A 54,698-nucleotide genomic window follows, 5' to 3' on the forward strand; every position below is an offset into this window, starting at 1 on the left:
AAGGCGGTGTATGTGCAGGTGCTGGGCAACGGTGGCTATGCCGGAGAGCGCATGGGCTCCGCCGAGGCCCGTCTCGAGAACGGCGACATCTCCCTGAGGGATTTCGTGCGAGCGGTGGCCCGCTCCGATGCCTTCCGTCGTCGCTACTGGAGTGGCCTCTACATCGTGAAGGCGATCGAAGTGATGCACCGCCGTCTGCTGGGACGCCCCACCTTCGGCCGCTGGGAAATCGATGCCCTGTTCGACACCGCTGCCCGCCAAGGCTTCTATGGAGTGGTGGACGCCCTGATCGACAGCGGGGAATACAGCGAAGCCTTCGGATCCGACACGGTCCCCTTTGAGCGATTCATCACCCCAGGCGATGTGAACGCCCGTCGCGCCCCAGGCTGGGCCCGTCCGATCAACGCGGAAGCTATTGCCGATCTTGCGCCACAGCAGCGGCCTGATGCCCGCACCGCTGAGACGCTGAGAACAGCAGGCGACATCACCCCCCGCAACCTGAGCGGCAGCCGCACCACGGTGAAAGGTAACTGGACGGCGGAGATCAGCGACAACGCTCCGGATCCCCGTTGGGCCAACCTCGTGCGTCAGCAGGGCTTCGGCGCTGGAGTCGGCAGCACGCCGGTTCAGCGGCCCGCCAAAGCGATCCCCGCTCCCAGCAAATTCGATGGTCCGAACTGGACCAGCACTGAAGGGAGCACGGGCAGCAGACCCGCCTTCCGCACCCTTACGACCCCAACGACGCAGCAGAAGTCTTTGTCCAACATGGGCAAAGCGCTGATCACTGCTGATGCCTCTGGGTTCAGCAGACGCGCCGGTCTCCCTCAGCCCCTTGAGCTGAAGCAACCCTGCAGCGAAGAAGAACTCCGCACCGTGCTTGATGCGGTCTATCGCCAGCTGATCAACAGAGTGCCCACGGAAGAGGAGCGTCTGGTCTCTGCCGAGTCCCGACTGCGCAACCAGGACATCGACCTGACGGAATTCGTTGGAGAAGTGGCCATGAGCGAAGCGTTCCAGAACCGCATCGCCTCGATGGCTCCGCTCCGTGCCGCTTCCGCGGCAGGTTTGGCCCTGCTGGGACGTGCCACCACCCCAGCAGAGACCAGCCGCTTCCTGATCACCCGCGCTGAAGCGGGTCAGGGTGCAGCGGTCACCGAACTCCTGGCCGAACGAATCAGCACGACGGTGCCTCGCATCGACGGCATGTCGACAGCGCCAGGGGTCAGCCAAGCCACCATCCAGCGCACGGCTTCGCTCTATCGCGGCAACGCTGGCCTGAATCCCCCCACGGGCGACGCGATCTGAGCCAAACGGCCATTTTTCTGATAAACAACCGCCCCAATTCCCAGCGGTTTTCTCATTCGATCCCGGTGAAGTGCCGCTTCATCGGGTTCATTTTTGTGTCTTGGCAGCCTCTAAAACCATGACGTACATCGCAGTCATGGCAACGGTTTTGCGGGCACGGCTCCTGCCGTGAAGAACTGTTACCCGGCCAAAATTCCCTGGCCATCGCCAGCGCAGAATGCATGTGCCGAATCCAAGGGAGCGGGCTCACACAGGTCAGTGTTGACCGATGTGAACAAGTCTCACTCCCAACGCTTCGACCCCCTGTCTCAGCCTTTAGTCTGAGACGCGATCCTTCGGGATCACCCCTTATTCACCGGATACCGGTCTCCTACGGGCGGCCGCTTGTTTCGAGGCAGAACTGCATGAGCATCGTCTCCAACTCGATCATCAACGCGGACGCCGAAGCCCGCTACCTCAGCCCTGGCGAACTCGACCAGATCAAAGCCTTCGTCACCGGCGGTCAACGCCGTCTGCGTGTGGCCCAGGTCCTGTGCGAAAGCCGCGAGCGCATCGTCAAGCAGGCTGGTGGTCAGCTGTTCCAGAAGCGTCCCGACGTCATCTCACCCGGCGGCAATGCCTACGGCGAAGAGATGACCGCCACATGTCTCCGCGACATGGACTACTACCTCCGCCTCGTCACCTACGGCATCGTTGCCGGTGACGTCACCCCGATCGAAGAGATCGGTGTGATCGGCGCGAAAGAGCTCTACCGCTCCCTGGGCACTCCCCTGGAAGCCATGGCAGAAGCCGTGCGCGAGATGAAGATCGTCGCCATGGGTCTTCTCACCGGAGCCGACGCAGAGGAAGCCGGCACCTACTTCGATTACGTGGTTGGCGCCCTCGCCTGAACCGCTCGCTGAATTTCCCTCTCGTCTCCTCACGGATCCATGCAAGACGCCATCACCAACGTCATCAACAAGTCAGACGTCCAGGGCCTCTACCTGGACACGGCTTCGATGAGCAGCCTCGAGTCGTATTTCGCCAGTGGTGAACTGCGCGTGCGCGCTGCCGCCACCATCAGCGCCAATGCTTCGGCCATCATCCGCGATGCCGTGGCCAAGGCCCTGCTGTACTCGGACATCACCCGTCCCGGCGGCAACATGTACACCACCCGCCGCTACGCCGCCTGCATCCGCGATCTGGATTACTACTTGCGGTATTCCACCTACGCCATGCTTGCTGGCGACACCTCAATCCTCGACGAGCGTGTTCTGAACGGCCTCAAGGAGACCTACAACTCCCTGGGCGTTCCCATCGGAGCCACCGTTCAGGCCATCCAAGCCATGAAGGAAGTCACCGCAGGCCTGGTCGGCCCTGATGCCGGCAAGGAAATGGGTGTCTACTTCGACTACATCTGCTCCGGCCTCGGCAACTGAGCCCCATGCGGTTGTTCAAAGTCACCGCTTGCATCCCCAGTCCTGAAAAGGTGCGGACGCAGCGCGAATTGCAGAACACCTTCTTCACCAAGTGGGTGCCTTACGACAGCTGGTTCGCTGAACAACAGCGCATCCAGAAGCAGGGAGGCCGCATCATCAAGGTGGAACTCTGCACCGGGGGTCAGCAAGTCAACGTCGGCAACTGAACTCCGCTCCCAGTCGCATTTCAAGCCCGGTCCAAGACCGGGCTTTTTTATTGGCCCTCAACTGTTGAGGGTCCGGGCCACCAAAGCATCGAGATCCGGCAGGTCAGCGGAATCCCCCTCCCCCAACCAGAGCACGTACTCGTGGTTGCCAGCAGGCCCGGTGATCGGCGAGGCCACCAAGCCTTGGGGCTGCCAAGCCGACTCTGCTGCTGCGGCAATCACGGATTCAATGGCATCACGATGGGCCGCCGGATCACGCACCACGCCTCCCTTGCCGACCCGGCTCTTGCCCACTTCAAACTGCGGCTTCACCAGCACAAGCGCTTCGGTGTCGGGCCCTTGCAACAGCCGGCGCAAGGCAGGAAGAATCAGGCGCAGGGAAATGAACGACACATCGGTCACCGCCAGGCTCGGCCAGGCGTCGCTGGCGCCATAGAGCTGATCGGGCTGCAGATGGCGGAGGTTCGTACGCTCCCGCAGCACCACTCGGTCATCGGTGCGCAAACTCCAGGCCGTCTGGCCGTAGCCCACATCCACCCCATAAACACGGCTTGCACCGTGCTGAAGCAGGCAGTCGGTGAAACCACCGGTGGAGATGCCGCCATCCAGGCAGACGCGACCCTCCACCGGCACAGGGAAAGCCTTCAAACCCGCCAGCAGTTTTTCGCCCCCACGAGAGACAAAGCGGGGGGGCTGCTCCACCCGCAGCTCCCGCTCGGGCGTCACCTCCGTTCCGGGCTTGTCCAACAGGGTGCCGGCGCCATCCCGCACCTTGCCAGCACGAATCAATTGCTGCGCCTGTTGGCGTGAACTGACCAGGCCACGGGTCAGGAGTTCCAGATCAAGACGCTGTTTGGACGCCATTGCGACATAAAAGCAGACCGATCCCGAAGAAAACCGGCGATCCAACGGCTTGAGCCTGTTCTGCCTGGAGGATTTTGCCTAATCGCGACGAGGGACGTGTCCAGCCACCGACCCCAACCCGCAAAAGTGGTGCCGCTGTTGCAACCGGGCAGCTTCGTGCGACTCGATAACCAGCCCTCCGATCTGCCACCGTTCCAGGTGCTGCACTGCCGCGGGGGACGCTGCTGGGTGCGCCAGCAAGCATGGGGATCCCACGTGCAATGGGAAGTGGAGCATGAGCGCTTGAACGTTGCATAACGAAAACGCAGCTCAGGTAGTCCTGCAAAGACTCCTAGCCAACACTTCTGTTCAATCAGTGCCTTGGCAAGGCAACCATTTCACGGCTCAATGGTGCATTGACGCTGTTTGAGCAAACGTTTGGGTCAAGCGCTAGCCCAAAAACGAGCGTCGAAACGACGTGGACGACAAGAGACTCAGACGTTGGCTCTGGTCCAGCGGCTGTTGCCCTTGCCATGGAAGCTCTGGCCAGCGGAAGCTCGCCTGCTGATGGGGCTGGCGGGCTTTTGGAGTGTGGCAGGGCTGGTGGTGCTGGCCTCCGCCAGTTGGTGGGTGGCCTTAAGGGAAATGGGTGATGGCGGCTTTTATCTGAAACGACAGGCGATCTGGCTGGTGGCCAGCTGGGGGCTGCTGAGCATCACGATCTCCACCAACCTGCGGCGCTGGCTGCGCTGGTCAGGCCCAGGGCTGTGGATGGGCTGTTTGCTGATCGCCGCCACCCTGGTAATGGGCACCACGGTGAACGGTGCCAGCCGCTGGCTGGTGCTGGGCCCGCTGCAGATGCAGCCCTCGGAGCTGGTGAAACCCTTTGTGGTGCTGCAGGCCGCCAATCTGTTCGCCCCCTGGAGCCGGATGAGCCTGGACCAAAAACTGCTGTGGCTCGGCAGCTTCGGCGGACTGCTGCTGCTGATCCTCAAGCAGCCCAACCTCTCCACAGCAGCCCTGATGGGCCTGACCCTCTGGATGGTGGCCCTCGCGGCCGGTCTGCGCTGGCGAAGTCTGCTGGGGACTGCCCTGGCCGGATCGCTGCTGGGCACCGCCAGCATCCTGATCAATGAATACCAGCGGATCCGGGTGGTGTCGTTTCTGGATCCCTGGAACGACCCGATGGGGGACGGTTACCAGCTGGTGCAGAGCCTGCTGGCGATCGGATCGGGCGGTTGGATGGGGCAGGGCTATGGCCTCTCCACCCAGAAGCTCCAATACCTGCCGATCCAGAGCACTGACTTCATCTACGCGGTGTTCGCCGAGGAATTTGGATTCGTGGGTTCAGTGCTGCTGCTGCTGTTCCTGATGCTGGTGGCCTGGGTGGGGCTGCGGGTGGCCCTGCGCTGCCGAAGCAACCAGGCCCGGCTCGTGGCCATCGGCTGCACGACGATCTTGGTGGGCCAGTCGATCCTGAACATCGCGGTGGCCTCTGGGGCGATGCCCACCACCGGTCTGCCACTGCCCTTGATCAGCTATGGCGGCAACTCGCTGATGTCGAGCCTGGTGATCCTGGGTCTGCTGATCCGCTGTTCACTGGAATCCACCGGCTTGATCGGGGGACGATCCAACAGGCAGCCGCGCCCCGTGCGCCAACGCTGATGGAGGTGCAGATTCCCGTTTCGGTTGGGGAGTTGGTCGACAAGATCACCATCCTGCAGATCAAGGCCAACCGATTCAGCGGAGAAGCCCTGGTCAATGTGCAACGGGAGCTCACGCTGCTGGAGAGTGTCTTGGAAAGCTGTGGGATGGAACTGCCAACGAAGCTCGTCGAAGCTCTCTCTGAGATCAACCAGCGGCTCTGGACCATCGAAGATGCCATTCGTGAACAGGAAGCGAGCAGCTGCTTTGACGCCCGCTTTATTGAGCTGGCCCGCTCGGTGTACCGCTGCAATGACCAGCGGGCTGCGCTGAAACGGCAGATCAACACCGCCACCGGCTCCCACCTGATGGAAGAAAAGGGCTACACCGCCTATTGAGCCGGGCCAGGCCAACGGCTTGGCTGGATAGGCTTTGGGCACTTAAGGGCACCTGTGGACCTGCTGCTGCTCTCCGATCTGGCCCAGAGCAGCGAACAGCTGCTGCAGCGCGCCCTGGCGGATCCGGGTCCACTGACCCTGGCGCTGGTGTTTGGTGGCGGCGCCCTCACCAGCCTGGGGCCCTGTTCGCTGTCGTTGCTGCCGGTGACGCTGGCCTACCTGGCGGGCTTTGACGATGGTCAACCGGCCTGGCAGCGCAGCCTGGCCTTCTGCGGCGGCATCGTCAGCGCCCTGGTGGTGCTGGGCAGCGTCAGCGGGCTGCTGGGTCGGATCTATGGGCAGGTGCCGGCGCTGATCCCCACCTTGGTGGCGATCCTGGCGGTGGCGATGGGGTTGAACCTGCTGGGGGTGCTGCGGATCCCCCTGCCCAGCGGTCCGGATCCGGAGCAATGGCGCACAAGGGTGCCGGCACCGCTGGCCCCCGTGGCGGCGGGCCTGGCCTTCGGGCTGGCCGCCTCCCCCTGCACCACGCCCGTGCTGGCGGTTCTGCTGGGCTGGATTGCCCAGAGCGGACGCCCCCTGGCGGGCGTGGCCCTGCTGGGAAGTTTCGGCTTCGGCCAGGTGCTGCCCCTGCTGCTGGCGGGCACCTTTGCAGCAGCCATCCCCAAACTGCTCGCCCTGCGGGGCATCAGCCGCTGGGTGCCGCCCATCAGTGGCGTGGTTTTGCTCACCACAGGTCTGCTGACCCTGCTGGCCCGCTGGAGCTGATGGGGATGGCGAGCGGAATGGGCCCACTGAAGCGCCTGGCGGCCTGGCTCAGCGATCTGCGGCTGGCGATCATGCTGCTGCTGCTGATTGCCCTGGCCAGTGCCGTGGGCACCGGCATCCCCCAGGGGGATCCGCCCAGCAGCTACATCGATGCCTACGCCGATACCCCCTGGCTGGGGCTGCTCCACGGCGAACAGGTGCTGCAGTTGCAGCTCGATCATGTGTATTCCAGCGGCTGGTTTCTGGCCCTGTTGGCCTGGCTGGGCCTCGCCCTGATCCTCTGCAGTTGGCGCCGTCAGTGGCCAGCGCTGATGGCGGCCCGGCGCTGGATCGACTACCGCACCACACGCCAGCTGAGCAAATTGGCCATCGCCGAAACCCAGCCCTGCGCTGACCCCAGCCGGGCTCTGACGCAGCTGGAGACGGTGCTGCGGGCCGGCGGATGGGACGTGCAACGCAAGCCACAACGGCTGGCGGCCCGACGCGGCGCCATCGGCCGGGTGGGGCCCTTGCTCGTGCACACCGGCCTGGTGCTGCTGATGCTTGGCGCAGCCTGGGGGGCACTGGCGGGGAACCGCCTGGAGCGCTTCCTGGCCCCCGGCCGCAGCCTCGACCTACTGGATCGCGATGGCACCAGCCAACTGACGATCACCCTGGACCGCTTCGCGATCGATCGGGACCCGGCGGGCCGCACGGAACAGTTCCGCTCCGCTCTGCAGTTGCAGGGACCCAACCAACGCTTGGATGCCGAAATCAGCGTCAATCACCCGCTGCGGCACCGCGGCATCACGATTTATCAGGCGGATTGGTCACTGGCGACGATCAGCCTGCAGATCGGGCGTAGCCCCGTGCTGGAGCTGCCGCTACAGACCTATCCGGAGCTGGGTGATCAGATCTGGGGCCTGGTGCTACCGACACGCCCCGATGGAACCGAACCGGTGTTTCTGAGCCTGGAGAGCGAACAGGGACCTGCCACAGTGTTTGATGCCGACGGCCAGCAACTGGCCCGACTGCGACCGGGTGGTCCCGCCGCGGAGGTAAAGGGCTTGCCGATGCGGGTGGATGCGGTGCTGCCGGCCAGCGGACTTTTGCTCAAACGGGATCCAGGAGTACCGCTGGTGTATCTGGGCTTCGCAGTGCTGCTGGTGGGCGGTGGGTTGAGCCTGGTGGCCACCCGGCAGCTGTGGGCCATCGCAGCCGATGGAACCCTCAGCGTGGGTGGCCTCTGCAACCGCAACCTCGCCGCTTTCGCCACCGAATTGCCGGAACTACTGGAGCGGGTGGTGGTCACTCGCAATTCAACGCAGAATGGCTCTGCATCGACCGTGGGATGACGAGCTTCCGCCAGCTGCGCCAACACCGCCACGGGGCCTGGCTGGCCGAGCTAAAACGGCAGCTCCAAGAATTACTGAGCCAAGAAAGCAGGCCCCACCCGGAGCAGATCTACCTGTTTGGTTCACGGGCCCGGGGCGACTGGGATGGGCTGTCGGATACCGATCTACTGGTGGTGGGAGCTTGCAAATCCGATGCGGAGCTTTGGGTGAACCTGCTGTTGGACCGCGGCCTGGCCCAGGACGTGATCGGCATGGATCACGAGGCCTGGATGGAACTGCCAGCCCATCCTTCGGCCATCTGGCGGGGCGTGGCCCGTGATGCACAACCACTACTGGAGGAGCCGCAATGAATTCCCGTCCGGATGCCTGGTTGCGTCAAGCCCACAACGATCTCGCGCTGGCTCATTTGGCCAAAGACAACGGTTTCCTGGCCCAGAGTTGCTACTTCGCCTTACAAGCCGCTGAAAAGGGGCTGAAAGGAGCCTTGCTGGAGCTCGGGATCGAACCACCCCACACCCACGTGCTCAACGATCTGGTGCAACGCTTGGGTGATAACGGGCTCAACACCGCTCAACTCAAAACGCTTCCTTTAAGGGGGCTCAGTCGGATGGCGATCCAGTCGCGCTACCCCCTGGACGCAACGCCACCATCCGACCTGTTTGACCCGGCGGATGCCGAACAGGCGCTGGCAACAGCGGCTGACGTGCTCGACATCCTTGAGGCCCTCGATCAGCAGGGCTGACGGGTGCCGTGACTCAACCGCACCACGGTGTGCACATTGCCGCGGGGGTTGAAATCGGCTTCCAGCTGCATCCACACGGGATCCGTGGCCGCCACCAGGTCATCGAGGATGCGGTTGGTCACCTCCTCATGGGAGATCGACTGCTCGCGGTAGCTGTTCACATACAGCTTGATCGCCTTGAGCTCCACCACCCGCGGCCCGGGTTGGTAAATCAGGCGCAGCACCGCGAAATCGGGATAGCCGGAGAAGGGGCATTTGCAGGTGAATTCCGGCAGCTCGATCGACACCTCATAGGGGCGGCCAGGCCGGGGGTTGTCAAAGCAGATCAGCTCGGCTTCAGCGATGGCGCGCTCGCCGTAAAGAGGAGTCTGGGTCAAGGGCTGGAGGGGCCAGTTCTGAGGGGTGACCTTAAGAAGTCAAGCTTCGGCAGCGTTCTGTAACAGCGGCCACGCACGGCTCAGAGAACCGCGGCATCCTTAAGTGCAGATCAGGTCACCCCCATGAAAAAGGTCGAAGCGATCATTCGTCCTTTCAAGCTGGAAGACGTGAAAGTGGCGCTGGTGGAAGCCGGCATCATCGGCATGACCGTAAGCGAAGTGCGGGGCTTCGGCCGCCAGAAAGGTCAGGTGGAGCGCTACCGCGGCTCTGAATTCACGGTGGAATTCCTGCAGAAGCTCAAGATCGAAGTGGTGGTCGAGGACGACCGCGTTGAAGAGGTGGTCAAGTCGATCGCTGATGCTGCCCGCACCGGTGAAATCGGTGACGGCAAGATCTTCATCAGCCCCGTGGAATCTGTGGTGCGCATCCGCACCGGCGACCGTGATAGCACTGCCCTCTGAGGTCCTAGCTCACCAGGCCCGATCGACCAGTCGCCCCAACAGTTCCCGCAGGGCGCGGGAACTGTGGTCGAGGGCCCTGGCACTGGGCAGCCACTGGGTGGGGTCGCGCCAAAGCGGACCGGCCCAGCGGCCACGGGCCTGAAAGTCCACGGGGAACGGCAGCACCTGCAATCCCTGGCGCTCAAACAGTCGCTGGGAGCGGCGCATGTGAAAGGCGCTGGTGACCAGCAGCACACGGGATTGGCTGGCCGGCAGCAGCCGACGAATAGCCCTGGCTTCCTCTGCCGTATTCACCACCGGCGGCGTGCTGGCCATGGCAGCTTCAGGCACGCCGAGCAATGCGGCTTCCTGGAGGTAGTGCTGCCCCTCTGGGTGCTGGCCGGGACTGAACGGGCTGGCACCGCCGGTGAACAGCAAGCGTGGTGCCTTGCCGGCGCGGAACAAGTCGACGCCAGCGAGGAAGCGATCAGGATCGTGCCACTCGCTGAAGCGCGCAGGACCGGGAGCGGGATGGCGGCCGCCGCTGAGCACGACGATGGCATCGGCCTGAGGAGCATCCATCGCCATGCGGCGTTGCCAGGGAACCTCCAGCCACCGCCAGAGGCTCTGGCTCACCAGACCCAGTGAAAAAAACCAGAGCATCAGGCCCGCAGTGATCACGGGCCAGCGCCAACGGCCGATCAAGCCCACCAACAGCAGGATCAAGCTGAGACCGAGCGGCAACAGAGCCAGGGGGAGGAGTTTGCTGAGCCAGTAGGCCATGGAAGCTTCAGAGCAGCCAGCGCAAGTCGCTCTTGAGCTCCATCGCCATGCGAGAACCGTCGTTCAAGCGTTGCTCCAGCTCAGCAGGCGTGAGCACCAGGGCATCACAACTGAGAGGGAGCTCAGCCAACGGCCATGGCTGCAGGCGCTCGACTTAGCCTCCACTTGCCTCAGCATCCACCAAGATCAAATCGAGGTCGCTGCCGAAGGCAGCGGTGCCGCGCCCATAACTGCCGAACACACCCAGCCGCTGCAAGCTTGGAACGCGCTGTTGCTGCTGCTGCGCCCAAGCCTGAACGTCCGTGAGCACCTGCTCAGGGGCTGGCCAGCGCCAGACGGATTGCTTCAACGAGCGCACGGGCATGGCTGATGGCGTCTGAACTTTGCAGGCGTCCGAAGTGGTCGGTGGGGGCACCTTCCGGCAGGCTATCTGGATAGCGCGTGGGGATGTACAGGGCATCGAGCACCCGCAAGCGGTCTTCCAGGTCCGTCACTGCTGCGGCCAACTGCTCAATCACTGCTGGCGGCAGCTCTCGATAGGAGCTCCCCAAGCCGTGCCCCCAGCTTTGCTGCCCCTGCTGAAGATGCAGGGCCTTCAACGCCTTGTCATCAGCTTGATGGGAGGCCAAGCAGGCCCATTCATGGTGGCCGGCCTCAGCGCTGAGGCTGGCCTGGGCCAAGTCTGCCTGGGCTTGATGCAACCAATCCAACGAACGATTCATCGAATCATTCTGAACTGGCTGCGCGACGCCACACCAATCACCAAGCCGGAGCAACACAAGAGATCGGCCTCAACCGCCCCGGCGCTCAGCCAGCACCAACGGATCAAAGGCCACCGAAATCCCAAACTCCTCGGCGAATTCCAGCACCCGGCACCAGGCCCGATCCCCGTCGCCCCCCGGGCGGAGAATGCCGCTGAGTATCACCGGCGCACTGCCCGTCTGCAGGGAGAGTTCCACCAAGGGCCAGCCGACTGAAGCCTGCACGGCGTCATCGCGATAGGTGGGCGTCACATCCAGGGCACCGATCAGGATGCGACGGCGGCTGGCATCCCATACGTGGGGAATCTCGTAGCGCTCGAGCAGTTCAGCCACCAGAGCCCAGGAGCGGCCCTGCCCATCGATCTGGACGCGCAGATCAGCGCCGCGGGCCTGAATCGTGGTCTCCCCCTTGAAGACCAACCGCTGTTCAAGAGGCTGTGCAAGAGAAGGTGGCGGATCCCCGCGCAGCAGCGCACGAATGCGCTCGCGCAACTGGTCTCCCCCATCGTTGGGGCCACCCTTCTCCAGCTGAAGAAGATCCCAGCGTTCCCCCGTGCCGCCCCAGATCACGGGGCCGTAGTTGTCGTGCATCCAGCGGCCATCGCGGTTGGAGGCAGCCTCGGCATGGGTCATCACCGATTGGATGGTGATGTCGGCCTCACGCCACCCCCAATCTCGAGCGATGGATGCGGTTTCTGCGCAGAGGCTGTTGAGCTGAGCCGTGGTGGGCGGCTGGGTCCAGGGATCGGGGATGCCACCCATGCAGGCGCAGGAGAGGGCGACGCTGCTGCGGTTGCGGCCGTAGGTGTGGGCCGGCAGATCCACGCTGTAGGCATGCAGCCGGTGGACGCGGCCGTCACCGCCAATGATCGAGTGGTAGTGGCCGGGCCGAATCCAGTTGTAGCCGGTCGCCGTCCAGTGGAGGTAAATCACAGCGGCCATGGGCAGGCTCGGCAGCTGCCTCCAGGATGGCGATCCAGATCGGCAGTGGGACAATGGAATGTTTGCGTACCCCGTCTAGCTGATGAGGGCATCAACAGGTGCACGCCGCAACCGGCGCCCCAAGAAGCGGGAGTTGTTCTGTCCGGCCCATCCGGATCAACAGATCCAGGGCGACGGCAAGAAGTACTACCTGCATCTGCTGCAGCCGGAACAGCTGCAGCAGCGGGGCATGGCTGCCAAAAAAGCGCAAATGATCATCAACGCCTACCCGGTGCTGGTGTTGAGCAACGAATGGCTCGAAGAGCTGTACTGCCCCAAATGCGGCAACAGCCACTGGTGCCACGTGATCAAGCACGACCGGGTCGCCCATACGGTGCGCTGGGCACCCCGGGATCTCTGGGAACAGGTGGCCCATGTGGATCCCACGGCGGCCAATCCAACCGTGAGCGAGTACAGCCGCCGCAACGCACGGCGCAATGCGATCAAACGGGTGGACGGCAAGCGTTTCTACGACTGAACCTCAGCCTCCGCGCCGTTCCCCCAGCACCAACGGTTCAAAGCTGACGCTGATGCCGAATTCCTCGGCGAACTCCAGCACCCGGCACCAGGCTCGATCCCCGTCGGGCGATGGTCGCAGGATGCCGGTGAGGATCACCGGCGCCTGGCCGCCCTGCAAGGCCATCTCCACCAGGGGCCAGCCCACCGCCGCCTGCACGGCATCGTCCCGGTAGGTGGGGGCCACATCGCTTGCCGCAATCAGCACCCGGCGTTGATCGCCATCCCAGTCGGCCGTCAGGTCGTAGCGCTGCAGCAGATCCACCATCAGGGCCCAGGAGCGCCCATCGGCATCGATCTGCACCGACAGCTCCTGACCGCGGGCTTCGATGCTGGTGAGCTGCTTCGGGGTTGGTCAGGTGCTGCCGCTGCTGCTGGCGGGGACCTTCGCCGCCAGCGTTCCCAAACTCCTCGCGCTGCGCTCGGTTGGCCGTTGGGTGCCGCCAAGCAGTGGCGTGGTGCTGCTCACCAGCGGTGTGCTGACCCTGCTGGCGCGTTGGGCCTGAACCGATGAAGCGCCTGCTGGTGTGGCTGTCTGACCTGCGGGTCGCGATCGTGCTGCTGCTGCTGATTGCCCTGGCCAGTGCCGTGGGCACGGCGATTCCCCAGGGCGATCCCCCTGCCAGCTACCTGGAGGCTTATGCGGATACCCCCTGGTTGGGGCTGCTCCACGGCGAGCAGGTGCTGCAGCTGCAGCTGGACCATGTGTATTCCAGCGGCTGGTTTCTAGGCCTGCTGGCCTGGCTGGGGCTGGCTCTGATCCTCTGCAGCTGGCGGCGGCAATGGCCTGCACTGCAGGCGGCACGGCGCCGGATCGATTACCGCACCCCACGGCAACTCAGCAAATTGGCGATCGCCGAAACCATTGCCTGCCCTGATGCGGATGCGGGCCTCACTCAACTCTCGGCGGTGCTGCAGCGGCAGGGCTGGGAATTGAAACCAGGCCCCAACCGTCTGGCAGCCCGCAGGGGAGTGATGGGCCAGGTTGGACCGCTGCTGGTGCACACCGGGATGGTGCTGCTGATGCTGGGGGCGGTCTGGGGTGCCCTGGCCGGCAATCGACTCGAGCGGTTTCTGGCACCTAATCGCACCCTGGATCTGCTCAGCCCCAGCGGCGACAGCCAGCTGTCGATCACCCTGCAGGACTTCCAGATCGAGCGCGACCCCGCCGGCCGGCCCGAACAGTTCCGCTCACTGCTGGCCCTCAGCGACAGCGAGACACCTGAAGAGATCAGCGTCAACCATCCGCTGCGGCACCGCGGCATCACGATCTATCAGGCGGACTGGGCCCTGGCGGCGATCGGCGTGCAGATCGGCCGCAGCCCGGAATTGCAACTGCCGCTGCAGACCTACCCGAAGCTGGGGGATCAGTTGTGGGGACTGGTGCTGCCCACCCGCCCAGACGGCAGCGAGCCGGTGTTCCTCAGCCTGGAGAGTGAACAGGGCCCGGTGTCGGTGTACGACACCGATGGCTCAGCACTCACGCTGTTGCGACCCGGTGGCCCGGCCGAAGAGGTGAAGGGGCTGCCGCTGCGGGTGGCCTCGGTGCTGCCGGCCAGCGGACTGCTGCTCAAGCGGGACCCCGGTGTGCCGCTGGTGTACCTGGGTTTTGGCGTGCTGCTGCTGGGGGGCGGCCTCAGCCTGGTGGCGACCCGTCAGCTGTGGGCAGTGGCCGGTGATGGCCAGCTGCATGTGGGTGGCCTGTGCAACCGCAACCTGGCGGCTTTTGCGCAGGAGTTGCCGCTTCTGCTGCAGCGGGTGGTGGTCAGCGAAGACCATGAAAGCCCTCAGTCGATCAAACCGAGCTAAAGTGTTGAACGAATTGTTGAACACTTGAAGCCATGGCCATTGGTGTTCGTGTCGAGCCTGAACTTGAAGAGCAACTGGATCAATTGGCAGAACGCATGGGAAAAAGTCGCAGTGCCTGCGTGCGCGACGCCATCGCCCAGTACGTGCAGCGGTTCGGCAAAAACGATGAAGCCCTGCGGCAGTCGACTCTGATTGCTGAGCATGCCCATCAGACGGACTGGTGCGACCAAGTGCCGGACTGGAGTGACTGGACAGCATGAGCGCCGTCGTACTGCAGCGCGGGCTGATCGTGACCGTGGCCGCGACAGGGGTGTATTCCGGCAAACCAAGACCAGCCGTGGTGGTGCAAGCCAACCGTTGGCTGCAAGGACATCCCAGCGTCACGCTCTGCCCTCTGACCAGCACTCTGCTGGATGCCCCGCTGGTGCGTATCCCGGTCAGTCCAAATCCGAGGAACGGATTGAAGAAAGCGTCCCAACTGATGGCCGACAAACTGTTCACCGTGCCGACCACCAGCATTGGTGCGGTGGTTGGCGTTCTGGACCCCGAACGTCTCAGCTCCCTGGATCTTGCCCTGCGCGCCTGGCTGGACCTGGCTTGAAACGAAACCAATTCCAGCAACAGCTGCTGCCCTGCCTCACAATCAGGATGTGGCTCACTCCTTCTCCACCGTTGCTCTGCCCTGGACCAAGTCAAGGTCTTTGGCGTTGCCCAAACAGCTCGGAGACGGCATGGACATCGAGCTGCTGAAGCAAGGTCTTCAACGCCTTATCGTCTGTGACGGAGTGGGGGCCGTGGTCCTGTTCGGGTCACGGGCCCAGGGCACTGCACGGGCTGATTCCGATCTCGATCTGGCTGTGATCTGCCAAGAGGCGGAGCTCACCAGCCAGCAGCGCACGGAGCGCTGGCGCACCTACCGAAACGCCATCGGCCCCCTGGGCTGTGGCGTTGATCTGGTGTTGTAGGGACAAGCCGATGCCGCACGGTTGGCCGGCTCCCGCTGGCACGTGATGAAGGACGTGGCCCGCCACGGGGTGGTGCTGTATGCCTCCCTCTGAGGACGCCCAGCTGCTGCTGCGGATTGTGGAGCGTCACCTGCGCAGCCTGAACTTCGGCCCGGACGAGCAGTTCCCAGCCGAAGACTGGGGCTTCACGGCACAGCAGGCCGTCGAAAAGCTGTTGAAGTGTTGGATCGTCCTTGCTGACGGCGAGCCTCCCCGCAGCCACGAACTCGACCTGCTCGCCAGTGAGGCCAATCTCGAGCTCAACGAGCTGCTGCTGGTCCTGCAACCGTTTGCGGTGGACGCGCGCGACCAGGACGGCGACTTCAAGCTGCCCGTCAGTCGGGCCAGAATTGTGGAGGAGATCCAGCTGTTGGCGGACCAGCTCCGCCAAGCCATCGAAGCAGGAGCCAACACAAGCCCATGACAAGCTTTCAGGACCTGCGTCAGCGCCGTCATGCCCAGTGGCTCACGGAACTGAAGCAACACATCTACCTGTTCGGCTCACGGGCCCGTGGGGATGGGGACGGCCTCTCGGACACCGATCTGCTGGTGGTTGCCGACTCCAAAGGGGAAGCCGAGCGCTGGGCGGATCAACTGCTCGATGGTGGACTCGCCCAGGACGTGATCGGCCTCGACCAGGAGGCCTGGCACAACTTGCCGAACCATCCCTCGGTGAACTGGCGGCATGTCGCTCGGGATGCCCAGCCTCTGCTGGAGGCCAGGTCATGAATGCCCGCCCCAACGCCTGGCTACGCCAGGCCGAGAACGACCTGGCGTTGGCGCAACTGGCGCGAGACAACGGATTCCTGGCCCAGGCTTGTTATTACGCCTCGCAAGCTGCAGAAAAGGGGTTGAAAAGCGTCCTGCTGGAACTGGGCGAGGAGCCGCCCCACACCCATGTGCTGAACGATCTGGTGAGTCGGCTGCAGCAGAACGGTCTAGACACGCGAGCACTTGAGGCCCTCCCCTTACGCAGCCTCAGCCGCATGGCGATTCAATCCCACTACCCGATGGATGCCACTCCACCGTCGGAGCTGTTTGATCCAGAAGAAGCTGATCAGGCCCTGGCCACGGCCCGTGAGGTGTTGACCATGCTCAAGGCTCTGGATCAGGGCCCGGATGCCTGATCACGGAGCGAACCCATGACCCTTCACGCCCAGGAGTATTGGAGGCAACGCTTCGCGGCGGATCGCGAGCAACTGGAGAAGAGACGCCAAGAAGGCTTTGCTCAGGGCGCCAAGGCGGCTGCAGCGATGCGCAAGAGATGGTCGCAGATTCGCGCCGTGCATCTGTTCGGTTCCGTTCTCGATGATCGCTTCCGCAGCCATTCCGATCTCGACCTGCTGGTGGACGGACTGCCGCCGGCGGCGTTGCTGGATGCCATCGCCCTCGCAGAAGGCGCCGGACCCTTGCCAGTGGACCTGAAACGACGGGAAGATCTCAGCGATGATCTGGTCCAACGGCTGCTGCGCAAAAGCCAAACCTTGTAGAACCACACCCCACCAATGCCCTCATGCAAGCCGCCGATCTATTGGAACTGCGCGATGACCTGAGCCGCGAATGCTCTCGCCTGCACAAGTTGGTCTCTGGCTTGAGCAATCTCGGCCAGCGATTGGAGCATTCAGCCGATGCTGTTGAAGCCTCTGCCCTGCGTCTGCACAGCTTCTACACCGGCGTGGAGCGCATGCTGCTGCTGATCAGCCGTGTCGTGAACGGAGGCACACCAGCTCAAGGTGAAGGCTGGCACCGGAGGCTGTTGGAACGCATGGCGATGGCCAGGGACACCCGGCCGGCGGTGCTGAACGACGCCACACAAGTGGAGCTACAGGAGTACCTGCGATTCCGGCACCTCGTGCGCAATCTCTATGCCGATGAGCTGCGGCTGGAACCCATCCAACGCCTGATTGAGCAGCTTCAGCACACCTGGCCGAAGCTGGACGCAGACATTACAGGCTTTCAACGCTGGCCGACATCGATCGCCAGGGAGACCAGGGCCAACACCCCCCAAAGGAGTGACGACACGATCAGTCAGGTGGACGAAGCGCTGCCACAGCGTCCAAGCGGCTCAAGACACCGCGCTGATCTCGTGTCGACAACTGCCCAAGAGAACCAAGCAACAAGCTCTGATCGAGGCTGAAAAGCTTGAAGCGCACAACACAAGCCTGAGGCAATCCTGCGGCCTGAAGATCCTCGATGGGCCAATCAGAGGGCCATTGACTGTGTTTTGCACTGGTCACCATCGCCAGCAACAAATGCCCACTGTGTTGCTGAAACATTGGCCGCGAGATCACCAAAGCTGGTCTGCGCTTGGTGGCTTGCCGGTCGGTGAACGGAAAAGGAACACGGACGAGCTCAAACGACTGGGCGATCCTCACAAGCCAGCAAAGGCTTCTTCATCGGCCTCACTGCCCCATTCCGTCAGCCCAGCTTGCACACCCTTCAGATAAACGTGGTCGATAGCCGGTACAACTCTCAGCCTTACTGACTCCTTGTCAAGCTCCCAACTCACGAGGTCACCACGCTTCATTCCTAAAGCCTCCCGCACAGCCTTGGGGATGGTGACCTGCCCTTTGGCAGTCAACGTCGCCAACTCCACCAGCCAACCTCCTTTCGCCTTACCTCCTTGACAGTGTAAGAGGACCTCTTCATTCCTTCAGCAGGGCTGACGGGTGCCGTGACTGACCCGCACCACGGTGTGGACATTGCCGCGGGGGTTGAAGTCAGCTTCCAGCTGCATCCACACCGGATCGGTGGCCGCCACCAGATCATCAAGGATGCGATTGGTCACCTCTTCATGGGAGATCGACTGGTCGCGGTAGCTGTTCACATACAGCTTGATCGCCTTGAGCTCCACCACCCGGGGCCCGGGTTGGTAATTCAGGCGCAGCACCGCGAAATCGGGGTAGCCGGAGAAGGGGCACTTGCAGGTGAATTCCGGCAGCTCGATCGACACCTCATAGGGGCGGCCAGGCCGGGGGTTGTCGAAACAGATCAGTTCCGCCTCAGCGATGGCACGCTCGCCGTAGAGCGGTGTCTGGGTCTGCGGGTGGGTCAAGCGGGTCGATCAAGCCAGAAACGACCTTAGGCAACAGGCGCCTTCTGTAACGGCAAACACGCCTCAGGCCCCAGTCCGCGGCATTCTGTTCACAGGACACACCACACCCCATGAAAAAGGTTGAGGCCGTCATCCGTCCGTTCAAGCTGGAAGACGTCAAGGTCGCCCTCGTTGAAGCCGGCATCATCGGCATGACCGTCAGCGAGGTTCGCGGCTTCGGGCGGCAGAAAGGACAGGTCGAGCGTTATCGCGGCTCAGAATTCACTGTGGAGTTCCTGCAGAAATTGAAGATCGACGTCGTCGTCGATGACGAACGGGTGGACGATGTTGTCAAAGCCATCGCCGATGCCGCACGGACCGGCGAAATCGGAGACGGCAAGATCTTCATCAGCTCCGTTGAATCTGTGGTACGAATTCGTACCGGTGATCGCAACAGCACAGCGCTTTGATCGTCACTCAAAAACATAACCCGTCCTGCAGAGCGTTAATTCTGGGCTTTTTTCCACTCAGGAACGAGCTCAGAAGGAATGTCAAGAGCCTTCCCTGGATTTTGAATCTTGAGTGCCTCCTCCAGTTGATCCAATCGAGGCCAAAGGTCTTGTGGATGCAGTGAGCGCTCAGTCGCTCTAAAAATCAAAGAGTGTTTCGTGGGCTGCGATTCAGCTTGGATCAACAACTCCTCATACAACTTTTCACCCGGCCGAAGACCAGTACAAACAATTTCAGTATCTCCGTTTGGGTTCTGAGCATCGCGAAGTGACAGTCCGCTCAGGCGCAGCATCTGTTCGGCCAGGCTTTTGATCCTCACCGGCTCACCCATATCCAACAAAAACACATCACCCCCCTAAGCAAGGGTGGCGGCCTGGAGCACAAGTTGAGCCGCCTCAGGGATCGTCATGAAGCAGCGGATGATCTCCGGGTGGATGAGGGTGATTGGGCCACCTGCGGCAATCTGTTTACGGAACAGCGGCACCACCGAGCCCGACGATCCCAACACATTGCCAAAACGCACCATCGCCACACGGGTGCGGGGCTGGGCAGCACCCTCGGCGCCATGAGAAAGCTCCAGCTCTAAGGCCTGCACCACCAGCTCAGCCAGGCGTTTGCTGGCACCCATCACATTGGTGGGACGCACCGCTTTGTCGGTGGAGATCAGCACCAGTTCGCTGACTCCGGCTGCGACGGCGGCTTGGCAAACCACCCGCGTGGAATTCACGTTGTTGGCGAGGCCCGCCAGCGGGTTCGATTCCACCAAGGGAACGTGCTTGTAGGCGGCGGCATGAAACACGGTCTGCACGCCATGGTCTGCAAACAGCCGTTGCACCAGCGCCGGATCAGCGGCGCTGCCGAGCACTGGCACCAACTCCACCGAGGCAGGCAGTTGCTGGCGCAGTTCCTGCTCAACTGCACAGAGCGAAGGTTCACTGCTTTCGAGCAGTATCAAGATGCTGGGGCTCAGTTGCAGGATCTGGAGGCAGAGCTCAGAGCCGATCGAGCCACCGGCACCGGTGACGCACACCACTGCATCCCGCAGACCAGGACCAAGAAGCTCCGGCACGGGCGGCACGGGATCACGGCCAAGCAGGTCTTCAATGGCGACGGGGCGGAGTGCATCAATGCGAGCCCGACCGGAGGTGAGGTCATCGACCGAGGGAATTTGCAACACCGGGATCGCCTGGCGCTGCAACTCAGCGACGATGCGGCGCCGTTCGCTGCGAGGCATTGACGGGATTGCCAGCAGCACCTGATCAAGCTGATCCTGGATCTCACGCAGCTCCTGGGATCGAGACAGTCGGCGATCTGGTGGTTGTCAGCCAGGCGCAGTGCCGCGGCGAGCTGGGCTCCGGCGTTACCGAACGCAGCAACAGGAGCAGATCACGCACCCACGTAGCGCGTGAGGGCTTTGTCTTGCCCGGTGAGGGCAAGCAGCGGCAGGCCAACCAGCAACACCGCTGGCAGCAACCACAGGCTGGCAGCCTGAAAGCTGGGATGGAGTGGATGGGCCAGTCGCAGCCAGAAGCTGAACTGATTCTTGTCGCTCGGCTGCGTCGAACGTGTCACCGAAGCCAGTCGAGAGAAGTCGACGGAGCTTGCACTCGCGGCCGCCAGCTCGTTCCGCCGGAACCACACCTGGGCCGCCTTCAGCGGACCACTCAAGGCGCCACGGCGACCTCACGGGCTACAGCCGGAACAACTCGCGAGCGGTGGCGCGGAACAGAAGCGGAGCCTTGGGCCCGCGTGAATTCTGAACAGACTGCACAGAATGGCAAGTCGGGCAACCAGGAAGTCAATGCACATATCCATGGAGCAGGGGCAAACGCCGACAACAACCCCCAAACCGAAGCCATGGCCAGCATCACGCGGTAGCGGCATATGGGTATAGACGCATACTTCGAACACAGGAAAGAGCATTTGGCTGTCTCTCCAGCTGCAAATTCCTTCTCATAACCCCCACAACCCCTCCAGCTCCCGCCGCACCAGACGCTCGGCTGGGCAGCGACCAGGGCATCCACAAACGCTTCGGCCAGGCCTTCGCGCTGCCAGGCTGCGTTGAGCTCGGGGGCCAACACTTGCTCGGCATCGAAGGCAGCCGGGAGCCGCCACACCTGCACGCAGGCAGCGGGATGGCTCGCACTCCAGGCCTCAACCAGGGCTTCGGCGGCGGCGAGAGTGGAGCCGGCGATGCCGGATCGGTGCGCCGCCTGGTGGCTGCTGAGCAACACAAGGTGGACACCGCAATCGGGCAGCGTCTCCAGGCGCTGGGCGGTGGCGCGGATGTTGCGGCGCACGGCGGTGCACACGTTGCGCTGCAGCAGGGCTTCGGCGCGGCAGGTGTTGCCGTGAATCAGCCAGCCGGGGGGCAACATCGGCGCCACGAAGCTGCTCTCGGGCTCTTCGGCAAGCCACCGAAGCACGGTTGGCAAGCCCTGGGCTGTGCACCAGGCCGAGAGATGGGTCTGGAGATCGGCGAGCTCCGGCAGCTCGGCGCACAGCTGCACGGCAGCAAAGCGGCGACGCAGGAGGGCGTTCAGCAACGGCCGTGTGGCGATCGAGGCGGCGCCAGTGAGGATGAGGGAATCCGAGCGGAGTGGAGCCATCGCGATGTGTAGCAGCTCGCTCAAACGCTGGGTGCGGCGCCTGGGGCTGATGCGTGTGGCTGCCTGGGCTTATGAGCTCTACCGTCTGGTGCGACGCCCGCACACGCATGGGGCGCTGGTGGCGATCTGGTGGCATGAGCAACTGCTGCTCGTGCAGACCAGCTACCGGCACGGCTATGGCCTACCGGGCGGCGGGTTGCGGCTTGGCGAAACGGCAGCCCAAGCAGCCGTTCGAGAACTGCAGGAGGAACTGGGGCTGACCGTGCCAAGCAGCTGGCTGCAGAAGCCCTGGACGCTCACCGAGCACCAAGCGGGAGGACGCAACACGGTGACGATCTTTTCCCTGCCATGGCCGGCTGCTGGCGAGCCAACTGATCAACCGCCACCGCTCAATCCTGATCAGCTGGAAATCGTGGCGACGGCCTGGATGGCTCGCGGGCAGGCGCTGGAGCACGTGCTTCCAGCGCACCTGCGGCGCTACCTGGAGGAACAGCGCTGATCCCACCCAGCACCCCAAGGGCTTCGGTGGAGAGCTCGCCCAATCAATACGCATTGGGCGAGCTCAGATGCAGCAGGGGGCTGAGCACAGCAGGACGAGAGCGCTGAGCAGCAGATCGTGCATGCGTTTGCCTGACGATCAATCAAGGAGCGCTCGCTGCCCCAGAGCTCGATGCAGGGCTGATTGCCGATCGGCTCGGTGATGAAGCGCATCTGCGCACGGGCTGGAGCACAGCGGTAATGAGGGTGGACCTGATTTGCAGGCCTGCTTCTCACTGTTGCGCTGAGCAACCAGGCCCAGCGCTCCGGACGTGATCCGTCTTTTGGATGCCGTGATCTTCAATGCATTGATTGGTCATCACGACGCCCACGCCAAGAATTTCTCGATTCTTTATCAACAGCAGCGAGGAATCCTGGCTCCGCTTTACGTCCTGCTTTGCACAGCGGTGTATCCCACGCTCACCGACAAAATGGCCATGCAGGTGGGCAGCAAAGTCCGCTTCTCCGAGGAGCAGGCGCGCCACTGGGAGCAATTGGCCAAAGCAGCAGGGTTGTCTGGAGCACAGACGAAAAAGCGCCTCGCGGGGATCGCCAAACAACTGCCAAGCTGTGCTCGCGGTTTACAAACGCAAGCGCTGTATTCGGGTCAACCGCTGGTGCAGTGCATCATCGCACTGATCGAACAGCGTTGAGCACTCGCTCTGAAGCGTTTGAACACCTGAGAGCACAATCGGCGGGCGAGGCGGCCAACTGCGCGAGGATCTGTTTGATCCAGCAGTGATCAACGGGTTCTCAGCTGACGCCTGAGATGTTCATCAAGCAGCTGCTGCTCAAAGCGCTTCAACACGGCGTCTTGGCCGAAGTGCTCCTCCGCCAGCTGACGAGCCAAACGGCCGCATTGGGCGCGCAGCTCGGCGTTTTCGATCAACTCCCGCAAGGCATCCGCAAAGGCTGCGGCATCACCTGGTGGTACACAGCGCCCGGCCTGGCCAGCCAGCAACGCCAATTCACTGCCCTCCGGTGAACTGGCTACAAGAGGGCGGCCGCTGGCGAGAATACCCAGAAGTTTGGAGGGGAGCACAAGATCAGCGGCGCCGGCTTTCTGAGGAAGCAGATGGATGTCTGCGGCATTCAGCCAGTCGTCCATCCGTGCTGCTGGCTGCAGCGGCAGGTGGCGCACCTGGGGCAGACCGGCAGTGGCTTGGATGAGCTCCGCCTTTGTGGGGCCTTCACCGGCGAGGAGCCACACCAGGTTGGGCTGAGCGCTGAGGCGGTGGATCACCTCAGCGAGCATCTCCAGGCCCTGCTTCTTGTTCATCGAGCCCGAGTAGAGGAGCACGATCTGATCAGGACTGATACCGAGCTCCTGGCGGTAGCTGTTGGCGCTACGGGCGGCACCGCGTTGGGGCTGAATGGCCTTGAGATCCACCCAGTTGGGGAGGAGCTGGCTGCGGCTGGCGGGCACACCTTTGGTACCCAGTTTTTGCACCATGGCGGTGCTGATGCTGCTCACCACCGAGAAGGCCTGCAGGGTGCGCCGCTCCCAGCCCTCGGCGAGTGCACGCAACCAACTCCCCTTGAGCAAGCCAAGCTCGAAGGCAGCATCCAGTTCAAAATCCTGGATATGCAACCAGCTGATGCATGGCCGGCCCACCACGCGGCGCAACAACAGGGCTCCGGGTGCGCAAAAAAACGCCGGGGCCACGGTGATCACCACATCCGGCCGCCAAGCCCGCTGCGCGAGCAGGGGCACAAGGCTGGAGAGGGCAAAGCTGGCGAGATGCAGGAGTCTGGTGAGGCCACTGGGCCGGCGCGGCACCCAGAGGGGGCAGCGCTGCACGAACAGGCCATCGTGCTGTTCAGTGGCATAGGCATTGCGATGGCTGGGCTGCACCCGCCATTGCGGGAAGTAGGGAGGTGCCGTGATCACACGAACTTGATGACCGCGCGAAGTGAGCCAACGCGCCCATTCACCTGTGTATTTGCCAATTCCCACGGGCTCTGGCTTGAAGTTGAGCCCGTAGATGAGGATCTTCACAGAACAGTTCCTTTAAAACAATGAAGGGGTTCGCCAGGCAAATATCAGTTAAAATACACTCAAATAGTGAATTAGTTTGGTCGTGACCGGATCCGGCCTAAGTACCGGCTTTTAGGAATAAGTCGTCTCCGGCATGCCGAGCGCAGTAGGTGCGGTTGCTGCTGTGAGAGCTGAACGACACCTCATGTCACAGGCAGGCTGGCTGGAGATCGGTGTTGCAGAAATCATCACCTTTGAACAGCAGGGGTTGCTCGAGCCACTGGGCCAGGGCATAGGAGAAGCAATCGCCGAGATTGAGGCTGGCGCGATGACGACCCTTGCCGTACCGCGCGAAGGCTGCGCGTGCGATTTTGGCCTGTTGGCGATCCAGGTTCACAATGTTGATCTGTGCCGTGCTGAGCAACAGATCCAGATCTCCTTGGCCATCAGAGCCATACCGAGCCTCGATCACGATCGAGAGTTCCACAAGGGATGCGGCCGACAAGGCGCGGTGATCGGCACTGGCGATAGCTGCATCGAAGGCAGGGCGCTCCGGTTCGTTCTGGAGGATGGCCAGAACGGCTGAGTGATCGATCCCCATCAGGAGGGAAGGCCGCTGGCGTCGTAGCCGCAGATCTCATCAGCGCTGCGGCGATCCATGCTCGGTCGAGCCGCACAGCGCAGGGCAATTTGATCAAGACGATAGATCAGCGAACGCTGGAGGCGTTCCTTGAGGGCCAGGATCACAACATCCATTTTGATTTCTCTAGCGAGGCAGGCCACCTGTGCGGCCAGGCGATCTGCCTCCGGATTGGGATGTTGAGAGCCACGGCGGCGATGTGTGTAGACAGGCTTGATTTAATGCAGCTGCGGAAGGCGAGCACGCAGATGAGTAGGAGGTATTCAGGGCCGTCCCTGCCTACATCCGACCTTGCAAGCGATAAAGCAAGGTACCTGCGGTTTCGCGCAACACCAGCCGGTTGCGTTCACGGGCACTGAGACGAGGCTCCACTGCGAGGGGCCACACGGTGAGACCCTGATGGGCAAAGGCTCACGCTGCCCTCGGCTGCTGCCAGGGGTCGGTGATCAACAGCACTGCTGCTCCTGGATGGTGGCGCTGTAACCACAGCGAGGTGTTGGTGTCGTTCTCCCAGGTGGTGCGGGAGCAGGAATCACCGGCGACCCGCTCTGGCGGCACCCCGAGCCTCAGCAAGCGCTGGGCCGTGCTGGGCTGATCACCCGACACATACACAGCCGCCACGGCATTGCTGTGCAGTTGACGCGCAGCTTCAGCGGTGGTGGCCTGGGGGATCTGGGGACCACGCCCCAGCAACACAGCCAAGGGTATAGAACGGTGAGAAGCCGTAACGACGGCATCTGGCTGCTGAGCAGTCAGCCAGCGGCTCATCAGATCGGTGGCAACTGGGGAATAGATCCCACTGCTGAGCAAGACAACAGTCGCAAACAGCAGCGCACGCCATGGCCACGGCAGTGACCATGGCAACAAGCACAGCACAAGGCCAAAACCGATCGCCAGCAAGGGCAGCAACAGCCAGGGGGTTAACAGCAGCTGGAGCAGAGGCTCACGCCATTGGATCCACAGCAAAGGATCCGGCGGACAGGTCTGCCACTCAATAGGCATTTCCGGAGCGAAGCCGCAGGAAGGTTTTGATCAGGATCTTGATGTCAAGCTTCAGACTCCATTCACGTTGATAGGTGAGATCGGCATAAATGCGATTTTCCATGTCTGACAACACACGCGTTTCACCGCGCCAACCAGACACCTGGGCAAGACCCGTGATCCCATGCTTGCAGGCATGGCGCTGCATGTAACCGGGGATCACCCTGCGGTAGAGCTCGTTGTGCTGCACCGCATGGGGGCGAGGCCCCACCAGGCTCATGTCACCACGGAGCACATTGAACAGCTGCGGCAGCTCGTCCAGGCTCCAACGGCGCAGGAAACCTCCTACAGGCGTGATGCGCGGATCATCAGCCGTGGCCTGCTTCACCACTGCTTGATCAGCAGAATCGAGCACACGCATGCTGCGAAACTTGAAACATTTGAACCGCTTTCCATCCAGGCCATAACGATCCTGCATGTAAAAGACAGGGCCTGGACTTGAAAGCTTCACGGCAATCGCAATCACCAGCAGCAACGGTGCAATCAACACCACGCCGATGCCAGTGAGAACGAGATCAAAACTACGTTTCAGTTGGCGATCAAGCAGGCTTCGCTCATTTCCCCAGAGATCAATACAGGGCTGTGTGCCGATGCTGTCGACCGTGAAGCGCATCGTGGGATGCGCCCAGTGCGGTGCATAGACAATCGGGATGGAGCAATCTCCAAATAATTGGACCATCTGATCCATCCCCAGGCCATCACGGGTGACGTGACTGAACACCAAGCGGTCGACATCATGACTATTCAACCAATCACGCAGCTCTCGCAAGCCACCGGAACAGCTGGGCAAATTCTGCGAATGTTGATCCGGCCGTGTTGGTACCGGCGAAAACCAGGCAATGATCCGATACCCCATCCATGTGTTGCTGGCGATCTGCTCAGCAAAAGCCTCAGCCGCATCAGGAAGACCCCAATAGACAATGGTGCGGCTGTTGCCTCCCTGACTTCGGTGCCATCGCAACCACTTGCGCAGCAACACATGCGTGGACAACAACCACAACCAACCACTGAAGGCCCAAAGGCTGCTTTCGAGACGCGAAAACGATTCTGAACTTTTGCTGAGAAAAGCTGCCGCTAGCAGAAGACTCAGCACAAACAACCAGGAGGTTGTGATCCGGCGGATCAGCACTCGCAGACTGCGGTGCCGATAGCTGGAATAGAGCCCGGCAAGGGGAAGAATCAGGATCGCCGTCAGCGGCACGAGGATCCAGAAAGGCATCCAGGCTTCACTGCCCAGCCCACGACTACCAGAGTCGAAACCCAGGAACAGCAGGGTGAGAACGAGGGGATCGAGCAGACGTTGCAGGCGTGCAATGTCCTGGCCATGCAGGCGAAACAAACCGCCCCAAGTTGAACGCATCAAGGTTGAGAGCTTCGTTGGGGCAAGGCTATTCAATCGTGCAAAGCCAGTAGCTGCTTTTCAAAGCTCTTCAACACGGCGTCTTGGCTGAAGTGCTCCTCCGCCAGCTGACGGGCCAAACGTCCGCATTGGGCCCGCAACTCGGCAGGCGCGCCGTCGGCATCCCAGACGATGGTCACAGTCGATTCGCCAAGGGGAGCGTTCATCATTGATGTGGATGCGCTGGGTGGCGACGGCATAAAAGCTGAGCGGATCGTAGAAGGCGCTATTGCCATCCCAGCGGATCAGGTTGTCGATTCGGGTGCGAATCGAGGTATCGAGGCCATGGCTTTAGCCAGATGAACACCGGTTTGGTTGCCGGTGAACACATTGGTGGAATCCAGAGTGCCTGAGCGCACACTGCCAACCAGCCCTTCTGAGCTGTTGTTGAGCACCACCGAAAAGGCTTTGATCGGATCCCCAAAACCAATCACCTGCTGCAGCTGGCCACTACCCAATTGATTGATGGAGCTTTGCCAAGCCGAATAGGTGGTGAAGCCCGGGAACTCACCCTTACCGGTCTGGCAATCCAGCGCTCGGCAGTAGAGGGCCGCGTCCCTTTCCGTGGCATGAAACCCGAGGCCCGATTACCCTGATCTGAGGGTGAACAGGGATGAACGACGGGCTGTCATTCGTGAGGCGCATGTGTGCCAATTGTTTCACGATGAATCCAAACGATTGACTTGTCAAGCCATTCGCCTGGATTGGTGCTCGGTTGTTGGCTATGCCTGAAATTCTGCCTCGCTGGTTGGTGCCGGCCTCCGGACGCTGAGCAACGTCACTGCGCCCTGCGGGGGCGCTGCTCCGCCGCTCAGCTGGGGCCTGGGCTGGTTGTTGGTTCAGGCCGTGACGTCCAGGAGCGAGGGCTGGGCCGGGAGCTGATCCAGCGGCGGAATCTCGGCCATGCTCTCGGCGGAGAACATCCGCCGGCCCTCGAGCTGCCAGTGTTCATCCTGCTCCAGCAGCACTGCGCCCACCAGTCGCTCGATCGCAGCGTCGTTGGGTAGGATCCCCACCACGCGGGTGCGGCGCTTGATTTCCTCGTTGACGCGCTCGAGCAGGTTGGTGCTCCAGACCTTCTTCCAGTGCTGGGGAGGGAAGTGGCGAAACGCCAGCACGTCCTCACGGGCCTCGATCATCAGTTCTGCCGCCCTGGGGAAGCGCTCGGCCAGGGAGCTGGCTAGGTCATCCCAGCGGACCTTGATCTCACACTGTGCTCATTAAAAAAACAAATATATCGACATATCACTGTCAAAGCAAGCGAAAAGTCAAGCAGCAAAATTCCACACGTGAAACTAATCAGTAAAATAAAATCTACATAGAGAAGGCATTCTTATTATTTTTACGAATTGATACATACAAGAGCAGGCAAACAGAGCCAAATGTGAGCATTTCAGATGCCAACACTACAAAAGGCAATAAAGAAGCATGCTGCAGACTCACAACAAAAAATGATGCAATCGAAAGCACAGAAGAGACTAAAAATACAATGTTACTTTGCTTGCCTAGCCCTAAAGCTATTGCAGATTGAACACCAAGAAGTTGATTAAGCGAATAAATAATTGGCGTGAACGCTAGAACTTTCAAAATAGTTGAACTGGGGATAAAAGACAAACCACCCAAAACCCTGATGATATAATCAGAAAAAACAAATACTGCGGCACATAATACCATTTGCAACAACAGCAAAAACCTGGTGCCAGAAAGAAATCTAAACAGCAATAATGGAGCACTAATAGATGGATTAAATTCTGAAATCTTAACTCGATGTGGAAACGATTTATAAAAAATAGGTGTAAATAATGCCTTTACAGTTTGTTGAACTCTAAAAGCTAGTGCAAAGTAACCAGCATATGATGGCAAGGCATAAGCAGCAAGAAAAATTTGTGGGAACATAGAAACTGAAGATCCCAAGGAAGAACTCAAAAAGAAGGGAAAACCTCTTGATAGATTTGAAAAAATGTTGGCGACAGAAAATTTTAAATTAAGTACGGGAATAGTATGTAATGTCCTCACAAAAAAAAAGCCATACACAGCAAAGTAGATAGATGCATAGGCTAAGCATACAATCTCAAAATAAAGTGAGGTGCTAAAACCCTGATTGTTCAACAACAATACAAATAACAAAAATGCATACCTTACAATAAGTTCAGATATCATTTGAGTTCGAAAAAAAGCATTTGCTTTAAACCACCAATTTAAATTAAATACAGAAGACGAGCAAAATAAAACGAAAAAAATGACTACCCACCAACTACTTAACGCTTCATGAATAAAAATTGCTTTAGCAATCAATACCGAAAGCGGAAGAATTAATACAAAGAGAGCCATCTTAATATAAATAGTGACCAACAGATGCTTGTACTTATCATTTATATTGGTAGATGAGGCGACTAGGTTTGCTTGAAGCGAATTAAAAGAGTATTCAAAAAATAGATTACCAATTTCACCAATTATAGTTAGAGTAACGAAAGAACCATAAAACGAAGATCCTAATCCCCTGGATAACAGTGGGATTAAAAATAAGGCGGGGGCAAACCTTAGGCTGCTTGAACAAATTGATTTAAACATCAACTTAATAACAATGAATCATCAAAGGTGAGTATTTGTTTTGGATGGTCAATAGATAGATGATTTATTAGTCTGCGGAGCAAGAAAATAGGGAATAATCAAAAACAAGATCACTGAAAACCATGCAAGTCTCATAGACAAACGAACCTGATATAGAGACATAATCATGAGAGAAACTCCAAGTGCAATATTGATTATATTTCTAACTACAAAGAAAATTTTATTATTCAAATGATGCGTATATTTTTCCGGAGTAGAGGCTAAAAATATGGGTATTGCAAAAAAAACAGCAAATAAAGGTATGAAAACCAGATAATCCTGGGATGTAATGATGTCAACATATCCAGGGGAGGGTGAATACACACCAACCCTGCTAGCCGAATCATTAAAGTAATTACTATCTAAGCCATGCAAAAAAGATGGTAGTGGTGAAAATGAAAACATTAAATAGTTTGTACTTTGAGTTATTTGCTGAAGGAGCGCAGAATAGATACTGAAAGTTGACGTAAGCATAGAAACTAAAATTACAACAAGTGATTCTTCAAGCTGGAATGTATTTAGATCGAAAACATTTGACAGTCCTTGTGAAATACTGCGAAATTTTAAAGCATTTAATAAAAAATAACCCGCAAAAAATAATGCAAACAAAAATGTTGTTATTCTGTATAAATGCGAATTCATATCTTTAAATTTAAATTTATTGGCCGCAGTAATTATGAATATAAAAGCCACTAAACCCGTAAATCTAGAGTTGAGTGAACTTAAAAATAAGATAGAGCAAGATATAGAAACTAAATACAATAACGTCAATTTTTTCGAGAATTGCTGAAGTGCAATGGTGGCCATTGCTAATATAGGTATGATTTTTGCAATTGCTGCGCTCACTCTTGCAAATGCATAGTAAAAGTTTGGCTTATATGCTCCTAGATATTCATAGCTTGACCAATATCCATCAGACATCAAAAAGAGTAAGAAATGGCCCAAAATAACAAAGCATAGAAAATATTTAACAATGATTACTAGCTTTGAATATCCTCTGCCCGCCACTATGCTAGATGAATTTTTTGACTTCTTAATCGCAGCATTAAATATATTATCATAGAAAGAATAAATGCGTAAAGATGCATTCTTCATATATGTAATTTTTGCAAAAAAGAATACTGCTAATAAATAAATGAGAAAATATACAATTGCTAACTTTAAGTAAAAGCTGCCAAGCAGTAAAAAATCAAGGTTCAACAAATCTCTTTGTCTAAGATTAAATACAATCATATATATATCAAAAATATCTGAATCAAAAACATTCGTGTATATAGACAGAATGAAAAAGATCTGGGATGCAATAGTGAAAGTTGAGGCTATTACAAGAGCATAAAATTTCCTTTTAGCAGATAAGGATGCAATGACTAAGAAGAGTGCTATTGAAAATATGTAAGTAAGCATGATATTAATTAACTATTTGGCTACAACTATGCCGCAACGAATCATAAACTTTCGACGTTTGTCGAATAATATATTGATCTATACTCTGAGACCAATCAACAGGAAGTCTTGAATCACCCATAAAATTAAATGAATTGACTGATTTAAGCGATTTATGCAACATTTCTCGCCGAGGATCTAAGCGTAAATATGATTTTTCTAATTCTATATAATTTTTTAGGCAGGCAAGCTGGATAAATTTAGTCACATCAGTTTGAGTAATTTTATTTGGTAAAAAAATGTTGCTAATTTGACTAACAATAGCAGCTGTATTGCGTTTGAGGTCATCATAATCAACAAATTGAATTTTTGAATTTTCAGAAGAGTTTAAATAACTGACATAAAATCTGTTATATGCACTTACGCCAAATTTTCTGTGTTTAACGAAAGCGAGTGGACTCATATCTTTTATTATGTTCTGCGACAGACACATTCTATAGTAGGATTGAAATACGTTTATAGGATTTCGGTATAAACAAACAATCCTTTGAAAGTTAATTGAGAAAGGTGCATGAGTTTTTATTAAATAGGAATCAGGGCTTAGGCCATGAAGCATAATTGACTTACCTCTAGAGGTTTTAGCTAAGTCAATATCTACGACTCTTGAATACATATTGAATGGATGAATATATTTTCCAGAACTATTACCATGAAAGTTTAAAAGATTCGCTAAAATGCATGAAAGCCACGAACCACCACATTTGGGAAATTCAGATACAACCAAAAACTTAGAAGCCTCTAAAGGTATCCTTTTGGGAAAGATGAATTGATGCTTGAGGTTTCTAAAATACATCAGTTTTGGTCTAATTGTCATAAAAAATAGAAAGTAACTTTGTTGCGTACTCGTCTATATTATGACGTTCTATAATACAATTTCTACTGCCCTTTGAGAATTCTTCCAATATAATCCTATCATTCAACAATCTATCAATAAAGGATGTGATTTGACAAATGTTTTTAGGGTCTACTAAAAAGCCGTTTTTATTGTGACTTACTACTTCTTCTATTCCACCAATCTTAGAAGAAATAATTGCCATTCCATAAGACATGCATTCTAAAATTGATATTGGCAAGGCTTCCTGAGCATACATTGTTGGCAGAACCATGATGGAGCAATTATTTAATAGTTTATTTTTTGCTTGGCCTTCTAATAATCCATGAAATTCTAAATTGCCATATTTATTTTCAATCTCTCTAATCTTTCGAATAATATAAATATCATTACCGCCGCCCGCAATGTGGAATCTAACGTTATTATTAGTGTTCATATTTTCTACGACGCGAAGATAGTTATATATGCCTTTTGTTTTCATTAAATTGCTAAAGTATATCACATTTAAGACCTTTTCATTGAACTTGGTTTGATTTATGATTAGCGGTATGTTAACCGGATTAGGAAGGCTCATTACAACATTTGGTCTTAACATTCTTGCTGACAACTCTTTAGCTAGAATGCTCGAGCAAACAAATAATTTTGAGGGAAGCGACAAAAAAAAGTGTAATAGAATTTTTAACGCAAAATTTTTACGTGAATCATTTAACAGAAGAAATATTTTACTTCCGTGAAAATGGTAAACAATTTTTTTTCTTAAAATTTTGGCTAATATAGAAAAGTGGAGGGTTTTGATAATCCCAAATACACTAAGACCTGGCACCAGGTAAACTATATCGGTATTGAAAATAAAAAACAGACGAGGTGCTAGTCTTGAAATTTTAATAATTTTTTTCAAGGACAATTGGCCGTTCGTTGATGCTTGATCTATAGAATCCAGAAAATTAATGTCAATGGCATTAAGGTGTAGAAAATTTGATTTTAAAATTTCTTTGGTTAGTAGATTAGCTGAGAGCTCGCCACATTTTGGTCCCGTCAAAACTCCGATGAGCAATATTTTTTTATTGATCATAATTAAAAAAACAAATTCAGCATTGGCGTGCAATTCAAGAGTTTTATAAAACCTTAAACTTCAAGTCATTGCAAAGAGCTGAAGAGTCAACTAAATGCATTGTATAACTTGTTGCAAACCATTTAAACATAAAGAAAGGACACAGCTGTTAAAGTAACATTATTTAGAAATATTTACCAAACAAACACCAAGCTGACGCAGAGAGCCTGGCTGGCATACTAAAAACATTGAGCTCATTATTAACATTTCAAACACATAAATGCTTTGCTAAATTAGCGCAGTAAAAATGGCAGAAATAGAACATTTGCATAAAAAATATCACGCCCTAGCAATATGTTTAGCCAGGCATTGATGAAAGTTTGATACTGTACTAACCAAACCTTCCTCTAAAGGGCACCTCGAATAATCGGGATTCACTGGCAATCGAACGACATTAAAAATGCCGCCCCAGAAGCGGCTCATGATGCACAGGCTTACCCCTATCTCATTTAGCTTGCAGGCAAATTGCTGGCTCTGTTGTCAGAGCGATGCAACTGCAGCCAGACTGGAAGTACGCTGGAGATACCGGAGGAAGTTGAAGGTGAGATTTTTGAGTCCCCACCAAGCTTCGGTTCTCGCCAATCCAATTCTTCTGGTCATCTTTCCGCCCATCGACATTGCCATGCATCCAAAGACGTGTTACACGCATGCTCTGATTGCGGATGTAACACGATTTAGCTCTTTGGATGCTTCGCTAAGCGGATTGTTGCGAGCCCCCTTTTCGTGAATAAGGCTTTCGAATCCGCCGAGGCTCAACAGATCCTCAAAGCATTCGCCTGAATAGGCGGAATCAGACATAATCATGCTCATTCTCAGGATCTAGGAGTTGCGGGAGCATCTGACTGTCATGAATATTGGCAGGCGTCACTGCATATCGACGGATGAAGCCATGGTCGACATCGATGCAGATACTGTTCTTGTAGCCGTAATGGTTGACTCCATTCTTTTTGACCCAGCGGGCATCTAAGTCCCTCTGCCGCAATCGATCTGGATTTTCATCCCAGCCCTCTGGAAGCCTTCCTGCTTTGATTTCCTTGTTCTCGTCGCGGCTATTGCGCTGCTTTGGAACGGGGACAAGAGTTGCATCGATGATCTGACCGCCGCGAGCCTGCAAGCCCTGTTATCGCAGGTAGGTCTCAAATAGCTCAAAGAGCTCCTCGATAACCTTAGCTTTTCGAAGTCTCTCTCGGAAGAAGGCGATAGTGGTGGCATCTGGAATTTGATTCATCACGCCGAGTCCGACAAATTCCTCGAATGAGCGCCTGTCATTGACCTGAAATTCAAGCTCTTAATCGCTGAGGTTGAACAGCTGCTGCAGAATCAGCATCTTGAATAAAATCAGTGGATCAATCCGCTTTCGCCCTGCATGGCTCTTCCGCTCCTGCGTGTAGCCTTGCTCAAGCAGTGGGCGAAATGTATCCCGCGGTATAGATTCAGATAGCCGCCTGAGTACTGGCTTTTTCTGCTGAAGCTTGGCGACCCTGTTCTGCTCATCCCAGAAGCCTCTTTGCCCCCTCAGCAGTTCAGCGCAGGGAAAGGCGCGATCGGCCAGCAGCGTGATCTCGCTGAACCCAGCCAGGAGCCGATCCGCCTTCTCCAGCAGAGCAATCGAGACCGATGCACTGATGCTGGCTCTGGAGTGCTCCAGCGTGTGCCAGAGCAGCGGAATGGCACGGCCGTGGCTGGACGATCTGGTCGAGACGGCCAAGGCGCACATCCGCTCGAAAGGTGAGCACCCCTTCCGTGTGATCAAGCAGCAGTTCGGCTTTCAAAAGACCCGGCTGCGCGGCCTGGCCTTACCGAGGCCGCAGGCCGAGCGTGGCGGAGCTACTAGAACCGCTGCAAGATCAACGTGCTGGCAGCGCTGTCGAATCTGTTCCAGGCCCGACGGCAATTACTCGCAGCAGCCTGACCAGGGGCTTGGTGTGTCTGCACACCTCGATTTGGCCTCAAAAACCAGCCCAAAACGGTTGAACAGGAGGCCAAAAGGTCACAGCCAATGGTCTCAGAGGTCATTGACGGTCAAAGGCTCCCTTTTCTGGTCGCTGCCGCCGCCCAAGCCCCGTTTGTCCAGAGATTCCCTAGGTCGCGAAGGATTGTCCTGGTTGGGTCCGGCCAGTTCGCTTCAAGCGCCCACAAGCTCAGCCGTTCTGCGAATTGCCAGGAAGATCATCTTTGGCAAATTCGCGATAGAGATCGAGGAGCCGCTCCTTCAGGTCTTCCAGATCATCACCCTGAGTCCAGTGGTCGGGGTAAGTATTCAGATATCCCAAAAAACGACCATCTGATTCTCGCCAGTAGGTGAAGGTCACAACAACGGGCTGATGCGTGCCGTGACTCTCGTCCGAGTTCAACGTTTTTCTTGCGTCGATCAACGCGTTCGATCATGGAGTCACCGTAGCCAGCCCGATCAAAGCCGCACCAGCTGCTGCGCCAGCTCCTCGCGAAACAGCGCCACCGTGTTTGCCAGGCCTTCCGCCAGCGGGATCCGGGCACGCCAGCCCAGGGCGGCCAGGCGGCTCACGTCCAGCTGTTTCTTCGGGGTGCCATCGGGTTTACTGCTATCCCAGTGGATCGCGCCTTGGTAGCCCGTGGCGGCGGCCACCGCTTCTGCCAGTTCACGAATGCTCAGGTCCACCCCCGTACCCACATTCAGATAGGTGAGCTCACCTGGGGCTGGGCTCCAGTGCTCCAGGGCAAACACACAGGCCTCGCCGAGGTCGTCCACATGCAGGAATTCGCGCAGCGGTGAGCCGCTGCCCCAGCAGGTCACGGTCGGGGCATTGGCTTCCCCGGCCTCATGGAAACGGCGGATCAGCGCTGGCAGCACGTGGCTGTTGGTGGGGTGATAGTTGTCGCCCGGCCCATAGAGATTGGTGGGCATGAGGCTGATTGCATCAAAGCCGTGCTGGAGGCGCAGCGCCTCGCACAGCTTGATGCCGGCGATCTTGGCGATCGCATACCACTCGTTCGTGGGCTCCAGCGCACCGGTGAGCAGCGACTCCTCACGGATCGGCTGCTCGGCGAACTTCGGGTAGATGCAGCTGCTGCCCAGAAACAACAGCCGCCGCACCCCAGAGCGCCAGGCCGTTTCGATCACATGGGTCTGGATCTTGAGGTTCTCCAGCAAAAAGTCTGCCGGGTAGCTGCTGTTGGCAGCGATGCCGCCCACCTTGGCGGCGGCAAGCACCACCACCGTGGGTTGGTGCTTGGCGAACCAGGCTTCCACGGTGGGGCCATCGAGCAGATCGAGCTCAGAGCGGCTGGCGGTGAGCAGCTGGTGGTAGCCGGCGCGCTCGAGGGCTCGGCAGATAGCGCTGCCGGCCATGCCGCGGTGGCCTGCCACGAAAATGCGATCGGCGGGGGTGATCAGGGGGCTCACGCCGCGCCTCCAGCAGCCTTGATCGCTTCAGGATTCGTCGGTGGGTTCTCCATTGAGCCCACCACCTGGAAGCCCTTGCGCTTCAGGTAGGCCTCTTTCTTTGCCTCCTCTCGATCTGCTGCCACCATCTCGGCCACCAGTTCTTCCAGGGTGGTGGTGGGCGTCCAGCCCAGCTTGTCGCGGGCTTTGGTGGGATCACCCAGCAGAGTTTCCACCTCCGCTGGGCGGAAGTAGCGCGGGTCGATGCGCACCACCACGGAGCCGGTGTCGGCGCGGAGGCCGATTTCCTGCAGGCCCTCGCCTTGCCAATCGATGCCGCCCCAGCCCAGTTCAGAGGCAGACAACTCAATGAAGCGCCGCACCGATTCCTGCCGCCCCGTGGCAATTACAAAATCCTCCGGTGGTCCCTCCTGCTGCAGCATGCGCCACTGCATCTCCACGTAGTCGCGGGCGTGGCCCCAATCCCGCAGCGAATCGAGGTTGCCCATGAACAGGCACTGCTCCAGCCCTGCATCGATCCGCGCCAGGCCACGGGTGATCTTGCGGGTCACAAACGTTTCGCCGCGCCTGGGGCTCTCATGGTTGAACAGCACCCCGTTGCAGGCATACATCCCGTAGGCCTCGCGGTAATTCACCGTGATCCAGTACGCGTACAGCTTGGCGACGCCGTAGGGGCTACGCGGATAAAAGGGGGTGGACTCCTTCTGGGGCACCTCCTGCACCAAGCCGTAGAGCTCACTGGTGCTGGCCTGGTAGATACGGGTTTTTGCTGTGAGCCCCAGCATTCGCACTGCCTCGAGAATGCGGAGGGTGCCGAGCGCGTCGGAATTCGCGGTGTATTCCGGCGCCTCGAAGCTCACGGCAACATGGCTCTGGGCGCCAAGGTTGTAGATCTCATCGGGCTGCACCTGCTGGATGATCCGGATCAGGTTGGTGCTGTCGGTGAGGTCGCCGTAGTGCAGCACCAGGCGCGGATCGCTCTCGTGGGGATCTTGGTAGAGGTGATCGATCCGAGTGGTATTAAAACTGCTGGCGCGGCGCTTGATGCCGTGCACCACGTAACCCTTCTCCAGCAGAAGTTCCGCAAGGTAGCTGCCGTCCTGGCCGGTGATGCCGGTGATCAGGGCGGTTTTTGTGGGGATGGGAGAGGAAGCGGACATCGAAATCTCCAAGGCGACTTGCAGGCACAAGACATCTGCCTGCGGTCACAGCGGACGGGAGCGGAGCTCAACCGTCTCGGCAGTGACATGTTGAATTAGATCTTCGCATGGCTCTGGCGAAGTCTCCAGCAGCTTCAGCCGAAATGGATCAGGCGCTTTCAGGCCGAAGCTAGAAGAGAGAGAGGGGGGGGCAAGGGAGCCCATAGGAACGATATTGCATCAATAATGCATGCATATTGCAACGATATCGTTCCTCAGCCGTCTCTCCATGGTCTTGCTTGCAGCTCTGCCAATTTTTAACAGCAACCTGCGGATGGAACTGCACTGATCGCCAACCTCCGATTCGATAACCCAGCCCCTAACGACAAAAGAAAGGTGGCTTGATCGGCAGCAACACATGCCTGGAGTAACCACCAGACGAACGCCTAACGGGGAATTGGTGATTCGCTCCACAAGAGCACCCCCTGCGCTACTGGGATGTGAATCTCCATGGGAGCCGCTGCCTTCTGGAGGCCATGCAGACCCATGGCTGCCACACCCTCGTGTTCAGCAGCAGCGCCACGCTCTACGGCTACCCAGAGGCCGTACCGATCTCAGAGACAGCTCCCATCGCTCCGATCAACCCCTACGGCCACACCAAAGCCGCTGTGGAGCGGATGCTGGCCGACTTACACGCCAGTGCCCCGGACTCCTGGCGGATCGCCTGCCTGCGCTATTTCAACCCAGTTGGTGCCCATCCCTCTGGCCACATTGGCGAAAACCCGCTGGGCATCCCCAACAACCTCTTTCCCTTTGTGAGTCAGGTGGCCGTGGGCCGCAGAGCACAGCTTCAGGTGTTCGGCGGCGACTGGCCCACCCCCGATGGCACGGGCGTGCGTGATTTCATCCACGTGATGGATCTCGCCGAAGGGCACCGTGCCGCCCTGGACTGCCTGCTGGCGGAAGCACCGCAGCTGCTCACCCTCAACCTGGGCAGCGGCCAGGGACAGTCCGTCCTCGAGGTGGCGCAGGCCATGGAAGCCGCCAGCGGCCGTTCCATCCCCTGTGCAATCACCGATCGTCGGCCTGGCGATGCCGCCATCAGCGTCGCCGATCCCAGACAAGCCGCTGAGCGACTGGGTTGGCGCACCCAGCGAAGCCTTGAAGACATCTGCCGGGACGGTTGGGCCTGGCAGCAGCAAAACCCTGAGGGGTATGCCTGACGGGATCAGTTGTTGTTGATCAAGCGGAACAAGGTCCAGATCTGCACCAGCCCGCCAAGGGGCTGACTCACCGCGTTGATGGCATCACTGGCACGGGCCAGGGTGCTGCGGTTCACCTTCACCGAATCCCCATCGCGCAGCGGCGGGTTCTTTTCATTCGAAGCGCCCTCATCCAAGTCAATCTTGAATTTTTTGAGGGTGGCACTGCCGTTGCGGTTGATCCGCACCAGCTCCACATTGCCGGTACTGGCCCGCCAGTTCTTCGGGCCACCAGCGGCTAAAACAGCCTGAACCAAAGGCGTGTTGGCCTGCAGTTCCACCCGCCCTGGCTTCTCCACCTCGCCGATCACATTCACCGTGATCACCTGAGGCGAGAGGTTCACCGCGGCCAACTCAACAGCTTCCTTCGGGGTCTCATCCGCCTGCGTAATCCGGATCGTGTCGCCATCAAACAGAAAGGGGTTCTGGCTCTGGTTGCCCTCCAGCACCAGATCCAGCAGATCCAGCTCCGCCTGCTTGTAGCCCAGCGGCTTGTCCATGCCAGGCAGGCGCCGCTGCAGCACCACACCACGCAGGTTGGCCTGCTGCGTGATGCCACCCGCCTTCTGGATCGCATCCACCACCGTTGGCAAGCCGCTCAGCCGAATCGCAGGGCCACCCTCGGTTTGACCTGTTTCGCTGGGGGTGAGCGAGTAGATCCCCGGGCGCTCCACCTGACCAACCAAGGCCACCCGAATCGGGCGAGGCTTCACCACCCGGAGTTGCAGGTCCGGACGCAGCAATTCCTTGCTCATCAGCTGCTGCACCCACACGGTGGCCTGCTGCAACGTCAGCCCACTGAGCCGAACACTCCCCAACAGTGGCAACGGCACGCTGCCGTCATTCAGCACCTCCAGAGGGCCTGACAACTCAGCGGCATCAAACAGCTTCAGATCCAGCACATCGCCGGGACCAATGATGTAGACGTCCTCCTGAAGCGGTTCGGGTGAGAGCATCGTCTCGGCCGACAGCGCTGGAACCGCTGCCGCCCACCCAAATGCCAGTGACAACGCAAGAGAACGCAACAAGGGCATCGGAGCGACGCAGGGGTTGAAACAACGACGCAAGTGTCCCACGCGTCTCTGGTCGGTCCGGCGCTGGCATTTAAGTTGTTGTTCTGTCACGGGGGTTGAATGTCGAATCTGGTGGCCGCGCCGGGGCAATCACCGGATTTCGATCCCCGCAACGTCCAAACGGTGCATGTGCGCGAAGTCGGCACAAACGAAGCGATGGGTGCCGATGACGAAATTGATCTGCGCGAACTGTGGCGAGCCCTGCAACGCCGCAAAAAGCTCGTCGCGGTGACAGCCGGCAGCGTCATCGTGCTGGCGGTACTGTTCACGACCTATCAACGCCTGTTCCGTCCCGTCTATCAGGGATCATTCTCGCTGCTGATCACCGACCCGATCAGCAATGAAAACGGCCGATCGAGCATGGCCAACGTGGAGGGCACCATGTTCGAACAGCTGGCCCTCAATACCACCAGCAACGACATCCCCACCCTGATCGAGGTGCTGCAAAGCTCGGTGCTCCTGAAACCAGTTGCCGATCAGTTCGATCTCGAGATTGACGATCTGAGGGAGCGAATCAACATTCAAACAGGAGGTGAGAAGCGTAAGGAAGCAGAAGGTATTTTAAACGTGAGCCTTAAAGGCAGCGACCCTGTTGAGGATGAGCGACTGCTTAAGGCCTTGAGCAGCACCTATCTGCAGGCAGCCCTGCAGCAGCGCCAGCAACGCCTCGCCGATGGCCTGGCGTTTCTCAACAAACAAGCCCCATCACTGCAGACCAGGCTCGATCAGCTGCAAGGGGAACTTGCCGACTTCCGCACCCGATATTCGCTGCTGGAGCCCACCGCTGAAGGCGGAGCGCTCAAGCAACGAGAAACCGCCATGGCTGCCCAGGTGCTGGGACTGGAAGCTGATCGCAACCGGCTTCTCAAAGTGCGCGATGGGATCGCCAGCGGCACCCTTAGCGCCCGAGGATTTCAGGAGGCCATCGGCAACAACACCGACCCCGGCGGCGGGCAGGCCAACAGCGGACTGACCGTGAGCGATGTGGACCAGAGCCTGCTGCAACAGCTGCTCAAGGTGGAAACAGAGTTAGCGGAAGCCCGCTCCCGCTACACCCCCGGATCCTCGATGGTGCGAGGGCTCGAGGAACGGCTGAATCAGCTCAGGCCGCTGTTGCGTCAAAACCAGCTGGAAGCGGTCGATGCGGCCCTCAGCTTGAACGCCGGTCGCGTAGAGACAGCTCGCACCCAGCAGGCCACGCTCAACCGGCAATTCCTGCAACAACCAGGCCTGATCAAGCAATACGAGGCCCTTCAACAGCGTTTGGAGATCGCCAAGCAGAACCTCGCTGGTTTGGTTTCGGCCCGCGAGAAGTTCCAACTGGAAATCGCCCAGCGCAGCGTTCCCTGGCGCGTGATCGCACCCCCAACAATTGATCCCAAGCCCATCAAGCCCTCCATCCCCAGGAACCTGTCTCTGGGCACCGTCCTCGGCCTGGTGGCCGGAGCTGCTGCCGGGCTGCTGCGGGACCGCATGGACCATGTGTTCCACCACGCCGGCGAAGTCAAGGACGACCTCAACCTGCCCCTGCTCGGTCACATCCCCCACGTGGAGTTCTTCAAAGGAGTCAGAGAAGACAAGCGCTTTCTGTTGCAGGAACTGGACAAGTCAGTCACCACCGGCGATGACCCCGAAGCCGCTAAACAGCGCCGCTACCAACGCTTCTTCTATCAGGAAGCCTTCCGTAACCTGTTTACCTCGATCCGCTTCCTCAACAGCGACCAACCGCTGCGGTCCATCGCCCTGACCAGTTCGCTGCCAGCAGAAGGCAAGACCCTCGTAAACGTGCTGTTGGCCAAGACCCTCTCGGAAATGGGCCAGCGGGTGCTGCTGATCGACGCTGACCTGCGCAAGCCGCAGATGCACGTGCGCCTTGGCCTCAACAACCTCAGCGGCCTCAGCAACGTGCTCACAGAAGACGACCAGACCTGGCGCGATGCTGTTCAGGCCGTGCCCGGTTACGACAACTGGAGTGTGCTCACCGCCGGACGCCGACCGCCTGACCCCACCCGTCTGCTCAGCTCCAACCGGATGCGCTCACTGGTGAACGAACTGGAGCAGTCCGGGCAGTTCGATTTCGTCTTGTTCGACACGCCACCAGTGCTGGGTCTGGCTGATGCCGCCCTGGTGGCCGAGCACTGCGATGGCTTGATGCTGCTCGTCAGCCTGGATCGCGTGGATCGCTCCTTGCCCAAGGAAGCTGTTGCCCGCATTCGCAGCAGTGGTGCGCCGTTATTGGGCGTCGTCACCAATGCCCTCAAACCGGAGAAGCAAAGTGCTGCCTATGGCTACGGGAAGTATGGCTATGGCAAATACGGCTACGGCTACGGCTACGGCTACGGCTACGGCTACGGCGCTTACGACACCTCTGCTGCTTACGCTTACTACGCCAACGATGAAGACGACATCCAGTCCAGTGACAACGGCAATTCGCCCGCAGCAGTGACAACGCGCAAGCGTCGACGCTTGCAGCCCTCAAGCAACGGCAGCGGGAAAGATGGAGACAAAGCCCCGAATCTGCGCGATCGTTGGCGCGCTCAGCGACGACGGTTGATGCAGTGGCTGGACAACTGATGCAACGCTCCCGTGATTTCCGCATCGACTGGGTGCTGGTCGATCAACTTGCCATTGGTCCAGCGCCTCGAGCTGATCGCCACCTTGATCGACTGCGTGACGCCGGAATCAAATGCGTGCTCAGCCTCTGCTCCCCCGACGAAGCCACACCAGCCGCAGGCCTGGGCGAAGGGTTCCGCACAAGTCGTTACGTGCTGCCAGACCACCGTGCTGGCCGCCTACCGACCCTGGCTGAACTGGAAACTGCGCTTGCTCACCTGGCCGAGCTGCAGCAGCACGGTCCAGTCTTCGTGCACTGCGTCGCAGCAATGGAGCGCTCACCGTTGGTGTGCCTGGCCTGGCTGGTGCGCCAGCACCGCATGAGCCCAGAGCGGGCCCTCGATTACCTGATGCAACAGCACCCCGGTACGAATCCATTGCCTGGGCAGTTGAAACTGCTTCAGGGCTTTCATCAAGAACTCCACACACAGTTCAGGCGCTGATTCGAAATGCAAAAGCCCATTCATAGTTTTCTTTGGCACAAAGTGGCACTAACTGCAGCCCTTGCCTTGGTTCATCCCAGCGCTGATGCACAAACCTGGCAGCAAACCATCGAGCCAAAGAATCCATCTCCACTGAAATGGAGTTTGATGAACCAAACCACAGATTTCAAAAACCAAGGAACACCAAAATCAGCTCCCATTCCACAGTGGAAAGCAGTGGAACCAGCAGAAGTTATTCACGCCGAGACAGAATCCGAGACATCAGATTCAGAAGTCGTTGTTGTTCATCTGCCAAGCGGCGCCACCTTCGCCAACGACAAGGCCATTTGGCGCGATGAACAGTGGCATCCACAGATCAGCAGCATGGTCCCTGTGGGGTTTGGCCCCAAGGGCGTGATGGCCACAGCTGGTGTGTTTGGTATTGATTGCACCGCCAGCGGGATTTGTGAACAGCCCAACAGCTGGGACGACTATCAAGATCAACTTGAGCGGTTCGGTGAGGCTCAATACGATTTGTCCCTTGGCCTGGGTGATAGCGAGAAATTCGTGGGCTTAACCCTGACAGCCTCACTGGAAGAAACACAACTTCCTCTGGGGGATCGCAACACCCAAGGCCTTCAGACCGATAAAAATTTATTTGCCGAGTACTACATCGGCGCCCACCTCAGTCGCAACATCGGCCCCGACACCGCCATTCGTGTTGGCGTCAAGAATTGGCTGGACGTCAAAGAGTGTGGCCTCTCCTGCGGCTTTCCCAAAAGTGCCTATGGCGTGATCAGCCAACGCTTCCGGCTCAAAGAGGATCAGAACACCTGGTTCCCGAACGCTTACCTCACGCTTGGGGTTGGTAATGGTGAATTTCGGCCCCTGGATGAACAAGTGCGTTCCTCCATCGCCGCCCAACGGGCCGAGGGGTGCCAAACCTACGGTTATATCCCTGACAAGCCCTGCAACAACAACACATTGCGCCGCGCCGTCCTTGATGCAGCGAATTACGGACAACTAACCCCCATTGGAGCCGCTGCGTTAGAGGTTTACCCCGGCTTCAATGCCATTGGTGAATGGAGTGGCCGCAATCTTAACCTCGGCTTCAGCGTAAGACCGTTCGAAGACTTAGGACTGGTCTTCACATCCATGTGGAACAGCTTGCTTCACAATTGTGATTACGGCTGCGACATCTCTGTTCCTGATCAAAAGGGAAGAATTCCCTTACCAGAGAACATGATCACCTACAGACCGGTCTGGTCATTTACAGCCTCCATCAACCTTAAGTTCTAAAACCGTCCAGAATGACGCCATGAAAAAGCTCATTATCCACATTGGAACTGGGAAAACTGGGATTTGATCGATTCGCCGCTCTGCAGTGGATAGCGCTTTAAATCTATCCAAGCACAATATTTTTTATCTGGGAAAGTTTTTTGAATACAGTCCAGACCCAACAGCAAAAATAAGCGATTGCTTCCGCGAAGGCGCGCACCACTTGAGAGATCAATGGAGGATCTCGATCGAGTGAGCTTTCCATCAGTCTCTGGATGACGTGTTCAGCGGCCTACCGGACGACAGCGTGGGCTTTGTCCTGAACGAATCACTTCATCACCTGCACAGCCCTTTCGCATCAAGCCTCAAACAATTCGAAGAGCGATCACAGATACAAATCAAAATCAAGGCCTATGCGCGAAACCATGGCGATTACTCAGTGAGCGCCTACAAACAATGGGGCCTGAAACACAAAACCAACACCGGACCAACGCTGTCCTACACAGCATGGTGCCAAAAGTTTGAAAAGCTTTTCATTTGCTATGGCCAGCAACTCAAAGAATGGAAAGAGGTTTTTCAAGACAACATGATGACCTACAACTACGACCTCATTGAGAATATTGTCATTCATTTTCAGAATATCCTCCGTTCTGAAAGCGACAACCAGCTGGTTGCCCTTGAAAAAACCACTGTGCGATCCAACAAAACGCCAGGCATGGATCGCCTCGTTCTTCATGCATTGGCCAACCATGGAGTTCATCAGCAATCCTTCCTGTAAATCTCGACAATCTCCTCAATAAGCATCCTCTACCGTCACCAAACCTGGACAATTTAGAACTGACATCACTAATTCCAACCACACACGACATTCAGGCACTGTCATCATCTGCCGCGATACAAGAAGACCGATTTATCGTTAATACTCTCCTGAAAGCAAGCAACCAACTACCTCTCTCCGATTCTTCCCAAACACTGACTGATGCCCAGATTCCACAAACTGAGGACACCCTATCAAACAAAGTCCTTTCCAACCTCCTGAACATCCTGATCAGCCAGGATCAAACAATCCAAGGGCTACAAGATACCCTTCATCAGCTTCAACATCGACTTGACCATCTTGAGGCAACAGATAAGCCGCCCTCCCCAAACGACATCGACAAATCAACTGGCTCCATCACCTAATCAAGACAGGCGTGCTTCAGAAATGTCTCCAGTCCAGCCAAACAGGTTGAGATGTTTCTGCAAGGCATCTTCAGCAGACAAAGGCGGCGCCATCGTTGTTCGAAGGTTGCTCCAGACATCGGGGTCCCGGCAGGCCAACCTCATCACGGAGGCGAGAGACGCTGCCGACTCGGGGGCGAACTGCAAACCATCCAGCCCGTTGCGAACATGCTCAGCCATCCCGCCGATCGCCGGCACCAACAATGGACGTCGACAAGCCAGCGCTTCTTGAATCACCACCGGTGCATTCTCCAGCCAACGCGAGGCCATCAGCACCCAGCCCACACGCCCCATCAACCGGGGAATTTCCTCCTGGCGATAGGGCCCGGGACAAGACACATGATCCCCCAGCTGCGCCAACAGGTGCTGCAGCTTGATGGCATAGGGATCTCGCCGCGGGATCCCCTCCTCCAGGAGCCTCTGAACCGGTCCATGCACCACCAACCGGGCCTCGCTCTGGCGTCGCACCAGCCCAAGCATCGCCTCCAGCACCAGATCCAGGCCCTTCGCTTCCGAGCAGTTGCCGAAGAACCCGAACACGCTGTGCAATGCACTTTCATCCAGTAACAAAGAGGGCGGCTCTGGCTGGAGATCCGTAAGACAGTTGGCAATCACCTCAATCCGTTCCGCCGCAATCCCCCAAGCAACAAAGCAGTCCTTCACCACCCGGCTGGGTGAAATGAAGCAGTCCACCTGATCGATCATCAGCTGGATCCGGGCTGAACGCAGCAGCAGCAATTCACTCGAAATCTCCGGCAGGCACTGCCGACAGCCCAACGGCGTCGGCCCCTGGCAGTACAAGCCCTCACGGGTCTTGAGCTGACCGTTGAACGGGCACAGCAACAGAAACTCATGCAGGGTGTAGACGATCCGGGCTTGCGGGCACCAATCCCTCAACCGCAAGATCAGATCAAGGCCCAGATGCATGATCTGATGAACACTGATCACCTGAGGCTGCAGATCACACACCAGCTGATGCAACGGACTTCCGTTGAGCAGCGAACAGGCCGATTGATACGTCAACCAATCGCTGCTGGCCTTGACCAACCACTCGCTGCCAGCGGTGTCCGCGGCCGAGCAAGGCCGAAGATCCTCTCCCTCCTGGAAATGCTCGGCTGGTGCTGCCGCCAAGAACACACTGCGCCAATCTCCCTGCCGCAGCAGCTCGCCGTGCAGGGCATAGGCCGCATTCTCACCACCTCCGGGCCGGATGGCCGGGTGGCCATGGCTGAGCACCAGCACTGTTGATTGCATTCCCATCACCCCCCCAGGAACGCTTCAACCGCCTGCTGCCAATACGGCCTGCTTTGGCTTGGCACACTTGGCGTTTCATAACCAGATGCCAACGTCACCAGGGCTGCGCTGCTGATTTCACAAACATTGGTCGATGCCACATCGGAGGCCTCCGAACCCAGCAACAAATAAGCATCCATCCGATCCACCGGCTGTCCCAGAGCGGTCTGCAGTGGAGGGCGGCCGCCATCAAACAGACCCGGCGGCAGCTCGCTCAACCCCGCTGCCATCGCTGCCAACCAATCGCTGCTGGAGGTGAGCACTCCAGGGCCCAAAAAAGCAAAGCGCTCCGCCGTACTCCACCGCCGCACCTTCCGCACCATCTGGCTCCAACGCATCTCCTGACCTTTCGACAGCAACAGCGCCGAGGGCAGCGACGCCAACAGATCACTCAGCAGATCAAAGAGCAGACAGCCTGAGTAGCAACAGCTCACACCCTCCTGCACAACGACCACAAGGCGAACTGAGCCGGACTGCACGGAGGGGTAGCGGCGCAGGCGATCCAGCTGAAGCCTGGCCATCACCGTGGAGTTCAGACACACCAGCAGAACAGTCTGATCGGGCTGCAGCTGCTGCAGGCTCTGGAGCTGCACGTCGGGATCTCCCGCAGGGGCCGCGCGACGGCGTTGCCACAACACCCGGAACGCCTCGCCAAGATCCCTCTCCATCAACCCATCGATCCGGCTGACCGGCGTGTGAAACCACTGGCAGGCATCCAACAGGCGCTCGGCTACCGCCTGATACCCCTCCTCCCGCAGATCCACTTCCTCCAACGAAAAGACCTCAGCACCGATTGTCAGCCGAAGCGGTATCGCATCCACCGATCGCTCCACGATGCGGAGAAATCCGAAATCCGGACGGCACCCGGAGCGCCACTCCAGCGCTTCCTGCACATCCGGCCGGCGGATCCTCACTGGACCAAGCGGCAGAGACATGGCCGGTCCGTTCGGCTCCGCCAGGCTGAGGGAGGCGGAATCGGCAAGATCCGAACACCAGCCCACCAGCACCAGATGCCGGTCGCTGATTCGCAGCGCCGCGTCCAGATGCCCTTGCACAGGTTCATCGACAACAGGCCGCTCTTGCAGCGGTTGATCCTCGGGAAACGCTTGCCACTTCAGACCGGTGGTCACCGCATGAAAGGCGATGCCCAGGGGGTTCTGGGTTGCGAGGGAAGGGTCTTCCGGGTGGCGCTCCAGGTAATCGCGAACGTCGATGCGCGCCAAAGGGCTGGCCACTGCTTGCGGTGGTCCTGTCAGATCCCCAGCCCGACCCGCAAGAGCCAGGAGGTCCGGATGGGGCGGAATGCCGTTGAACTGCAACAGCCGCACCGTGGCCCGGGCCAGCTCCTGGCGGTTGCGGTCATAGGCCTTGCCATCGAGGTCCAGAGCCCGACGCTGGGCCCGCAACGGGTCGGCCAGCAGCGGCGCCAGCTCCGGATCATCGGAGCGGATGCAGGGCAACGCCATCTGCTTCGCCAGCTCTTCAATGCAGCTGTCGGTGGCGATCAGCAGGAAGGGCGCCATCGCCAGCATCGCCACCTGGGAGCCATGGATCCGGGCGCTGATGCAGAGGTCACAGCCGCGCAGGAAGGCCACCCAGGCGTCCAGATCGCAGAACATGTGCAGCCGCTCTTCAGGCAGCCCCAGCTGGCGACAGGCCTCGAGGTCCGTGAGGTCCTGCAGCACCACATGCACCCGTGGGTCCTCCGCCAACCGCGCGAGATGCTTCATCAGCACTGCATCCCCCAGCTTGTTGCTGGGCAATCCGAGGGCAATCCGCTGCAACCCCACCTTGCGCTGGCGTTCCGCCGCCAGACCCGCGACCATCGCCCCGTGCTGACGGTCGGAGGAGATCATCAGGCTGGGGCAGCCCAGAGATTCGATCAGGGCATGCCTCAGCGACGGGGTTTGGCGCAACAGCGCCCGAGTGTGCTGGCCCCGAACCGTAATGAAACCTGAATGCTCCAATAAACGATGAACCAGCTCAATCTGAGCGGGATGGAGCTCAGGCAAGCGCGTCCCCTGGCTCTCGAGCCTCCCCTGAAAGCCCAGCCCCATCACAAGAATCGGACAGGAAAACAGATCACAGAGCTGCGTCAGGAAGCGAGTCTCGTTCTGAATCTGGCCGATGGCTTCGTACTGTTCGCGACTGCGCAGCAGGTTCGCCACCGGATAGATCACCAGTGCACTGGAAAGCACCTTGCGGCAGGTCTCGGCATCCAGGCGGCTGAACAGATCAAGGCCTGCAGGCAGCGGCACCAACTCATAGCCTGAAAGATCGACGATCCGCTTCTGAAGGGCATAGCGGAACAGCAGATTGCCGGTGTTGTCGCCCAAATAAAGCAACATGTCCTGGACATTTTCGCAGCCGTGGGACTGCTCCACCCCGTAGAAAACTGTTGCGATCGGTTTCACCGGTCCACCTCCGCAGGGGAGTTATCACGGGCGATGTTCAGGGGCTGGCGCCAGGCCACGGCCCCATCGGGCCAGTCGCTGAGCAGCGGCGTGTAGTAGCGACAGCCCTCAAAGAAATAGTGGGTCACCTGGCTCCATCGCGTACGGGCCGGGTCAATCACCGCAGAGCCTCCATGGATCAGATTCGCAGACCAAATCAGGGCCTGTCCCAGTTGAGGTGTGAACTGCTGTCGTTCAAGACCGTAGCGATGCTCTGCTTCAGTCCAACGGTTGTGAAAGATCCGTTGATCTGGTGTCACACCTGGTTGTTGCAACACACCCACATCACGACACTGAAGATACGGGAGACGGTGGCTGCCGGGCAGATACTCCAAGGGGCCGGCATGTGGATGAATCGGCTCAAGCGCAACCCAGATCCCGCACATAAAGCCGGGCGGTTCCGTGTGGAAATGCACCGCATCGCTATGAATATGCTGCTGAGTACCCACTGGAAAATTCAACGTCTGGAAAGCAAAGGGCTCACGCCCCCAGCAGCAGCGCAGCAACTGCTGCAACTCCGGCAACAGCGCCAGTTCCCTCACAGCAGAACTGTTCCGCCAAGCATCCTGCAGGCGCAGATCACCCTCGCCTCCTTGAGCTCGCCAGGCCACAAGGTCGAAACTCTCCCCCAGGTCGGCCTTGATGCGCTCGGCGAGCGCTGCAATGCGATCGTGCCCGAGATCCACCACGGTGAATCCCTGATCACAAAGCTCCTGCGCCTGGATTTGAAACGGCTCGAAATCACCGGGCTCCTGATAGAGCGGCACCGCTTTGGCCGGGGCTTGAATTTTGGGCACCGTCCTCAGAGCATGACGAAAGCCAAAGTCAGGGACCAAGGATTCATCTCCCGGTGCCTGTGCCTGGTGATAGCCCCGTGATTCAACTGCAACACCAGTCCATCGCTCCAGAGCGTGGGCCAGCGTCCCATCCACCTGCCCTGCTTCAGGTTCAAAATCATCCAAAGACAGGTCAAAATTCAGCAAAGGCAAAAGTGCATCTGTTTTCGCAAAAAACATACTGCCTGCGGGAAAATGACAACCCAAAAGCGAAGACGTTGGAACTGAATTCAGAGCCGCCAGATGCTGCATCCAAGCAACATTGTCAGCAAGATTCAAACTCATCGGCAACAAAGTGCCCTGAGGTGTAACCACACCAAGCTCATCCGATTCCTGAAAATGTTCGAACAAGGCAGGTGACAAGAGCGAGCTCTCCATGTGAGACGCCCATGCCCCTCCAAAATTCATGTGCGTGGATGCTTTGGTATGCAGTTTCAGAACACATCCATGGCCGACCTTGAGGATTGCGGGCAACAGATGAAGCACAAAAGGGGCAAAATCGCGACCACGATTGGAAACACCAAACACACGCACCCGTGGCCAATTCAGCCGGCGAATGCATTCCGCCGCCGTCGCGAGCTGATGGGATGGAGTACTCACATACAGATCCAATGACGGCCACCCGTCTTGATCGCCGCCCGGGGGCAGTTGCTGAAGGATGGACACCAAGCGATCGAGATAAAAACCATGAATGGCAATCGCGAGATGACTGGGGTGCATCACCCCCCATTGACGCTCTGAGTCTGATCTGTCCCTAGCGTTCTGAAGCTGAGGGATCGTCGTGTACTCCGTTTGTTCGGGACCCCACCAGCGCTGATGTCCGCCCCAGGAATCAATCAGAACCGTTGCGTCTTCTTCTCGATTGACCTGCAAGGCACTCCAAGCGCTTTCCAACTGCAACCACGCTTGATACATCTCGGCATCTGCCGCAACAAAAGCATCCATCTGATCCAGGTCGAGTGCTCGCACCGCAGGCAACAACAGATCAGGATGTGCTCCGCGGAAATGGGCGCGCTTGAGGAACCATGCATAGTTCAAAAGGCCATTGCCATCCGCAGGCGGAATCCAACCCGCCAAGCCACAAAACTCTTTCTTGGCACAGGGGCCGAAAACCGCCACTTGGTGTAGCCCCAGATGGTCCAAGACCGCAACCGGAAACGCACCATCCGGCCGCACCAGCAGCATTGGGCGCCCCTGAAATGTCGCCCGCGAAGGATGGAAGAGTGCCTGATCGAGAAGATCGAGCGGACACTCCAACTCGAACAACTCCAAGCAGAGCTGCATCGAAGCCGGCCAGTCGCTCAAAAGCCTTAGCAGATCAGAAACAGTGTTCTGCTGAACCGGCAAAAGCCAGCCCTGAATCCCAAGGGTCAGCGCATCTTCGGTTTGCTCAGGCAGAGCGGCCAACTCCTCGGGGAGCACTCGGCACAACCAGCGGGTCATCAAAGCTGGAGGCAACAGCCATGATTCCAACACTGAAGCAGCAGAAATGGCGTTCTGGTGGTGCCCCTTTCCACTCCTGACCTGTGTTCTAGAACAACTTCGCCAAGAAGGATTGAGGCGTTGGACACAAACACCTGAGCACTGCCCCAGCGATGGGATTCTCGTGGTACCCCTGCCAGAAGACGTCCTCTTGGCCTGCACGACCCGTACAAAGACAGTTCAGCTGAATCAAGACGACCTGCGTGCAGGGTATGAGCAGCTCAAGCACTGGCATCAAAAAAGGCGGCTGTCTCTGCGTTGTGATCTAAAAAACACTGAGTCAACCCATCCCCATATCAAGGGGTTGATTCAGGCACTGAATCGCAGTCATCCCGACATTTTGGAAGCTGCCTATCGGCTTCGGGGAGAGCCAGCGCCAATATCAGACCCGAATCTCGACCCCATTGCCGCATGGTGTGACTTTGAGCAGGCCAGAAGTCAAACCATTGCCCTTCAACACCAACTATTGGAGCAATACCAACAGCATCAACGCTCCAGCCGAACCCTGATCAGCCATCTGATCTCCAGGATTGAAGCGACGCAAGCCATGCAACCTGTGCCTCTAGAGCAACCAGATGATCCTGAATGGACGAATCAATGAAACTCCACTCCGGATCCTCCAAAGACAGGCGGCTGCGGATCAGCTCATACACAGCATGTTCCAAGGGCAAAGATTCAGGATATTGCGTCCAAAGATCAAGCAAGAACCCCATATCTTCATGAGCATTCAGCAGCTCAGACTTAATATATTCATCTTCAAGTTTTCGCCGAAAACTTCCGGCGTAGGACAGCATTCGCTGACAATTGCTCTCCATGCGCTCATCTCCACCTGCAAGCAAACATTGCCAGATAGCAATTGCTTCTAAAGACTTACCCTGAAAAAGCAGTGCACGGGCCTCACAATCTGCCAACCAGGGGTCTGCCAACTCAGCCCTACGCGCACTAGCAATCAGCAGATAAGCATCTTCATATTTTTCCTGAGCGAGGAGAGCGTAACCAACACTCAATATGGCCCGAGTCAACTCCTCAACATTCCACGAAACAGATGACAAATAATGATCCACACCCAACGAACTCCAAGTTCGCTGCATGGACACATATCCAACCAAAGTCAGCACAGAACAGGCATCTGCTATTGAAAGAGGATAATCTGTGAATCGTTACTCGTTATTGAAAAGTCTGATCTGTGGTGCTGGATGTCTCTACAGCTGAAGAGCTCATCCAAGAGCATCGTTGGTTGGATGCAGAATCCACCCTTGTTGAAAATCTTCAAAGGCAACCTGAGGCGGTCGACGCCAGGGCTGCATTGGCCCGCGTCAAGCTCGCCCTCGGGAACCCCAACGCTGCCCTAGAGCTGCTGACCCCTTGCAGGGATCACATCCAGTGCGCGGGGCTGTACTGGTGCGCAAGGGTGCGCGTCGCAACCACCAACCACCAGGCCGCAGCCACGGTGCAAGAAGCGTTGCAGACCAGCGCCATGCCCGCCCATGTGATTGAGGAGTGGAGAATGATCACCTCCGGCTTGATCACTGCTGGCTGGCACGACGAGGCCCGGGCCTGGCTGCTGGCGCTGGGTCCCTGGGCCAATGGGCTGTCGCTCGAGCCCTACTGGAATGGCACGCAGAAGGCTCGCGATCTGCGCGATGGGGGTCTGGATGCGCTCACGGCCCGAGCGGTGCTCCATCCCGCCCCGTTCTTCCAGACCAAAGCCAAGCAGCTGAACCGCCAGATCACGCAGACCTGGCTGCAGGGGCTGCCACCACGCCCCAACCCATGGCCGGGGCCGCGCCGCCGCTGGCTGCTCTGCGGCGACCGCGGCTTACCGCAGTGCTGGCTCTACCGGGTGCAACAAAAACAGGAGCAGCTGCAAGCGCTCGGCGGCGAGGCCCAGCTACTGGAACGCCAGGAGCTCCAGCAGCTTGACGACAGCACCAGCCTGGCCGCAAGGCTGCAGGGCGTGGAGGGGCTGCTGATCCAGCGGCTCAAAGCGGAAGCCTCCGTGATCGAGCTCATCGCCGAAGCCCGGCGTCAGGGGATTCCCGTGGTGGTGGATCTGGATGATCTGTTGTTCGACCCCGAGCACGCACCACCACCGCTGGCCAATTACGCGGGCAGCATCACGCCCGAGCAGCACCGCCGCTTCCAGGCCACCCAACCGCAGCTCGAGGCCACCCTGGCGGCAGCAGATCTGCTGTTGTTCAGCACCGCGGAAATTGCCGAACGCTGGCAGCGTTACCGCCGCGCCAGGGACATCCCGTCTGTTCCGGTGCAGCTCTGGCCCAACCTGATTCCAGCGCCCCTGCAGGCCGCCTGGCGCCAGCCCCAGATTCGGCAGCTCCGCCAGCGCAGCGGCCGGCTGCGCCTGGTGGTAGCCAGCGCCAGCACCCCCCACCTTTTGGCCTGGCACCAGCAGTTGGTGCCCGCCCTGGTGGAGCTGATGCAACAGCACCCCCGGCTGCAACTCGATCTGTTGGGCAGCGTGCCCTTGGCGGCCCCGCTAGAACCGTTCCGTCAACGCATTCGTTGCCGCGGCCACAGCGACTTCAGCACCTACCTCCAACGCCTGGCGGAGGCCGACATCGGCCTGATGGTGCTGGAACCCGGGCCCTTTACCGATGCCAAGAGCCCCAACCGCTGGATGGAATGCAGCCTGATGGGCCTAGCGACGGTGCTCAGCCCAATCCGCAGCTGCACCGACCTGCTCGAACACGGCGTGCACACCCGCTTTGCCAGCCAGCCGCAGGACTGGGTGGAACAGATCAACAAACTGCTGCGCCATCCGCGCCAACGGCTGCAGCTGGTGCAGCAAGCCCAGCAGCTGGCGTGGCAACAGCTGAGGCAGGAGCACGCAGCCGCGCTCTGGGCCCCTCTACTGCAGGCCCAAACCAGTGCACCCCGACGGGTGCTGCTCGTGAGTGAACAGATCAGCGGCGCGCCTCTGGATCCCCCCGATCGGCTGGGACGGGATCTGCTGCGCAACCTGCTGCAACCGCCCCACCAGGCGGTCGATTGGATGGTCCTGGGCCCACCAGACCAGCAATCGATAACGGCCATCGGACCAACGCGCCACTGCTGGATCGCACCGGCCCCCGACCTCAACGAACCGGTAAAGGATTGGCTGATGACCCACCCGCCGGCCCTGATCCACCTGCTAGGGGCAGGACCCCTCG

66 protein-coding genes and 5 pseudogenes (2 of these 71 only partly in view) are annotated in these 54,698 nt (G+C 58.2%); 33 read left to right on the top strand and 38 right to left on the bottom strand.

The genetic code is table 11. The features are described 5' to 3' along the window. From SynA1544_RS11990 to SynA1544_RS12005, 4 genes are all read left to right on the top strand, one after another. Positions 1–1,305, top strand: the final stretch of a protein-coding gene (locus SynA1544_RS11990) for a phycobilisome rod-core linker polypeptide (protein WP_186513911.1). Its footprint begins 1,686 nt before the window's first position; only the last 1,305 of its 2,991 coding nucleotides appear in the window; its start codon lies beyond the left edge, outside the window; it ends in the stop codon at positions 1,303–1,305. 404 nt (positions 1,306–1,709) lie between these two features. Next, positions 1,710–2,195, top strand: coding sequence for an allophycocyanin (locus tag SynA1544_RS11995; RefSeq protein ID WP_114989510.1), 486 nt, complete (start codon positions 1,710–1,712; stop codon positions 2,193–2,195). A gap of 39 nt (positions 2,196–2,234) precedes the next feature. Further along, a complete protein-coding gene (apcB, locus tag SynA1544_RS12000; RefSeq protein WP_114989511.1) occupies positions 2,235–2,723 on the top strand; it encodes an allophycocyanin subunit beta in 489 nt (162 codons plus the stop codon). A gap of 5 nt (positions 2,724–2,728) precedes the next feature. Continuing rightward, complete coding sequence (locus SynA1544_RS12005) at positions 2,729–2,929, top strand: phycobilisome linker polypeptide (protein ID WP_006851140.1); 201 nt, start codon at positions 2,729–2,731, stop codon at positions 2,927–2,929. Positions 2,930–2,986: 57 nt separating this feature from the next. Here SynA1544_RS12005 and SynA1544_RS12010 read toward each other — a convergent pair whose 3' ends face one another. After that, positions 2,987–3,793, bottom strand: a complete 807-nt coding sequence (locus SynA1544_RS12010) for a TlyA family RNA methyltransferase (RefSeq protein ID WP_186513912.1) — start codon at positions 3,791–3,793, stop codon at positions 2,987–2,989. Positions 3,794–3,889: 96 nt separating this feature from the next. Here SynA1544_RS12010 and SynA1544_RS12015 point away from each other — a divergent pair, with 96 nt between their 5' ends. The 7 genes from SynA1544_RS12015 to SynA1544_RS12045 all read left to right on the top strand — a co-directional run bounded on the left by SynA1544_RS12015 (position 3,890) and on the right by SynA1544_RS12045 (position 8,658). After that, the gene (locus SynA1544_RS12015) at positions 3,890–4,090 is read left to right on the top strand and encodes a hypothetical protein (protein WP_186513913.1); all 201 of its coding nucleotides are present in this window, start codon (positions 3,890–3,892) and stop codon (positions 4,088–4,090) included. A 183-nt stretch (positions 4,091–4,273) separates the two neighbouring features. Then, positions 4,274–5,437, top strand: coding sequence for an FtsW/RodA/SpoVE family cell cycle protein (locus tag SynA1544_RS12020; RefSeq protein WP_255477618.1), 1,164 nt, complete (start codon positions 4,274–4,276; stop codon positions 5,435–5,437). Continuing rightward, positions 5,437–5,814, top strand: coding sequence for a DUF6165 family protein (locus tag SynA1544_RS12025; RefSeq protein WP_186513915.1), 378 nt, complete (start codon positions 5,437–5,439; stop codon positions 5,812–5,814). Before SynA1544_RS12020 ends, SynA1544_RS12025 begins: the two co-directional genes overlap by 1 nt. Positions 5,815–5,868: 54 nt before the next feature. Continuing rightward, a complete protein-coding gene (locus tag SynA1544_RS12030) occupies positions 5,869–6,582 on the top strand; it encodes a cytochrome c biogenesis CcdA family protein (protein ID WP_186513916.1) in 714 nt (237 codons plus the stop codon). Between the two features lie 5 nt (positions 6,583–6,587). Continuing rightward, positions 6,588–7,916, top strand: coding sequence for a cytochrome c biogenesis protein ResB (locus SynA1544_RS12035; RefSeq protein ID WP_255477619.1), 1,329 nt, complete (start codon positions 6,588–6,590; stop codon positions 7,914–7,916). After that, positions 7,913–8,266: a nucleotidyltransferase domain-containing protein gene (locus SynA1544_RS12040; RefSeq protein ID WP_186513917.1), complete on the top strand. Its 354-nt coding sequence runs from the start codon at positions 7,913–7,915 to the stop codon at positions 8,264–8,266. Before SynA1544_RS12035 ends, SynA1544_RS12040 begins: the two co-directional genes overlap by 4 nt. After that, the gene (locus SynA1544_RS12045; protein WP_186513918.1) at positions 8,263–8,658 is read left to right on the top strand and encodes a HEPN domain-containing protein; all 396 of its coding nucleotides are present in this window, start codon (positions 8,263–8,265) and stop codon (positions 8,656–8,658) included. The genes SynA1544_RS12040 and SynA1544_RS12045 overlap by 4 nt, the downstream gene beginning before the upstream one ends. On the opposite strand, the gene queF (SynA1544_RS12050) is transcribed toward SynA1544_RS12045, so the two are convergent. Next, entirely contained in the window at positions 8,646–9,035 is a 390-nt protein-coding gene (gene queF, locus SynA1544_RS12050; RefSeq protein ID WP_186513920.1) for a preQ(1) synthase, read from the bottom strand. The genes SynA1544_RS12045 and queF (SynA1544_RS12050) overlap by 13 nt on opposite strands. Before the next feature lie 123 nt (positions 9,036–9,158). Here queF (SynA1544_RS12050) and SynA1544_RS12055 point away from each other — a divergent pair, with 123 nt between their 5' ends. Further along, the gene (locus SynA1544_RS12055) at positions 9,159–9,497 is read left to right on the top strand and encodes a P-II family nitrogen regulator (RefSeq protein WP_006851285.1); all 339 of its coding nucleotides are present in this window, start codon (positions 9,159–9,161) and stop codon (positions 9,495–9,497) included. Positions 9,498–9,506: 9 nt separating this feature from the next. On the opposite strand, the gene SynA1544_RS12060 is transcribed toward SynA1544_RS12055, so the two are convergent. The 5 genes from SynA1544_RS12060 to SynA1544_RS12075 form a co-directional block, all read right to left on the bottom strand. Further along, the gene (locus tag SynA1544_RS12060; RefSeq protein ID WP_186513922.1) at positions 9,507–10,259 is read right to left on the bottom strand and encodes a YdcF family protein; all 753 of its coding nucleotides are present in this window, start codon (positions 10,257–10,259) and stop codon (positions 9,507–9,509) included. Positions 10,260–10,266: 7 nt separating this feature from the next. Next, on the bottom strand, positions 10,267–10,389 hold the full coding sequence (locus SynA1544_RS14920; protein WP_255477620.1) for a hypothetical protein: 123 nt from the start codon (positions 10,387–10,389) through the stop codon (positions 10,267–10,269). Between the two features lie 24 nt (positions 10,390–10,413). Then, entirely contained in the window at positions 10,414–10,623 is a 210-nt protein-coding gene (locus SynA1544_RS14925) for a nucleotidyltransferase domain-containing protein (RefSeq protein ID WP_255477621.1), read from the bottom strand. Continuing rightward, the gene (locus tag SynA1544_RS12070) at positions 10,574–10,981 is read right to left on the bottom strand and encodes a HEPN domain-containing protein (protein ID WP_186513924.1); all 408 of its coding nucleotides are present in this window, start codon (positions 10,979–10,981) and stop codon (positions 10,574–10,576) included. The genes SynA1544_RS14925 and SynA1544_RS12070 overlap by 50 nt, the downstream gene beginning before the upstream one ends. Before the next feature lie 69 nt (positions 10,982–11,050). Then, complete coding sequence (locus SynA1544_RS12075; RefSeq protein ID WP_186513926.1) at positions 11,051–11,962, bottom strand: N-acetylmuramoyl-L-alanine amidase; 912 nt, start codon at positions 11,960–11,962, stop codon at positions 11,051–11,053. Positions 11,963–12,044: 82 nt separating this feature from the next. Here SynA1544_RS12075 and SynA1544_RS12080 point away from each other — a divergent pair, with 82 nt between their 5' ends. Continuing rightward, positions 12,045–12,479, top strand: coding sequence for a hypothetical protein (locus SynA1544_RS12080; RefSeq protein WP_186513927.1), 435 nt, complete (start codon positions 12,045–12,047; stop codon positions 12,477–12,479). A 3-nt stretch (positions 12,480–12,482) separates the two neighbouring features. On the opposite strand, the gene SynA1544_RS12085 is transcribed toward SynA1544_RS12080, so the two are convergent. Beyond that, positions 12,483–12,821: a hypothetical protein gene (locus SynA1544_RS12085; RefSeq protein ID WP_370594067.1), complete on the bottom strand. Its 339-nt coding sequence runs from the start codon at positions 12,819–12,821 to the stop codon at positions 12,483–12,485. Between the two features lie 28 nt (positions 12,822–12,849). Between SynA1544_RS12085 and SynA1544_RS12090 the strand changes: the two are divergent. From SynA1544_RS12090 to SynA1544_RS12135, 10 genes and pseudogenes are all read left to right on the top strand, one after another. Beyond that, positions 12,850–13,023: pseudogene (locus SynA1544_RS12090) on the top strand (cytochrome c biogenesis protein CcdA); the annotation flags it as partial. A gap of 4 nt (positions 13,024–13,027) precedes the next feature. Next, entirely contained in the window at positions 13,028–14,326 is a 1,299-nt protein-coding gene (locus SynA1544_RS12095; RefSeq protein ID WP_186513928.1) for a cytochrome c biogenesis protein ResB, read from the top strand. Positions 14,327–14,358: 32 nt separating this feature from the next. Beyond that, positions 14,359–14,586, top strand: a complete 228-nt coding sequence (locus SynA1544_RS12100; RefSeq protein ID WP_186513929.1) for a ribbon-helix-helix protein, CopG family — start codon at positions 14,359–14,361, stop codon at positions 14,584–14,586. Beyond that, positions 14,583–14,927 (top strand): type II toxin-antitoxin system PemK/MazF family toxin, encoded by a 345-nt coding sequence (locus tag SynA1544_RS12105; RefSeq protein WP_186513930.1) that lies wholly within the window; start codon positions 14,583–14,585, stop codon positions 14,925–14,927. The genes SynA1544_RS12100 and SynA1544_RS12105 overlap by 4 nt, the downstream gene beginning before the upstream one ends. Positions 14,928–14,976: 49 nt before the next feature. Continuing rightward, positions 14,977–15,291: a nucleotidyltransferase domain-containing protein gene (locus tag SynA1544_RS12110; protein WP_255477622.1), complete on the top strand. Its 315-nt coding sequence runs from the start codon at positions 14,977–14,979 to the stop codon at positions 15,289–15,291. A gap of 79 nt (positions 15,292–15,370) precedes the next feature. Beyond that, a complete protein-coding gene (locus SynA1544_RS12115) occupies positions 15,371–15,754 on the top strand; it encodes a HEPN domain-containing protein (protein WP_186513931.1) in 384 nt (127 codons plus the stop codon). Next, positions 15,751–16,059: a nucleotidyltransferase domain-containing protein gene (locus tag SynA1544_RS12120; protein ID WP_186513932.1), complete on the top strand. Its 309-nt coding sequence runs from the start codon at positions 15,751–15,753 to the stop codon at positions 16,057–16,059. The genes SynA1544_RS12115 and SynA1544_RS12120 overlap by 4 nt, the downstream gene beginning before the upstream one ends. Next, positions 16,056–16,457: a HEPN domain-containing protein gene (locus SynA1544_RS12125; RefSeq protein WP_186513933.1), complete on the top strand. Its 402-nt coding sequence runs from the start codon at positions 16,056–16,058 to the stop codon at positions 16,455–16,457. The genes SynA1544_RS12120 and SynA1544_RS12125 overlap by 4 nt, the downstream gene beginning before the upstream one ends. 15 nt (positions 16,458–16,472) lie before the next feature. Beyond that, on the top strand, positions 16,473–16,820 hold the full coding sequence (locus tag SynA1544_RS12130) for a nucleotidyltransferase domain-containing protein (RefSeq protein WP_186513934.1): 348 nt from the start codon (positions 16,473–16,475) through the stop codon (positions 16,818–16,820). 23 nt (positions 16,821–16,843) lie between these two features. Continuing rightward, positions 16,844–17,467 carry a hypothetical protein gene (locus SynA1544_RS12135; protein WP_186513935.1) on the top strand — a complete coding sequence of 208 codons (624 nt, stop codon included), beginning with the start codon at positions 16,844–16,846 and terminating at the stop codon, positions 17,465–17,467. On the opposite strand, the gene SynA1544_RS12140 is transcribed toward SynA1544_RS12135, so the two are convergent. The 3 genes from SynA1544_RS12140 to queF (SynA1544_RS12150) are packed head-to-tail and all read right to left on the bottom strand — an operon-like array spanning position 17,355 to position 18,385. Beyond that, positions 17,355–17,705 (bottom strand): type II toxin-antitoxin system PemK/MazF family toxin, encoded by a 351-nt coding sequence (locus tag SynA1544_RS12140; protein WP_222930155.1) that lies wholly within the window; start codon positions 17,703–17,705, stop codon positions 17,355–17,357. The genes SynA1544_RS12135 and SynA1544_RS12140 overlap by 113 nt on opposite strands. Then, positions 17,702–17,926, bottom strand: coding sequence for an AbrB/MazE/SpoVT family DNA-binding domain-containing protein (locus tag SynA1544_RS12145; RefSeq protein ID WP_186513937.1), 225 nt, complete (start codon positions 17,924–17,926; stop codon positions 17,702–17,704). The genes SynA1544_RS12140 and SynA1544_RS12145 overlap by 4 nt, the downstream gene beginning before the upstream one ends. Positions 17,927–17,983: 57 nt before the next feature. Next, entirely contained in the window at positions 17,984–18,385 is a 402-nt protein-coding gene (queF, locus tag SynA1544_RS12150) for a preQ(1) synthase (protein WP_186513939.1), read from the bottom strand. Between the two features lie 110 nt (positions 18,386–18,495). Between queF (SynA1544_RS12150) and SynA1544_RS12155 the strand changes: the two genes are divergently transcribed. Then, positions 18,496–18,834 (top strand): P-II family nitrogen regulator, encoded by a 339-nt coding sequence (locus SynA1544_RS12155; protein ID WP_186513941.1) that lies wholly within the window; start codon positions 18,496–18,498, stop codon positions 18,832–18,834. Between the two features lie 35 nt (positions 18,835–18,869). On the opposite strand, the pseudogene SynA1544_RS12160 reads toward SynA1544_RS12155, so the two are convergent. The 3 genes and pseudogenes from SynA1544_RS12160 to SynA1544_RS12165 form a co-directional block, all read right to left on the bottom strand. Further along, a pseudogene (locus SynA1544_RS12160) lies at positions 18,870–20,108 on the bottom strand (UDP-N-acetylglucosamine 4,6-dehydratase family protein). A gap of 152 nt (positions 20,109–20,260) precedes the next feature. Further along, entirely contained in the window at positions 20,261–20,542 is a 282-nt protein-coding gene (locus tag SynA1544_RS14930; protein WP_255477623.1) for a hypothetical protein, read from the bottom strand. Next, positions 20,539–21,483 carry a hypothetical protein gene (locus SynA1544_RS12165; protein WP_186513943.1) on the bottom strand — a complete coding sequence of 315 codons (945 nt, stop codon included), beginning with the start codon at positions 21,481–21,483 and terminating at the stop codon, positions 20,539–20,541. Before SynA1544_RS12165 ends, SynA1544_RS14930 begins: the two co-directional genes overlap by 4 nt. Positions 21,484–21,487: 4 nt before the next feature. Here SynA1544_RS12165 and SynA1544_RS12170 point away from each other — a divergent pair, with 4 nt between their 5' ends. Together SynA1544_RS12170 and SynA1544_RS12175 are read left to right on the top strand one after the other, a co-directional pair. Continuing rightward, complete coding sequence (locus SynA1544_RS12170; RefSeq protein ID WP_186513945.1) at positions 21,488–21,982, top strand: NUDIX domain-containing protein; 495 nt, start codon at positions 21,488–21,490, stop codon at positions 21,980–21,982. Positions 21,983–22,292: 310 nt separating this feature from the next. Then, entirely contained in the window at positions 22,293–22,673 is a 381-nt protein-coding gene (locus tag SynA1544_RS12175; RefSeq protein WP_255477624.1) for a HipA domain-containing protein, read from the top strand. A gap of 89 nt (positions 22,674–22,762) precedes the next feature. On the opposite strand, the gene SynA1544_RS12180 is transcribed toward SynA1544_RS12175, so the two are convergent. The 15 genes from SynA1544_RS12180 to SynA1544_RS14945 form a co-directional block, all read right to left on the bottom strand. Continuing rightward, positions 22,763–24,019, bottom strand: a complete 1,257-nt coding sequence (locus tag SynA1544_RS12180; protein ID WP_186513946.1) for a glycosyltransferase WbuB — start codon at positions 24,017–24,019, stop codon at positions 22,763–22,765. Positions 24,020–24,206: 187 nt separating this feature from the next. Continuing rightward, complete coding sequence (locus SynA1544_RS12185) at positions 24,207–24,599, bottom strand: type II toxin-antitoxin system VapC family toxin (protein WP_186513947.1); 393 nt, start codon at positions 24,597–24,599, stop codon at positions 24,207–24,209. After that, positions 24,599–24,754 carry a hypothetical protein gene (locus tag SynA1544_RS15105; RefSeq protein ID WP_370594068.1) on the bottom strand — a complete coding sequence of 52 codons (156 nt, stop codon included), beginning with the start codon at positions 24,752–24,754 and terminating at the stop codon, positions 24,599–24,601. Before SynA1544_RS15105 ends, SynA1544_RS12185 begins: the two co-directional genes overlap by 1 nt. A 295-nt stretch (positions 24,755–25,049) precedes the next feature. Continuing rightward, positions 25,050–25,640 (bottom strand): YdcF family protein, encoded by a 591-nt coding sequence (locus tag SynA1544_RS12195; protein ID WP_255477625.1) that lies wholly within the window; start codon positions 25,638–25,640, stop codon positions 25,050–25,052. Then, positions 25,630–27,039: an undecaprenyl-phosphate glucose phosphotransferase gene (locus SynA1544_RS12200; RefSeq protein ID WP_255477626.1), complete on the bottom strand. Its 1,410-nt coding sequence runs from the start codon at positions 27,037–27,039 to the stop codon at positions 25,630–25,632. The genes SynA1544_RS12195 and SynA1544_RS12200 overlap by 11 nt, the downstream gene beginning before the upstream one ends. Positions 27,040–27,071: 32 nt before the next feature. Continuing rightward, a complete protein-coding gene (locus SynA1544_RS12205; protein ID WP_186513948.1) occupies positions 27,072–27,245 on the bottom strand; it encodes a hypothetical protein in 174 nt (57 codons plus the stop codon). Positions 27,246–27,323: 78 nt separating this feature from the next. Continuing rightward, entirely contained in the window at positions 27,324–27,536 is a 213-nt protein-coding gene (locus SynA1544_RS12210) for a hypothetical protein (RefSeq protein WP_186513949.1), read from the bottom strand. Between the two features lie 381 nt (positions 27,537–27,917). Beyond that, entirely contained in the window at positions 27,918–28,283 is a 366-nt protein-coding gene (locus SynA1544_RS12215; RefSeq protein WP_370594114.1) for a transposase, read from the bottom strand. A gap of 109 nt (positions 28,284–28,392) precedes the next feature. After that, on the bottom strand, positions 28,393–29,649 hold the full coding sequence (locus SynA1544_RS12220; RefSeq protein WP_186513950.1) for a hypothetical protein: 1,257 nt from the start codon (positions 29,647–29,649) through the stop codon (positions 28,393–28,395). Positions 29,650–29,697: 48 nt separating this feature from the next. Next, positions 29,698–30,888: a hypothetical protein gene (locus tag SynA1544_RS12225; RefSeq protein WP_186513951.1), complete on the bottom strand. Its 1,191-nt coding sequence runs from the start codon at positions 30,886–30,888 to the stop codon at positions 29,698–29,700. A 208-nt stretch (positions 30,889–31,096) separates the two neighbouring features. After that, positions 31,097–31,945, bottom strand: a complete 849-nt coding sequence (locus tag SynA1544_RS12230) for a sulfotransferase domain-containing protein (protein ID WP_370594069.1) — start codon at positions 31,943–31,945, stop codon at positions 31,097–31,099. Beyond that, positions 31,935–33,068 (bottom strand): glycosyltransferase family 4 protein, encoded by a 1,134-nt coding sequence (locus SynA1544_RS12235; protein ID WP_186513956.1) that lies wholly within the window; start codon positions 33,066–33,068, stop codon positions 31,935–31,937. The genes SynA1544_RS12230 and SynA1544_RS12235 overlap by 11 nt, the downstream gene beginning before the upstream one ends. Positions 33,069–33,864: 796 nt before the next feature. Further along, on the bottom strand, positions 33,865–34,188 hold the full coding sequence (locus SynA1544_RS14935) for a transposase (protein WP_255477629.1): 324 nt from the start codon (positions 34,186–34,188) through the stop codon (positions 33,865–33,867). A gap of 6 nt (positions 34,189–34,194) precedes the next feature. After that, positions 34,195–34,302, bottom strand: a complete 108-nt coding sequence (locus tag SynA1544_RS14940) for a hypothetical protein (protein WP_255477630.1) — start codon at positions 34,300–34,302, stop codon at positions 34,195–34,197. 60 nt (positions 34,303–34,362) lie between these two features. Beyond that, complete coding sequence (locus SynA1544_RS14945; RefSeq protein WP_255477631.1) at positions 34,363–34,782, bottom strand: hypothetical protein; 420 nt, start codon at positions 34,780–34,782, stop codon at positions 34,363–34,365. Here SynA1544_RS14945 and SynA1544_RS14950 point away from each other — a divergent pair. Beyond that, a pseudogene (locus SynA1544_RS14950) lies at positions 34,769–34,986 on the top strand (hypothetical protein); the annotation flags it as partial. The gene SynA1544_RS14945 and the pseudogene SynA1544_RS14950 sit on opposite strands and share 14 nt — an antisense overlap. A 229-nt stretch (positions 34,987–35,215) precedes the next feature. Here SynA1544_RS14950 and SynA1544_RS12245 read toward each other — a convergent pair. The 3 genes from SynA1544_RS12245 to gmd are packed head-to-tail and all read right to left on the bottom strand — an operon-like array spanning position 35,216 to position 37,616. Further along, positions 35,216–35,449, bottom strand: a complete 234-nt coding sequence (locus SynA1544_RS12245; RefSeq protein WP_255477632.1) for a hypothetical protein — start codon at positions 35,447–35,449, stop codon at positions 35,216–35,218. 35 nt (positions 35,450–35,484) lie between these two features. Then, positions 35,485–36,456, bottom strand: coding sequence for a GDP-L-fucose synthase (locus SynA1544_RS12250; protein ID WP_186513958.1), 972 nt, complete (start codon positions 36,454–36,456; stop codon positions 35,485–35,487). Further along, on the bottom strand, positions 36,453–37,616 hold the full coding sequence (gmd, locus tag SynA1544_RS12255) for a GDP-mannose 4,6-dehydratase (protein ID WP_186513959.1): 1,164 nt from the start codon (positions 37,614–37,616) through the stop codon (positions 36,453–36,455). The genes SynA1544_RS12250 and gmd overlap by 4 nt, the downstream gene beginning before the upstream one ends. 461 nt (positions 37,617–38,077) lie before the next feature. Here gmd and galE point away from each other — a divergent pair. After that, positions 38,078–38,818, top strand: a pseudogene (gene galE / locus SynA1544_RS12260) (UDP-glucose 4-epimerase GalE); the annotation flags it as partial. 5 nt (positions 38,819–38,823) lie between these two features. Here the strand turns inward: galE and SynA1544_RS12265 are convergent. Continuing rightward, complete coding sequence (locus SynA1544_RS12265) at positions 38,824–39,867, bottom strand: SLBB domain-containing protein (RefSeq protein ID WP_255477633.1); 1,044 nt, start codon at positions 39,865–39,867, stop codon at positions 38,824–38,826. Positions 39,868–39,990: 123 nt separating this feature from the next. Here SynA1544_RS12265 and SynA1544_RS12270 point away from each other — a divergent pair, with 123 nt between their 5' ends. From SynA1544_RS12270 to SynA1544_RS12285, 4 genes are all read left to right on the top strand, one after another. Further along, entirely contained in the window at positions 39,991–42,504 is a 2,514-nt protein-coding gene (locus SynA1544_RS12270; RefSeq protein WP_186513967.1) for a polysaccharide biosynthesis tyrosine autokinase, read from the top strand. Then, complete coding sequence (locus SynA1544_RS12275) at positions 42,489–42,986, top strand: dual specificity protein phosphatase family protein (RefSeq protein WP_255477634.1); 498 nt, start codon at positions 42,489–42,491, stop codon at positions 42,984–42,986. The genes SynA1544_RS12270 and SynA1544_RS12275 overlap by 16 nt, the downstream gene beginning before the upstream one ends. Before the next feature lie 6 nt (positions 42,987–42,992). Continuing rightward, a complete protein-coding gene (locus SynA1544_RS12280; protein WP_186513968.1) occupies positions 42,993–44,264 on the top strand; it encodes a hypothetical protein in 1,272 nt (423 codons plus the stop codon). Between the two features lie 259 nt (positions 44,265–44,523). After that, a complete protein-coding gene (locus SynA1544_RS12285) occupies positions 44,524–45,021 on the top strand; it encodes a hypothetical protein (RefSeq protein WP_186513969.1) in 498 nt (165 codons plus the stop codon). A 404-nt stretch (positions 45,022–45,425) separates the two neighbouring features. On the opposite strand, the gene SynA1544_RS12290 is transcribed toward SynA1544_RS12285, so the two are convergent. The 5 genes and pseudogenes from SynA1544_RS12290 to SynA1544_RS12305 all read right to left on the bottom strand — a co-directional run bounded on the left by SynA1544_RS12290 (position 45,426) and on the right by SynA1544_RS12305 (position 52,619). Next, a complete protein-coding gene (locus SynA1544_RS12290; RefSeq protein ID WP_186513970.1) occupies positions 45,426–46,718 on the bottom strand; it encodes a glycosyltransferase in 1,293 nt (430 codons plus the stop codon). Positions 46,719–46,723: 5 nt separating this feature from the next. Beyond that, positions 46,724–49,171, bottom strand: a complete 2,448-nt coding sequence (locus tag SynA1544_RS12295; protein ID WP_186513971.1) for a polysaccharide pyruvyl transferase family protein — start codon at positions 49,169–49,171, stop codon at positions 46,724–46,726. Beyond that, positions 49,168–50,007, bottom strand: a complete 840-nt coding sequence (locus SynA1544_RS14955; protein ID WP_255477635.1) for a phytanoyl-CoA dioxygenase family protein — start codon at positions 50,005–50,007, stop codon at positions 49,168–49,170. The genes SynA1544_RS12295 and SynA1544_RS14955 overlap by 4 nt, the downstream gene beginning before the upstream one ends. 81 nt (positions 50,008–50,088) lie before the next feature. Further along, positions 50,089–51,489 (bottom strand): annotated as a pseudogene (locus SynA1544_RS15110) (rhamnan synthesis F family protein); the annotation flags it as partial. Positions 51,490–52,037: 548 nt separating this feature from the next. Continuing rightward, on the bottom strand, positions 52,038–52,619 hold the full coding sequence (locus SynA1544_RS12305) for a hypothetical protein (RefSeq protein WP_186513973.1): 582 nt from the start codon (positions 52,617–52,619) through the stop codon (positions 52,038–52,040). Between the two features lie 215 nt (positions 52,620–52,834). Here SynA1544_RS12305 and SynA1544_RS12310 point away from each other — a divergent pair, with 215 nt between their 5' ends. After that, positions 52,835–54,698, top strand: partial view of a glycosyltransferase gene (locus SynA1544_RS12310; protein WP_186513974.1) — the 5' portion only. 413 nt of this gene lie beyond the right edge of the window; the window shows 1,864 of its 2,277 coding nt (coding positions 1–1,864); it begins with the start codon at positions 52,835–52,837; the stop codon falls past the right edge of the window.

The organism is Synechococcus sp. A15-44 (assembly GCF_014280115.1).
Taxonomy (GTDB): Bacteria; Cyanobacteriota; Cyanobacteriia; order PCC-6307; family Cyanobiaceae; genus Parasynechococcus.

Excerpts from the sequence above, each read along its gene's own strand:
- SynA1544_RS12170 (WP_186513945.1), top strand. The coding sequence starts at position 21,488 with ATGTGTAGCAGCTCGCTCAAACGCTGGGTGCGGCGCCTGGGGCTGATG.
- SynA1544_RS12075 (WP_186513926.1), bottom strand. The coding sequence starts at position 11,962 with ATGGCCGCTGTGATTTACCTCCACTGGACGGCGACCGGCTACAACTGG.
- SynA1544_RS12005 (WP_006851140.1), top strand. The coding sequence starts at position 2,729 with ATGCGGTTGTTCAAAGTCACCGCTTGCATCCCCAGTCCTGAAAAGGTG.
- SynA1544_RS12280 (WP_186513968.1), top strand. The coding sequence starts at position 42,993 with ATGCAAAAGCCCATTCATAGTTTTCTTTGGCACAAAGTGGCACTAACT.
- SynA1544_RS12080 (WP_186513927.1), top strand. The coding sequence starts at position 12,045 with ATGAGGGCATCAACAGGTGCACGCCGCAACCGGCGCCCCAAGAAGCGG.
- SynA1544_RS12290 (WP_186513970.1), bottom strand. The coding sequence starts at position 46,718 with ATGCAATCAACAGTGCTGGTGCTCAGCCATGGCCACCCGGCCATCCGG.
- SynA1544_RS12025 (WP_186513915.1), top strand. The coding sequence starts at position 5,437 with ATGGAGGTGCAGATTCCCGTTTCGGTTGGGGAGTTGGTCGACAAGATC.
- SynA1544_RS12200 (WP_255477626.1), bottom strand. The coding sequence starts at position 27,039 with ATGCGTTCAACTTGGGGCGGTTTGTTTCGCCTGCATGGCCAGGACATT.
- SynA1544_RS12220 (WP_186513950.1), bottom strand. The coding sequence starts at position 29,649 with ATGTTTAAATCAATTTGTTCAAGCAGCCTAAGGTTTGCCCCCGCCTTA.
- SynA1544_RS12115 (WP_186513931.1), top strand. The coding sequence starts at position 15,371 with ATGCCTCCCTCTGAGGACGCCCAGCTGCTGCTGCGGATTGTGGAGCGT.
- SynA1544_RS12205 (WP_186513948.1), bottom strand. The coding sequence starts at position 27,245 with ATGAACGCTCCCCTTGGCGAATCGACTGTGACCATCGTCTGGGATGCC.
- SynA1544_RS12100 (WP_186513929.1), top strand. The coding sequence starts at position 14,359 with ATGGCCATTGGTGTTCGTGTCGAGCCTGAACTTGAAGAGCAACTGGAT.
- SynA1544_RS12305 (WP_186513973.1), bottom strand. The coding sequence starts at position 52,619 with ATGCAGCGAACTTGGAGTTCGTTGGGTGTGGATCATTATTTGTCATCT.
- SynA1544_RS12035 (WP_255477619.1), top strand. The coding sequence starts at position 6,588 with ATGGCGAGCGGAATGGGCCCACTGAAGCGCCTGGCGGCCTGGCTCAGC.
- SynA1544_RS12040 (WP_186513917.1), top strand. The coding sequence starts at position 7,913 with ATGACGAGCTTCCGCCAGCTGCGCCAACACCGCCACGGGGCCTGGCTG.
- SynA1544_RS12195 (WP_255477625.1), bottom strand. The coding sequence starts at position 25,640 with ATGCCTATTGAGTGGCAGACCTGTCCGCCGGATCCTTTGCTGTGGATC.
- gmd (WP_186513959.1), bottom strand. The coding sequence starts at position 37,616 with ATGTCCGCTTCCTCTCCCATCCCCACAAAAACCGCCCTGATCACCGGC.
- SynA1544_RS12125 (WP_186513933.1), top strand. The coding sequence starts at position 16,056 with ATGAATGCCCGCCCCAACGCCTGGCTACGCCAGGCCGAGAACGACCTG.
- SynA1544_RS12045 (WP_186513918.1), top strand. The coding sequence starts at position 8,263 with ATGAATTCCCGTCCGGATGCCTGGTTGCGTCAAGCCCACAACGATCTC.
- SynA1544_RS12105 (WP_186513930.1), top strand. The coding sequence starts at position 14,583 with ATGAGCGCCGTCGTACTGCAGCGCGGGCTGATCGTGACCGTGGCCGCG.
- SynA1544_RS12010 (WP_186513912.1), bottom strand. The coding sequence starts at position 3,793 with ATGGCGTCCAAACAGCGTCTTGATCTGGAACTCCTGACCCGTGGCCTG.
- SynA1544_RS14925 (WP_255477621.1), bottom strand. The coding sequence starts at position 10,623 with ATGCCCGTGCGCTCGTTGAAGCAATCCGTCTGGCGCTGGCCAGCCCCT.
- SynA1544_RS12230 (WP_370594069.1), bottom strand. The coding sequence starts at position 31,945 with ATGACAATTAGACCAAAACTGATGTATTTTAGAAACCTCAAGCATCAA.
- SynA1544_RS15105 (WP_370594068.1), bottom strand. The coding sequence starts at position 24,754 with ATGGATGTTGTGATCCTGGCCCTCAAGGAACGCCTCCAGCGTTCGCTG.
- SynA1544_RS12165 (WP_186513943.1), bottom strand. The coding sequence starts at position 21,483 with ATGGCTCCACTCCGCTCGGATTCCCTCATCCTCACTGGCGCCGCCTCG.
- apcB (WP_114989511.1), top strand. The coding sequence starts at position 2,235 with ATGCAAGACGCCATCACCAACGTCATCAACAAGTCAGACGTCCAGGGC.
- SynA1544_RS11995 (WP_114989510.1), top strand. The coding sequence starts at position 1,710 with ATGAGCATCGTCTCCAACTCGATCATCAACGCGGACGCCGAAGCCCGC.
- SynA1544_RS12060 (WP_186513922.1), bottom strand. The coding sequence starts at position 10,259 with ATGGCCTACTGGCTCAGCAAACTCCTCCCCCTGGCTCTGTTGCCGCTC.
- SynA1544_RS12270 (WP_186513967.1), top strand. The coding sequence starts at position 39,991 with ATGTCGAATCTGGTGGCCGCGCCGGGGCAATCACCGGATTTCGATCCC.
- SynA1544_RS12155 (WP_186513941.1), top strand. The coding sequence starts at position 18,496 with ATGAAAAAGGTTGAGGCCGTCATCCGTCCGTTCAAGCTGGAAGACGTC.
- SynA1544_RS12130 (WP_186513934.1), top strand. The coding sequence starts at position 16,473 with ATGACCCTTCACGCCCAGGAGTATTGGAGGCAACGCTTCGCGGCGGAT.
- SynA1544_RS12055 (WP_006851285.1), top strand. The coding sequence starts at position 9,159 with ATGAAAAAGGTCGAAGCGATCATTCGTCCTTTCAAGCTGGAAGACGTG.
- SynA1544_RS12095 (WP_186513928.1), top strand. The coding sequence starts at position 13,028 with ATGAAGCGCCTGCTGGTGTGGCTGTCTGACCTGCGGGTCGCGATCGTG.
- SynA1544_RS12135 (WP_186513935.1), top strand. The coding sequence starts at position 16,844 with ATGCAAGCCGCCGATCTATTGGAACTGCGCGATGACCTGAGCCGCGAA.
- SynA1544_RS14940 (WP_255477630.1), bottom strand. The coding sequence starts at position 34,302 with ATGAATCAAATTCCAGATGCCACCACTATCGCCTTCTTCCGAGAGAGA.
- SynA1544_RS12120 (WP_186513932.1), top strand. The coding sequence starts at position 15,751 with ATGACAAGCTTTCAGGACCTGCGTCAGCGCCGTCATGCCCAGTGGCTC.
- SynA1544_RS12070 (WP_186513924.1), bottom strand. The coding sequence starts at position 10,981 with ATGAATCGTTCGTTGGATTGGTTGCATCAAGCCCAGGCAGACTTGGCC.
- SynA1544_RS12185 (WP_186513947.1), bottom strand. The coding sequence starts at position 24,599 with ATGGGGATCGATCACTCAGCCGTTCTGGCCATCCTCCAGAACGAACCG.